Genomic DNA, 57,671 nt, shown 5'->3' on the forward strand with positions numbered 1-57,671 from the left:
CTATTCCGCCTTGTGTTCTGGAGCGGGAGACGGGATTTGAACCCGCGACTTCAACCTTGGCAAGGTTGCACTCTACCACTGAGTTACTCCCGCTCAGTCGGTGCGAAAAATGTCTCTACGCCAACGTGTGGCGCTTGTCAAGCGTAATTTCGCGCTTTCGCCTCGGCTAACCCCTGCAAGAAGAACACGAATCCGTGTGACCGGCCCGAACCTTCTTCGTCTCAAGTAACTCCTTTACATTTTTTACACAGCTATTGATATCTTCTTTTATATCGCTCTCCCAAAACCGTAATACATCCCAACCAAGATCGCTAAGTTCCTTATTCACCTTAGCGTCCCTTTGAATATTTCTATTTATTTTATTCCGCCAAAACTCAGAATAATGCGATAGTTCCTCATCAAGGGAAGACATTTTCCTGATTACCCAGTTATGCCCGTGCCAAAAATCGCCGTCACAAAAGATGGCGATTTTATATTTTGTAAACACTATATCAGGCTTACCTGGAAGCTTTGAGTAATTAACACGATATCGTAGACCCTCTCGCCAAAGAGCTTTACGCAATAGTAACTCAGGGACAGTGTTCTTTGATTTTATAGACGACATTATCCTGTGCGTTACCTCAAATGATCGTTTGCTATCTCCCACGATACTCTGTCCTGAAATACTGCGCAAAAATTTTGTTTAGCACATACTCAGATTCACCTCTCGTAATTCCATTTGATGTCTTCCCAGAGGCGATTATAGATACTTTCGTAACCCACTCCTTTATTATATCCCTTATATTACCTTGTATTTGTCTATTTAATATAGCTCTCTTTATTCTATCGCATATAGAGAAATAATTATCTGAAACTCTTCCATACACTGCAGGAAATCTTTTTATTTCACCAGATTCGAGTTCCATAGGAAATTTACCACCAGCGCTAAAAGAGTCTCTTGTATGTATATCCACAATACCTTTAGTAGTTACTAACCAAAAAGCAAAATTATTATAATTGCCGGCAAATATCTCAGGATACTTAAGAAGCGCTGTCACTATATAATATTTTTTCTCATTAAGACTCAGTGTGTCCCACATTCTTATTTTCATTGGTACCACATCATTCCCTGTTGTGGAGTCACCAGCCCACCACAGACTCTCACCTTCTTTTAACTGAGATCTGTAATATTTTGCTACTGGCTCAATGGGGTTATCCATGTTTCTTAGCTGATCGTATGGTATCTTAAGCTTGTCAAATATAGTGGCGTTATCAGACAAATCCATATCAATTAGGTATCTGGGCATATGCGTTACCGCTATGTCGTAGAGACATTTCTCGTATGGCTTTGACCTGAATTGGATAGGATTACCACCCAATTTGCCAAACGTCATGTATATGCGCTCAACGCCGTCTATTCGCGTGGTTTCCAGTATACTGCTCCCAGTAGACCGCCACTTGTCTTCTTTTGTGCTCTTTACCTCAACGCCATACATCCCAGACGCCACTATATCAGGAAACTTATGACCAGACACAAGTCTAATAGTGTTCTCAAAAGGTGTTCCCCTCGCGCTTATGTCTAGAGCGTGAGCCACATCTTTCTCCAGGTCAAGCCCTGAGCGACCTATATAATAGGCCCGTTTGCTCACCGCGTCATTATTTAAGTATGTGTCAGTCCTGCGCATTAATAACGAGAACTCACTCTCGCTAGGGGCTGATGTCACGCACACTATCATACGCTACTCCTTAAAGTACTTTTCCCACTTACGTTCAATATTTTTCGCTATATTGTACGCAAGCACACATGGTACGGCGTTACCAATAATTTTATAAGCGTCACTAGAAGATACAGACACATTCTTGCCTGTTTTCGCGAGTATGAATTGATACTCGTCCGGGAACGTTTGTATTCTGGCGCACTCCCTCACAGTGAGCCTTCTCTCTGGAAGGCCAGCGGCGAGCTCGGCGTCGTGCTTGCCACCATGCTCCTTGGATAGCCTGCGGTACTCGATATTCCCGTGGTGCTCAGACCTGATTGTAGGCCCAACGGAATCAAGCTTTACTTCCGTTTGCCCCTGGCAATGAGCCCCCATGTATTTTGCCTTTGAGTATTTTTCCTGTGACTTATCAGTGGCTACCTCTGGCTCGACGAGACCCGTGAAGGCGTCAGAGCAAGTAACATAATCCAGTAAGCCGGGCCCGTGAGTCGGTAATGGGTAAGGATCATATTCCTCTGGAATATCCTTGCTCAACAGCGCCTCCATCGCTCCGGCGGTCAGGGCGTTCTTTCTGAAGCCAAAGAATATGACCCTCTCTCTTGATTGGGGAACGCCGTAATCAGCGGCACGCAGAACTTTCGCTGGAACAACCAAATACCCACCATCGCCAGCCTCAGCGAAATCACGCTCAATAATTTCTTTCACATCCTCCAGGTTGGTAAGCCCCTTTACATTTTCAGCTATAAACAATTTAGGGCAAGTTATCGTAATAACTTCCCTCATCCAAATATACAATTTCCCCCTACTCTCAGTGGATGGCTCACCGGCGTCAAGCGTTCCCCCAAGATGGCTTTTTTTAGATTTGAATCCTAATCTTTTACCAGCCACTGAGAAATCCTGACATGGAAAACCACCCGTTACGACATCAATACCTTCTGGAAACACAAAATCCCCAGTATTATGTTTTCTTACCAAGTCTACTATACTACCTAGATGATACACATCATCAGCGTTATTTATTCGACAGCTAAAAAAAGAAACCCATGCCGCTTTCGCGTCAGGTCTTATATCGTTAGCAAAGACAGTCCTAAATTTTGTTGGTGATAATGTTACCCAATCACCATTATTATTAGCCACCCAGTCTGCGTGCTCCTCAAGATTAATAGATTTTTTCAAGCACGAAAAACCGCCTTCAAAACCTATATCCATGCCACCACATCCAGAAAATAATGACAGTACTTTCAACCTGTCCTCCCCTCATACCAAATATTAGCTTAAGCAAGTCTAGCGTCCACAAGTCCTACCTACAAAAACGCCAAATTCTACACCATTTCTACCCCACCTTCGGCTAAAAAACAAATGTTTGCGTAAGCGGCAGCAGGGCTACCAACCCTGCTGCCGCTTACGCTTTCTACCCTACCGAGTTACCAATCATAATAATAACCGCATCGTCTTGGGCCTCCTTAATGCCCAACTCAGCTGCGACGTACCACTCCTACCCTAGTAACCCATGTCTTCTTGGCATCTTCCAACCTCCTCGCGAATAGTATAGTTTCCAGATTAACTTACTAGGTTAATAACGGTTGGCCGTACGGCATCCACTAACCTCCTTCGTTTGATTGTTTCTCACTCTTGTCCCCAAACCACGTCTATCCTAATAACTGCGCTTGGCGCATGTTATCCTTCCTCCGTCATTTGATTGTTTCCTCATCCTGCACCCTAGCCACCTTATCTTAATAACTGCGACTGGTGCCGCATAATATCTTCCCTCCTTTGGTTAAATTGTTTTCCTCTATCCCCTAGCCTAATAACCGCGACCTAAGCCGCATTGACATCACCTCCTATTTATTAAAGTATGCCTTCCAATTTCCTACAGCCTAATAATAGCCATATAGGCATCAGCATCACCTCCTTGCCATAATGCTATATTTCCCTTCTTACTACCTTATAACACATTTGGTGGCATTTTGACGAAAATTTATAGATACACCTACCGTTTATTTTTCATATCCTTATAACATAAATGACCCCCAAAAATTTAATAATAGATAAGTCTATTCTTTCATATCCTTATAACACAAAATCGCCAAATTAACGAAAAAATAAAAGCCCCACAACGTTTATTAAACTTTGTGGGGCTTTTATTTTAATTTTTAGAAACTTATGCTATCAACATATTTATCTATACCATCTCCTTTGTATTCATGATGTACAGTAAAATATAGCTTACATTCTGGTCTATTAGCAACACAAAAGTTCCACTTTGTTCCATCCTTCTCAATATATGTAATATCTATATACTCCATACTATTATCTGGTGACCAGTAAGTATATACAGAATTGTGAAATGACCTCGGAGCACCCAATTTATCGAGTATCTCCTGTTTTGTAGTCTTCCCCTGAATAATAGTCATCTCTGCCACTTTAACAGGTTTAATTTCTACAACCTTAGCTTGTCTCTGAGGTAAGCAAGACACCTGAAGCATAAGGGTTGCAATAAGTGCCACAAATAATCTCATAGTATTCCCTCCTTTATTCTTTCTCCATCCCAACCAGCATGGGATGGAGCCACTTCAGCACAAACGTCCTATCCCCCTTCCTCGGACCAGTCCAGAATCCATGCCAATGTCCGCGCCTAACGTGTGCCCGTGGGCTTGCGTGCGTACCACCCGCGTACTCCGGCTTTTGGGCGACAGCATCGCGCAGGGCTTGGCCCAGGCTGCGTCCTACCTCCCAAACCGTCACCTTCTGCGCTGGAAACAAGGCCATACCGCCCTTTACCTTTTTGGGCTTGGGGCGAACAGGAGATTTGCCGGGCTGGCGAAGGTTGTCTATTTCCGGTTTGTCGGAGCAGAGATACAATACCAGAGCCACAAGGCTTTGCACATCCTTTTTGTAATGCTCATCGGGCGGAATCTCCGGCATACCCTTTTGTCTCATATACTCGACCGCAGGGGCATTCAGCTTTGCCAGCGTCTCGCTGACGCTCAAGCCTTCTTCCAAAGGTATGACGATCTGCACAGGCTCATACTCTTCCAAGAACAGCACGAAGCGCAGCTCCAACAACTGTGTGCCGTAATCAAAATCGTAGAAGACAAGCGTCCCCACAACGCCAGGCAGTGATTCGAAAAACCAGTCTGGCAACTGAATGTAGATAGCGTACTCCGGCAGCCTGACTACCACATCGATGGGTATGGGCTTATCGGTGTCTGTGTCCTTCAACGCCACCAGCAGGTTGTCGTCAAAGTGGTAAACGCCCTGGCTGTACCGCCAGGCTATCAGACCAGTAGTGACGCCAGCGAAGCGTACATCCTCATCTGTCGGAGGATCACCAATCTCTCCCATTTTTATGAGGCTCTTCGCCCATACGGAGATAGGTATAAACACGATCTCCGGAGCGCTCCAATATGCCGGGCGCAAGGAGAGCACATGGTTCACATACTTGTTCAGTACCGGGACGCGCTTGCCCAGTTCGGCAAGCTTTCGCGACGGGGGAAAATCCATGGCTAACCTCCTGCGTCTGATAACTTACGTAAAAATTTAGAGAAGTGCCAGTACTGCCTAAACTGTGAAAATTTCTTGACTATCTCCCAACACATATTGTATGGCGAAATCGTGCGGGGTGTTCCTGGCTGGTAACGTCCAGGCTCCATTGAAGCGAGCCAATGCAAGTACTGCTGTATTTCCTAGTTATTACATCCCGGGTACCGTCCCGGGCTCCATTGGCTTCCATAGGCTAAAAATAGCCGCACCCTGCACAGCATTTACCTATTGACACTCACCTTCCCCTCAATCTATAAAATCCTGTGCAGGGTGTTTCCTGGCGGGTAACCGCCAGGCTCCATTGAAGCTAGTACATTTTTTTGTAACTTGAACGGCTATACAGCTTTTCCCGGCAGCCATGCTGTCGGGCTCCATTGAAGCAATATTGTGATTGCTACAGGCTAAAAATAGCCGCGCCCTGCACGACCTTTGACTCCTACACCTCGTAGTCAGCGTCACACTAAAGGGTATAGCTTGCTTGCGAGCTATACCCTTTACTTACCAATATCAAATGCTGTATAGACATAGCTGTGCAGGGTGTTCCCGATGGGTGACCATCGGGCCCCATTGAAGCAATATTGTTATTAATATAGGCTAAAAATAGCCGCACCCTGCACGACCTTTACTTATCACCGCCAGATAATGTATAGTCGTAGTTGTGCAAGGTGCTCGCAATGAAGGTTGGTCGAGTCCTTCGTTGTTACATGGGCAACACCCTGCACACCTCTACTTCTCCTTAAGTAGTATCACGTCAAAGGGGCGCAGCCTGCTTGCAAGCCGCGCCCCTTGTCTGTATATTATCTGTACACTTGCTTTACACTTAACCCCGGCAAGTAGCGTTGAGCTCCCTGCACCATGCGCCCTTGGATGCGGGGAGCTTATTTGCACGAAATACGCCAGTGTATCGGCGGCTTCGAGCACAGGCCCCCTTTCCTGCTAATGTGGCGGCGGGAGAGGGGGTCTGTTTTTGTTTGCTGTTGAAGGTAAAAATACGTGTAAGCTTTTGTGTAGCACACTTGGAGAATCAGCATCAGGATATCTAGAAGCTTTCTCATATTTATCGGCAGCCTGGAGCAATCCATACAACTCGGAAAGTTTTCCCTCCAATCCGTAACATAAGTCGTTATTTCTTTCTTCTGCTGCAAGATTATCCCAGGCTGCCGAACACTGTTCCATGGCATCACCGTACCCCCTTTGCCCAGATAACCTAAAAACAAGCGGTGCGCCAGTAGCGTGGGTACTGTTTCCCCACACCACTGGCGCACCTTTTTCTAACTAAGCCATCCGGCATCATAACCGTCTACGCCTTCTCTTGCGCATAACGCACCTCCGAGAATTTAATAATTACAAGATTACAAGATCATTGCCTCAGCCAATATCGTTGGGCGGAGCCCTTGTCGTAACCGTCTGCGCCTTCTCTTGCGCATGGCACACCTCCTTGTAGTTTCACCGACGTACACTTCCTCCTGACAAAAACCTACGTATACGTCAGTTATTTCATATCCTTATAACAAAAACAGGCCCTGAAATTTTAATAGTCACAGGGCCATAATTTAAGAAGGGGGTATGTGCTTTTCACACATACCCCCTGAAGGTCTACAGCAACTTCATCAGCTGCTTATCATATGTATCCATGAATCCATCTGGCCAATCATCGATGTGACCATCACTGTCGATATTCAGACGCTTTCCCTCAAAGATAAGAATCACGTCATCCTGGGCGATCTTCCCATCGTGAACATTGACTCGTACCTGACCAAGGCTGGCGGGACTGTGGGTGGTAACCACAATGTTTAGCCCGGCGACGGCCTTCTCGCACAGGAAGTCAAACAGATTTGCCTGTGCGTCTCCGCTGAGGAATGCGTCCGGCTGCTCAAGGTACAGGGTGTATCCTGCGGGAAGCATATCAGCAGCCATAACCACAGGCAGAACCTGTGTGATTTCGGCGGGCATATACAGGGGTATATTCAGCACTCCATCCATCCCGTACTTCATACTCGTCACGATGTCATCGTGACCTTCCGCAACTATACGCACAGGATTAAGAGGTTGAAGGATTTCTGTCACAAGGTGTTCATATCTTTCGGCACCATACTCAAGCAGATACCACGGGAATGACAGCTCCGTGATGGTCACAAACGGATTGTCGTCGTCGAAGTCAGCGGGTTTGAAATACTCATGCCCGCCGAAATCCCGAGCCTCCATAATGATGGCCGATGTCCGTGGATGCTCCCACCACCTGGGATGTAGCCTCGGAAGCCATCTGCCGGTGATAATTTCAAGAGACATATATTGCTTACCCCATGAGGATAGCCAGCTGCTTCTCCTGGGTATCGAAGAAGTCTTCAGGCCATTCCTCTCCAAGATCTACAGGAACAAGGGCGTTGTCCGTGCGCATGCATACCGTAAAGTTAATCAATCCGTTCTTTTGCGCGATGCGGAAACTGTTCATCAGGCACATGCTGTAGGTTTCCACAACTACCATAACGCCGGTTGACGCCACGTTCGCCAGGAAATTCCCAAGCTCTGCCTGCCCGACCTCACTGAGAAAAGCGTCCGGGTGCTCAAGCTTGAGCACAGATCCGGGCTTGGCCATCAGTCCGGCTACCAGAACGGGTATCACCTGCCAGAGACCAGGATTTCCGTAAGCGCCTGCCGGAGCGTCATTCACCAGCAGAGACACCATGGAACCGTCTCCGGCAAGGCTTGTGTCGACCACAACATTCTTGCCAATGATCTTCTCCACCCACTCGTTGACGATATCGCGCATGGCTCTCAGGCCGATTTCCATAAACCAGGGAGCGTACTCGCCCATCTTGCCGACACTGACAATTTCCGGGGACACTGGGAAGCAGTCCACACCGTACATGCGGACAGGTCCAATGACCACTGCGGGCTCAACAGTACGGATGCCGTTGCTGGGTTCTGCGGAAAGGAATACGGAGTTGCTCATTTTGGATCTCCTTTTGTTTCCAAAACTATCTTTGGTTATCTGTAGCTGTCAGGAGGTTGATTATCCTTTACAGAAACTCCGCAAGAAAGGCAAGTACTTTTTTTAATTTTTTACGCATATAGTCATTTGAAAATATTTGTAAGCATAAAAAACCTTCAAATGCATATATAGGTATACATATATGGCACAGTGGACAACATCAGAAACAACAAGAGGCGGTGAAGCACTATGGCTCACACGCCTCGGTATACTCACATCAAATAGTGTTCGTAAGTATGGATTACCGTCAGGTAATCAAACGCTGCAGGTACCTATACCTACACTTATGACGTTAGCTGATAACCTGTACGATGTTACGCATAACGATGTCACTGCGATAAAACCATCTGATCAGCCTCAATTTGTTGATGCTGTTGATGACGTTTGATGAAATCGAGATATTTCTGCGCAAATATCTGATTCTCATCACCCACAACTATATACATGATGTTCCTGCTGGTAATCGCAACGGTAAACGTATGCGTATAATCAGGACTCATGCCTATAGGCATAAACTCAGTGGTAGGTTCTCCACGCATACTGTTATAGTTAACGGCGACAGGATTTTTCAGCACGACGCCATCATTGTTAACGTCACTGACGACCTCGCCAATAAAGTCAGGTCTATCGTTGGAAACCACAAACGCATAGTACACCTATAACACCTCCCGATAATTTTTGGCTAATGCCATCCTCTTTCTTAACATACTGCGATTAACGCATTTTTTGCACCCGTCCGCGAACGCGGCGAACATCGCCAAAAAATACGCGTCGCATATATCGCTGGAGCATGTGTCACCCAGTCCTTCATCGTGTGCGTATTTACGCACCAGGTCCTTGCTTGCCTGGCCATTACCTGTGGCAAAAGCCTTGTTTGTGGTTGGTGGGACTATATATATGATAGAGGCTATGTCGCTGAGAGCGTTTTTCAGTATGCCACCGTACTCAGCGAGGTCGTACGCCCTGTGCGCGGAGCCATACGAGTATCCCTCGTAGCCGCATACGCACCTGGCATTACCAATTTTGTTGAGCACAAAATCGACAAGTCCTGATACTTGCACCCTGTACCGCGCAAAGCCCTTTTCCTTCCCCACAAACGTCCTGCCGTCCACTGCCCCTACAAGCTTGGCATTATTGTCTAAAATAGCAATGCCAGTATTGGTAATGGACGGGTCCACGCCAAGGTAATAGCTAGTACTGGACAAACGCTCCTTCCTTGAAGTACCCGCGAGCTCCGCAAGTGAAGCAGTACCAGCCGCCTTCCGTGTCATCCTGATACCAGGCAGATGTTCCACACTTTCTGCACCTTTCTTCCGGTACTGCGCTTCTTGCCTTCTTCTCGATGTATCTTCTTCTAATATTATCGATGTGTCTCTTTCGTTCTCCTTTACTTTGATTCATCAACTAAGTCAAGCCTCCTAAAACAATAAGCGAACTTAAACACAATTATTTCTAATAATGTTTAAGTTCGCAAAATTGTTTAGGACGACAAACAGTCAAGAAATCTTCTTCTAAACTCTTCTATCCCAACAGAGTCATCTTTATAAAGTTTTGCACATTCTATATGCTTGTTGTCCAAACCGTATTTGAATATCATACCATCTTCATTGAAATATCCGTCTTTTATCCTTACTGCTATCAAAAGCTTTGCAATTCTGTTGGCGAACTTGTCCTGAATCATTCTTGCATATGCCACGTATCCCTGCATAGCCATCATAAACTTTGTTGTGTAGACTTCCTCCTCATCTGCTATTCCACGAGGAAGTTCTCCGGTATCAGCAAAATACTTTTTTGCTTCCTCTGCCGTATTACCAACTACGGCATTCCAGAGTATGGCTCTTATGCGATCTCGCTTGACGCGACTTATATTCGCTACCTCGTTCAGCACGATACCCAGGAACTCCTGGTGTCTGGTCGGATGGTTGTTGCGAATACTGCTCCAGGAGTGCGTTCGAAACTCTCCCCTGGCAGCCGTTGTTTTCACGAACTCCTTGTACTCGTTGATAAAGTCGTTGCCTGGTTCCTCCTTGCAGAACAACACCAGATTGTCCGAATACCTGTAATACGTGTGTTCCACAGGGCAGTGATCCCTCAGCCACCTCACGATAGGCCGGTCAAAGTATCTGTTGCCCACGATGTTTGCCAGCGCCGGTGAGCACGCGCTGCCCTGCTGCAAGGACGAGAATCTTCCGTTCCAGATAGTACAATAGCTGGCTATCAACCTGGCGCCCCTGGCTATCATGCCGCAATCCATCAGCGCCTTCTCGATATGGGCATACGAAATGTTGTCGTAATAATGACGTATGTCCGTCTTGATCATAATAGCGCTGCCCTGACACACGGCAAGCTTTTCGGCCACGTTCACTCCGGGACGATAGGCGATGGCTACCTCGTTATACGGAAGGTCGTCCATCATAATATTAAACACCATGCCAAGTCGCCGCTGGATAACCGACAACGGAGACTTGCTCGCGTACACGGTACGCTTGCCCACTTTGATCTTCCTGCGCAGGTCGTCCCGGAATTTCCTGGCGTAGGCCATGTGGTTGTTTTTAATATGCAGCAGACTGCCCAACTCAGAGAAGTTATCAATGAGCTTCATCATCTGCGATGCTTCAGTACTCCTGAGCTTCATCCTGTCTCACCTCCCTACATATAGCACAGATTTGCAAGCGTGGCCTCATCTACGAGGTCTTCCCTGTGGCTACCATTGTATATGGTCTCAATGTGCTTATCGAAAATGTAGTCATCAAACCTGCTGTAGTTTTGACCAATCAGTATCCGTATCTCCGGCCTTGATGAAATATTACCGTACGACTGAAAAAGCGTGGTGACAAAGCGAACATTCTTGTCTACCGGAATGGGAACATCACAGCCCTCCCTTTCGTATACAGGTACAACAATAAGCTGTCTGTCCTCATCATTACTGTGAACGATTTCCTCGCAGAAATGAATGTTCTGATAATTTATCGCAGACATAATATTACTCGCTATTCCTCTTGGTACGACAACAAAGCTTCCGAACACGTCTATGAGTCTTCTTTTCAAAAACGGATATGCCTTGATTGAGCATGTGTGAATTGTGGCTCTGCCATGTTTATTAAAATACCTGTTGTCCGATTTGTCGAAAACAAATGTGTGCAGTACAGCCTGCTGTACTGGAATGGAAATGGAAACTGTTCTGTACATGCAAACCTCCATTGTTATATTAACGCATACAGCGGTTTAACCTATTGTTAAGTTAAACAGCCATACGTAACATTACCTTATAACACATAAACACCCCAAAAATTTAATGACAACTTTTTGTATACCCCTCTATAGCGGAGACACTTATGATTAAAGATACACCAAAGATACAGGACCAGTACACGGACCGTTCCGGGGCCGTGCTCACAAAAATAGCCTCCAACCTTGCCAGCGAGGAGGAATTTCAACACGTTGTCGATACGCTGTACGCATTGCCAGAGCGCATGGACAAACTTGCTACTATCGCTACATTTCCCTGTGATACTCTTGAGGATACCCTTCTGAGCCGTGTCTACTTTGAAGGCCAGAAGCATTTGCTGAAGGAAGCCGAGGCTGCTGAAATCGACAAGCGCATCAGCGTTCGCGAAACCCTCTACGGTATCAATGCACCGCAGTTTGCCGAAGAGGAGCCTGCCGAGAAGACGGCTTCAGTAGAATTGCTTCCCGGCTTATCGGTAAGCACGCCAGAGGAGCTCGAAAAGCTTGGCGCCGACTTTGAGCAGAACTACCGTCAGTTGAGCTATGATGATCGCAAGAGCTTTGCTACTGCCTACGCCAAGGTAGCTGAAGAGTTACCTACAAGTATCTCTCTGTATGCCGGTACCAACATTCAGCTGCGCCCTGACGTTGCCGAACAGCTACACTACCGCAAGGTTGCCTGCGACATGGCCGGCAAAGATGGCAGCGCCTACTTGAAGCTTGCCGAAATGCTGAAGCAGGCTGATCCCGAAAGCTTTACAGACGAGAATCTCTCCAAACTTGCCGAGACTGTTTTCTCCCTGGACGAGCAAAACGGTCTGTCCGACATCTCCTATGACAAGCGCCTGCCAGACGCCTGGCACGCTGTTCTTAAGACAGCCGAGGATGGAGAAAGCGAGCTCTCTGATGAGCCCAAGCCTGTGTTGGACAGATCCGACATTATCTCCCGCTTTGGCGAGGCCGCACTCGATGAAGTCGAGAATCCCGACGGCAGCATCAATCAGCAGCGTCTGCAACAGATTATGAATCTTTTCGGTGAGCGTGAGGGTGAGGACGCCAGGAAATTCGACAAGAACGAAGCGGCAGTGCATGGGAAGACGCCCAATGGAGAATAATACCCCCTCAGTGACTAACGACGTACTACTGGGTTCTCACCCCATCGAGATCTACCTCGCCTGCGACAAGCTGTTCGAGGGCGAGCCCTGGCTGCAATGGGAACCGGAAACCCTCATCATGCAGTTGCGAAATGACGTGGACGACCTGGCCGAGGACAAGCTGCTTGCTGTACAGTCTGTAGCCTCCAACGCTACCGTTGTGCTCAACATGGCGTTATCGTTCGAGAAGGCTGTACTGGCCTTTAACAACTGCGTATGCGTCATGGACACCTGGCAGCCTCCGTACGTTGAAGAGCTGTGCTACGCTGTACCCCAAATACTCAAGATACTGAGGGCCGTGCATGGCCCCAACCACACCTTTGAGTTTGCAGGGGAAGTGCCCAACTATGTGGCGTCTGTCGCCAAATACCGTGGCTGGATAGCTCTGCCCAGGCGTCTCGACTTCGCTTCCGAGCTGCTCAACAGTATGAACGGCCTTACCGAAAAGTCCAAGCGGTACATCGAAAGCAAGGAACTGGTGGACGAAGTTCGCGAGGTGTATCGCGGCCTCGATAATCCTACTGCGGACGCCATCCTGAACAGCGAACAGTATAAGCAGCTGTCCAGGCCGGAACAAATCCAGTTCGCAAAGATAGCTGGCGCACTCCTTTTCGACCCAACCATTCTCTATCGAGCCAACTAACCTGTATCGCAACAAACAAGCGTAATGGAAGAACTGCAACTCGACATAACACGCTCCGAGGTAGCGGAACGCCTTTTGAGCCTGAACGGACAGCAGTATTCGCTCAGGGACTATCCCATGTTCGTGAACATATTGAATAGCCCCTGGCCGAGGCGACTCATGCGCTCTGGCCGTCAGGTATCCAAAACAACGACAATGGGCGCTGACCTCACCATATCCGTTGTCGAAGAGCCCTACACTGCCTGTCTGTATTGCAACTCGTCCCAAGCGCAAACCAGAAGCTTTTCCAATAGCAAACTTGCGCCATTCTTACGGCAGTCGCCACTCATTTACCACACCTTCTTCAAAGGAAAGAGTGTGATAGACAATGTGTTTGAAAAGCGCCTGTCGAATTGCAGTTCCATTGAAATGAGCTACTTCTGTGATGTGGCTGACCGCGTACGTGGCAAGAGCGCGAGATCCATGTATCTGGACGAAGTGCAGGACATGCTCTGGGAAGCCATGATTGACGCTGAGGAGTGTCTCTCGGCGGCTGCTCACCCCAAGATCATGTACGCCGGTACCTCCAAGAGTACCATCACACCTCTTGAGGATCTGTGGCTCAACTCCACCAAGAAGGAATGGCTCATACCATGCTCTGGTTGTGGCAGCTACAACAGGCCGGGACGCAAGAACATAGGCAAGCACGGGTTGATTTGCTCAAAGTGTGGCAAGGAGCTCAATACATACGATGGCTTCTGGTACAGCTTTGCTGACACAGACAAGGAGCCAATGGTTGATGGCTACTGGATACCCCAGATTATCATGCCCATCCATTGCTGCTCCGCCGACAAATGGAAGCGCCTGCTGGAGAAGCTGGAGACCTACCCTGACATCAAGTTTGACAACGAGGTAATGGGCTTGCCCAACGGTGAGGGAGACAGTCCCATTACCGAAGAAATGCTCAGGAATATGTGCATCGATAGCCTGAAGATGTCCGATGAGCCAATACGCAGCATACAGGAATCCTACGATGGCTTTGTCGCGGGCATAGACTGGGGTGGCGGTGGCGTTATGGGTACCAGCCGCACTACCCTGCACATCTATGCATATGGAACATCTCCTGCACGGTACACCTGCGTGTTTGGCCGAATATATGATGAGGGTGAACCTACACGACACGTTGAGGATATCGCCAGGATACTGCTGCGATACAACTGTGATGCTGTGTACGGTGACCATGGCGGGGGCAATTTCGCTATGTCCCAGCTACGCCAACTGGTAAGTGGGGCCATGCAGGTTGTTCCTGTCATGTATAGCGAAGCCTCTTCCCCTCTGAAGTGGAACGAGGCAGGCAAGTTCTTTACCGCGAACAGAACCACGGTTATCGACGAGTTCTTCGCCGACATGCAACGCAATCTGATACACGCCTACAACTGGGAAGAGTTTCGCCCCAGTGCCAAGGATATCCTCAACATTCGCCAGGTGTACATAGGTGAAGAGATAGGTAAACCAAGGCGCGTATGGAGACACAGTCAGCAGGCACCTGACGACAGCCTGCACTCCATGGTATTCGGCTGGATTGGATGCAGGGTTATTACTGGCAGACTTGATTTTACAAGTAGTTTCACATAGTTAAAAAATATGGCGAGCAGTATGAAAACGCAAATGCGCTTTGCATACTGCTCGCCACTTTGTAAACCAGGTTTGATGCTATGCCGCGACGGAGGCGGAGCGAGGCTGTGCGAGCGTAGCGGAGGAGTGGGACTGCATTTCCACATAATGGTGGGGTTACCCCACCGTTGCTGTGAAGCAACATGAAACCTGATCTGAAAATTAAACCTCAACGAATTGTGGTCCGATGCATGGTGCGTCGAGTCGCCTGTACGGCGTAGCCGGTAAGGCGTTCGACGAGACATGTATTACCATTGTGTGGTGGGGTTACCCCACCGTTGCTAAAGCACAACATGAGACCACAGAAAACCGTCGGTTACAGGGTTTGATGCGAAGGCTGCGATTCTATCTTCGTAGGGCTTGTCCCGGAGAAGTTAGAATGGCAGCGTGCAGCATTGCCAGATAATGGCGCGGTTACCGCGCCGTTGTTTTACAACCTGAAACCCTGTGTGCAAAGTCAGATACAATGAGTCGGGTGAACACTAACAGATTCGCAGGATCTGTTAGTGTTCGGCTCGACCGCATGGTATTAGCCATGAGTGGCGTGGTTGCCACGCCGCTGCTCGAAAGCAACATGAGACTTTGCGATTTTTGTCAAAAGGTCAGATACGTTGGTTACGCGGATGAGGGCCAGGAGGCGTAGCATCCTGGGCCTCTACGCGTCCGACGGTATTACCAATAAGTGACGTGGTTACCACGTCGTTACTGATGCGTAACATATGGCCTTTTGATTTTTTATCGATATTGAAGGTCAGATACGTTTTATGCACGCGGACATGTGGCTCAAAAGCGTAGCGCATTGAGCCGCGTGTCCGCGTGGAGGGAAGTATTACCAATAGATGACGTGGTTGCCACGCCGTTACTGATGTGTAACATAGGACCTTCAAGTTTAAGTGTTAAACGCGTACCTTACCAATACTGATGATATGGTAAGCATTTACCGTGCATCGCTTATCAGCGTCTCGCACAATCTCCAGCCATGTGCCGTGACAGTGCACGACACCAACGAGGCACTGTGAATTGGTAGTGAATACCTTGCACCATTCCCCGTTGTATTTCTGCAGGAAGTCAGCATTGAACTCATCCGGCATGGCCTACTCCTTTCCTGCCAGGAACAACCACCAGATCAGAGTTAACGTTTGGTGTACGTCCTATATGCGCCAGCATGTAAGACGTACACCATTTGTTTGACGTTAAATGCTAACCCCGTACAGAATCATATCCTTATAACAAAAAAGGGGGTCAAAAATTTAATCGACTTTACCGTGTGTATCACCGTAATTCGGCCCCCAGCCTACATCATATTTCCAGACCACAGGAAGCCATGGGCACTGCTTGCGAGTCTCCTCGACTATCAGATTATCGAGGGTAGACTTGAGATCTGTGTATGCTCCATGGGGCGCCTGGAAGAGAATAGAGTCGTGAACGGTAAGAAGAACGCAACTGCCATCGTTACGAGACTGCAAATACTTGTTTACGCGAATCAGGCAGGACATGACGATATCCGAACTGGTACTCTGTATCCTTGCGTTTACTGCCTGTCTGTGCATGCGCTCCCTGTCACCTCTTGAATAGTATGCGTATGGGAAACGCCTACGTCTTCCGAAGTATGTATAGACGAAATTGTGCTTATCCGCGAAGTTTTTCGTATCATTTATGTAACGAAAAACACCTGGATATGTAACGAAAAACTGATCAAGATAATGCTGCGCTTCTTCTACTGTCACATCGATGCGCATACCGTTCCAGAGTTGCTCCTTGAGGGTTTGTGCACCTACCATATAAATGGTACCGAAGTTTACTTTCTTTGCCACCTGCCTCTGCTTATACTCCTTGGTCGTCTTGTCCTCCTTGTTGACGCATATCTGTTCGTAGGTAAACCTACCGCTACTGATACCCGCGCCAGTCAATGAGTGAATATCCTTCCCGGTATTGAAAGCATCGATCAGGTGCTCATCCATGCTGTATGCGCACAGAGTACGCATTTCAGCGTTCGATATATCAAGGTCGTATATGTCGTAGCCTTCGTCTGGAAGGAAGAGAGCTTTCAGGTTGAGCATCTCGTCCCCGCCCATCTTCAGACTAAACGGCACGTTTTGTAGGTTAGGGTTGCTGGAACTGAGTCGATACGTAGCCGTACCAGTCTGCAAAAAGTCTGTGTGCAGACGGCCATCGTACGCTGACTTGTCCAGCCAATTCTTCAGGTAGGTGCCTGAAGTCTTGGACAATCTTCTATACAGAAGCAGATCATTCAGAAAGTTCAGATCCGGGTGAGCGTCAGCCAGATTGTTGAGACTTTCCTTGTCCACAGCGGGAGCGCCACTGTCTGTATAGTTAAGTATGGGGAGCTTGAGGTCCTCATACAGGATCTTCACGAGATCCGCGCTGGAGTTCGGGTTGAAGCTCACCCCTATCTCCGTGCGCATACGATCAAGAACTTCTTCCGTCTTCCTCTCCAGTATGCCCTGATACTCGCGTATCCTGTCACGGTCCATGCGGATACCATGCAACTGCATCCTGGCGAGCTGTTCGGACAACGGCATGGTAATGTTCATGTATGCCTCGCCAACCGGACGCAACATGCTCATTTCCTTGCCGTATTTACGCCTGTTCAACTGGTCCTGTATGTCACTCTTGCGCATCTCTTCCAGCTGAATATCGTATATCATCCTGGTGGTGATAACGTCCATCGCGGCGTAACGAAGAATGGTATCAAGATCGATATCCTCGTAGGACTTGAACTTGAGCTCCTCTGGAATATCAGGCTCAACGACAATTTCCTGGGGAATCTCCGTATCCGGCAAGCGCTTTGCCATTCGACTAAGCGAGTCCAGATACTTCTTGGGTATCACAAGCTCGCCCTTGCGCTTCACGCGCTTTACCTCAGCCAGAAATGCCGTGTCCTTGACGGTTATGTACTTTGCGGCAGCCCATTTGGCGAGCAGCTCGATACGTGTGGCCGTATCCAGACCTACCCACCACTCAAGCAGGTTCTGCCTTGTCTTCTCCTTCGCCTCATCCTCAAGCTTGCGAACTTCAACATCCTTGTCCTTCCACGCTACCTCCCTTATTTTCTTGAGTTCCTCTTCATAGTTGGCGTATCCGGGAAGCCTGTCGCGAGTAATATCCTTCAGGCTGTACTCGCCCTGCTTGGCCTCATCCAGGGTATGCTCGGCAAGAATCACATCCCAGTACTGAGGAGGACACGTTATCCCCCTGCCCCAGAGATAACGCATATCAAAGGAGCCGTTGGCCATAAGCAGCTTCACCTTGGGGTGATTGAGTATCCTCTCGGCTGCCTCCTGAATTGCCTTGCGCTCATCAGCTGTGAACGGCGCCTTGCGATGGTCAAAGGGAAATGCCAAACCCTTGTTCTTCGCCCACGAAAAGGACATCACAATAATGCGATCTTCCAGCACATGTGGCAACAACGAGGTTGTTTCCGTATCGAACGCCACCGGTACGGCTTCCTGTTGTGACCTGTTTATCCCCTCCTCAAGATTCTTCAGCTTTGCCAATATCTCCGGCACTGTCACCGGACAATGCACTATCGGTTCCGTATGGTTGCGTGTACCGTAGTAGACATCCAATGCCTTCTGACAGTCACTCACAAACACGTTCACCAGACCGTGATTCTTCACGATTGTTGACAAGTCATAGGCGCATACCACAGGAACCGTTCTGCCATTCTTGTCAGTAAACGGCTCAAGTGTGCCACGCTTGGCTGATACCACGCCCTTGATGTTCAGCGCCCTGTAGGCATCCACGCCCATCGCGAGTATGACATCTGGTTGCTGTAAATCGATGAAATCCCTGGCGTAGTTCGCGCACCTGGATATGATATCCGCAGAAATGTCATACCGTTTTGTCTCCCTGTTGTAGGAAGGATTGCAGCAACATGCGTAGCCGTAATAGCATGTAGGCTTGTCTCCTGCCGGAAGCCGCATGTACAGCTTGTTCATAATGCTGCGGATAAGGTTCGATCTTTGTCCCATGAACGGGACACTGCCTTTGCCATTCTCCGTGGCGGACCGTGCATCCGGGAAGCCTCCCAGTATGTACAGTCCGCCTTTCTGCTCACCAGCCCTGTTTGGGGTTACGCACGGACGCCCCTCAAGAGGGCAACCGCTACACAGGGAAGAGTTCATAAAGAATCTCCTTTTGTCAGATATCAAAGTCCATGTCTGTATCCTCACTTCCTTTACACGTTGCGGAGCCGCCAAACTCTGGGTCGTTATCATAGCAGGACATCGGCGGTTCCGGTGGGCAGCAACTTTCGGATACATGCCTCTGACCTGGCTGCATCTGGTTGCTGTCAAAATCATCTCGCAGATACGCCATCTGCACCACCGAATAGGATGCGGGAGTCTTGGCGTCCACGATATTGAGTTCGTTCACAATTTGCTTGTGTGTCTGTTTATCTATATTTCCAACAAGATACTTGTTCTTGGAGATGCTCTCGCGCATACCGCCTTCAGTAAGGTTTTTGTACTGACTATACCCCATACCGAAAATCGCTGTGCGAATCTGTCGCCAGTAGAATACCAGCCAATTCTTTGACGGTATGCAGTACACTCCGCAATGAGAGTTGTTGAGAACATTGATGTCATCCATCGTACCCTCGATTATGAGGTCACGAGGAGACACCTTCTCGGATATATTCCCATTGGAAGCCTGTATGCATTTGGTAAACAGAATGCTGTCAAGTATCCTGCTTTTGGAATCTGCTGTATACACTGTTTCAAGCCTCGTCTTGTTTGCCGATACAACATCTTTATACAATTCTATGGGGTCGTGCGGATCATCCTTTGTCCCACACATTTCATACACGGTGAGAACTGTGGATACCGCAGACACAAAGCGCGATGACACAGGAGGAGTTGTCTGTACCTTCGACAATATGGTGTCCAGGTCTCTGCGCCGGTTTATGATTTCGGGTATGTACCCGATTAATCCTGTAGTGATGGACTTGCGCAGCTCGTGCACTTGCTGTTCGCTGAACTTCTCGTTGATGATGTCGGCGATATTCCTGCGCGTGTAGTCCTTCTTGGTGTAGAGAACGACAATACGGGTCAGGAAGGTATCATCGTCAGGAAGGTGGATAGCAGCACACAGGATAGGAGATTGCAGCGTGTACTCAATGACATCCGCCTTTGCCGCCGAACCTCGGCCAATCTTCGAACCACCAGTGGGCACACCATACGCAAGTTTCAGAATGGACTTCATGCGCATATTGTGCTCGGTGGTGTCGTCTGTCTCGGCCTCGTCAATATTCAGCAACTCCGAGGATCCATCCATTGCCTGATAGATGTACGCTTCCGTCGCATTCGTCGTAACTTTCGCGGGCTCCAAAATGGACGGGATTTCATGTCCGGTGCTGAATATACCCCCCAAGAGTCCTTGTGCGAACGAGGTCTTGCCCGAAGTTGACTCGCCAGTAATGAACGTGACGTTCACACGCTTGGTAGCCAACTGGATGGGCAATGACATGATCCATGCAGCGATGTACTTGCGCATGATTTCGTGATTCTCGAACAGCCATCCATCAACGATATTGAGAATATCGTTGTAGGTCTTGTTCAGGTCAACCTGCATGCCGTAGTACAAATCCTGAATATCATTGACAGTCTCAGACCACTTGTCCTTGTTGTTGATGGCAAAGTAGAAGCGACCGTCACGGATATCGCGTATTCTCTCCCACTCTATCTTCGAACCGGACTCAGGGTTGTACGTGCCCCGAAACACACGTGAACCGTTAACGACATACACATGGTTGTTGCCCGCGATATCCTTGTAGTGGATACCCTGCCCGATTCTCGTGAGTATGCCTTTGTCCACGCAAGCTGCCGCCAACATGGACATAACCTTGCGCATGACAACCGTACCCCGACGAATCTCCTCTGTGCGAAGAGAGGTAGGATTCGAGGCGTACTTCTCGGCCTCGGCCTGTGGCGGCGTGATAGTAACTGCATTGCGCAGGATACGCTTGAGCCAGTCCACCATGTCCATACCAACGTATTGCGTGACCATTGTCTGCAGAGCCATCTCCGAGCTGAGTGACAGCATGCAGTAGGTCTCGTTCAGGCGGGAGTACACACAGTACACATTTACGCCCTGACGGCTTTCGTAGAACGGTATGCTCACCTGATCCACAAAAGCGTCATAGGCCACACGGGTAGCGCCATCCATGGTATTCACATCGTGCACATCGTTGTACACAACGTCATCCAGGGAAAGGTCCACACCGGTCTTGTTGGAATAGACCGATATGAACATCGCCTTGTCGGCCTTGTCATAGACTGCCTTCAGCCAGTAGGCGAGCACTTCCCGCAACTTGCCGGCACGTTCGCTGGCAAGGTTGGACGCAACGGTTTCCTGTCCGGACGCCCTGGCAAGCTCCTGCTCTGAGTCAAGCCGAGCGTTCAGCTTGGCGAGAGCCTGATCGCACTGCTCCTCTACCCAGGGCAGTTGATTCAGGTAAGTATTCTCGCGCTGAACCCATATCTGCTCACGTACAAAGTCGTAGCCGTGTGTTTGTACGGCCTCATCCAGGTCGCCAACATTGTTGGCCATCTCCGGAGGCCAGGTAAAGATGCGGTACTGAATGGGAGGATTGCTTGGGTCACCACGATGGTTATCGGGACGGCACAGCCAGCTGTACGCGATCTCTGTGCCCTTCTTTTCGCCCGGAACGTCGGTGACTATGCACAATGTGCGTATCCAGCACTCTCTCAGGAACGAGAAATCGGTGGCAGCCCCACCACCGCCGGCAAAGATGGGAAAATCCGTGGTGTACCCGTTTTTGAGTTGCTCTACCATAATCGAAAGAGCGTCAAACTCCCCTTCGGTTATGACAGCAGCTGTACTGGTATCAGAGATAAGGCGGGAATAGTGATGGAGCCCAAACACGCCCATACGGCGCTTTTCCACAGGATCCTTCACTATGTAGAAGTTTTTAGAAAAGAGAGTACGCGCAACATTGGGGTCAAGGTCCTCAACCTTGTCCACCGAGGCCATAATGGCCTGGGTTTCCTTCGCACGCATACGCAGCTTGAAGTTTGATATGGTACCAGGACTGTCGTTGTACCAGAATATGACATCGCCCCACATACGAAAGCTGTTCGCTTCCTTGAAGTATTTGTCATAAGCGGAATGGTACTCCTCACTTATATACTTTTTGACATGTTCGGGCTTTCCGAAAATTGCCACAGGAAGGTTTGGTATCATCGAGACAGGCACATTGCGTGCCTTCTCAAGATACACCGCTGCGGGGCGCATATAATCGAGATAGGAAGGATGATCCCGGATGAATTCTTCGGCGAGCTTTCCGAAAGCCACTGCGGCTTCCTTCTTCATCTCCTCGATTTCATGGAATTCCGAGAACTTGTCCGCGTCATCCCCAAGGATGTTCTCCAGCTTCAGTTCGGCATTGAGGTATATCAGAGCCGCAAGGTAGCTGGATCCCTGCAACTTTGCCACAAGTTGAACAATGTCGGTTATGGTTTTGCCACAGCCGAAACATTTGCCCAACCTCATGCCAAACTGCAACTTGAGGCTGGGCGTTTTTTCATCGTGGTACGGGCAAAGGCCGGTTATTGTCTGACCATTCCTCGTCCACTTCTGATTCGGAGCGATACGCTGCAACAGCGCCAGCCAATCGGCAGCCGGGGCAGCTGACCATATTTCACGCAACCGCTCCCAGGTTACCGACTTTCTCTCTCCTTTCTTGCGCTGTCTCGCCATTGGTCATCTCCTTGTGCAGGGGACACATGCCTGCCACACGAAAATCACAATACTCGCAGTAACGGTTTTCGCGGGGTTCGGGTTCGAGATTTTCCAGGGCAACCAGGTAATCGTTCATCAGTGTCAGTACATTATGCTCAAGGGAAGCAAAGTCCCTCTCCCTGTTGTAATGAGCAACCTTGTCGATTGTGGCGTCCTTCAGGTAAATACAATAGGTGTTTACGTTGTTTAGTGTGGGGTCCGACAGAAACTCGACATAAGAGTAGATACCTGTCTGGCGTATTACTTCTTCTCTTCGTTCTCTGGTAGGATGCTCTGTCTTGTAATCTACAAGATTCATCCATCCATCACGACGCATTTCAAGGTCTATATACCCAAGAAAACCGAGCGGTGGATACTTTCCTTTCGGGTAATAGGCTCGTGTCGGCTTGACCGGCAAACCGCCAGGGCTGAGAGTTATCTTCTTTTCAGTCGATATCTCCGTCCCAGCGGTAGACATCAGCTGTAGCAGGCGATCCAAAACAGCCATCATCGGTTTCTGAATATCAGAAAATATAGACGCCTGCTCAACTGTACTCCTCTGATACACATAGTCGAAGAAGAAGTCAAACTCGGCGCCAGCCAGCGAAAAGTCCTTGCAGCTGTAGGCAGTCTTCATGGAATTTTCCATAATCCAGTGGGCCTGCTTGCCTACAACCATATCGTCATTGGCGGGGAGTTTCGGCAGCTGAATCTTCTTCTGGTATCGCAGAAAGAAAGACAAAGGGCATCCGAGCAGCGTATGCATCCGCGAATACGATGTAGGCAAGCCACCCTTGTGCTTTCCAATTTCCCGCAATACCTCGGAAAGACCCAGCATACCGGAACTCCCCTGTAACTGGCTAGGCCGTTGCCACGGGCTTCTTGTAAACGATGAAGCTGGCTTCCTTGGTAAGGTCGGTCTGTCCGGTCTGGAGGTTATGGAAACGACGAGGCTTCCGGTCCACCTTCTTGAAATAGTGGTTACGGCCAACAAAGCAGCGACCCTTCTCGGTCACCTCGTTGACGATGGTGTCCAGAATGAACTCGGCGATTTCCTTGGCCTTGGCCTGAGAGATTTCGAACTTTTCAGCGATTGCTTTGAACATGTGTTAAAAACTCCTTAAATATCAAACGTTTCAGCGTCGGCCTTCTCTTCAATGACCGTCGCCTCTTCAACATCAATTGGCTCTTCTTCCTGCGGTGCGCGATTGAAGAGCTTTGCTCTGTAGTAGGCCGCAAGTGTCCTGTAGGTGCTCATATCTCCAAACTCTTCTGGAGCCTTCACATAGGACGCGAGCAGCCTTGCGTATGTGCCCTCATGCTTCCCCTTGAGGAGCACCACATAATCGTCCAGGCTTCTGTGACGAATTCTGGCTACATTGCGGGCACGTGCCATATTCTTGTCCAGGTCGATAAACGCCTGCATACCGGTGCCACGCATACGCATGAACAGCGGAATTCCTTCCTGGATATCGAGGAAGGCGACATTAACCGTCAATGTGCACTGAGCCTTCTCTCCGGACGGAGACTTTTTGGCGGAAGGACAAAGCGGAACAAGACGATTATTTACAAGTTTGGCGCACTGTGGAGCGTCTGGTGTAAGCTCTCCGGTCTCCGGATACATGCCATCACGAGAACGGCACAGCGGTGTAGAGGTCTTGTTACCGTCAAACTTGGCAAATTTGGACCTGCTGTAGTTGAGAACGCAGATTGGAATCAGATACAGCTGGTCAACGATATCCTCATCACTTGGTTCCTCGGAAAGCTTCTTCCAGAACTTCCCGACATATTCTGGCTTGAGCTTGTCATTGAACCTCAAAGCGCCTGGTTGCACCAGGGAAAGCTCAAAATACGCGTCCATGATAGGATACGCATTCCCGTTTATCATTACGGATTCGGATCCATCTTCTCCATACACAGCAACGCTTGTAATGTCGTCGTTCGCCTTTGCGGGAAGAAAACGGTTGCGGTTTGCCTCGGCATACTGTTCAAGCACTTCGTTTGACATAATTGTCACTCCTTTGGTTTTTACGTACAAAATTACGCACAAAAAGATATACATGGACACAATTATCCATGTATATCCTTATAACAAAAACAAGCGTCATATATTTAATTTAAGCTCTTTTATAATCACGAGCTTTAACCGCTTTGTCGCATGGTGTAACATGCTAACCGAAAATTTCGGCTACCCTTGAAAACTACCCAATATCGGGCGGTTTGTCAATACTTTTATCCAAAGAGAAAACACTATGCCAAAAAATAATTCCGGCGTCATGTCGAAAATTAACAATTATATCAAGTCCAGAAGGGAGCAGCTTGCGGAAAACCCGCTATTCGACAAGTATGACAAGATGCGCGTAGAGGATCTGATAGCCTGCTACAAGGATAATACATGTGGAGAAAGTGAGAAGAAGTTCATACTTGAGACCATATATCTGAAGGTCTTTTTTTATTTTCCCAGTTTTTTGAGCAAGAAGCGCTATCGCATGAATGTCATGCTGTACGATGAGGCATTGCAGAATATTTCCCTGCACATACTCGATGCTATCAACAGATTTGATCCATCAAGAGGCTTCCCTTTTGTAGCATACGCCTACGGTGACATTACGGCAGCCATGACACAGACGTTCCAGGAGTACAATACCATACGACTGCCGCAGGGGTCGAAGGCGTCAAAGGCAAAGGCGTTCTTCAAGGAAGAGGACTCACCTGCAAAGGAAGAAGAGCATAATGATGACTGCGAAATACCTGTGGACAACTTTGTACTCAATCCCGATATAGGCATGACCGCAGCCGTAGATAATCCCGACAAGGCCATCAACAGCGATATATCCACCGATGTTGTGCTGTCCTCGCAGACAATCATGTTTACTGACGCAGATAGCATGGTTGTCGTCAACTATGACAATGACCTACACAACAAGCAGGTAAAAGAATGGCTTGAGGAGGCATTGTCCGAGGAGTCCGGTGTACTCACCGATGATGAACGTCAGGTAGTGATATTGCACAACGGCCTGTTTGATCACGAGCCCATGGTTTATGACGACATAGCTGCCATGCGCAGAGAAGCCGGCAAGGGCAGTTCTCGCTCGCGTATATCACAAATACACACCAGAGCTGTGGAAAAGCTGAGAAATTGGTTTGAGGAGATGGAAGTGGATGGTTAGCTGCAATAGCTAAAAAATGGTATACGCATAACATGTTAATGTTATGCGTATACCAGCTATTGTCCTAATTACTTGTCGGTATCTGCCCTCTGTTTCCTGTTCTCAAGAATCTCCTTCACCTTCTCAAGCTTGTCGGACGCAAGCTGATTTTTCTCATTGAGCTTTTTCAGCTCACTGATAAGCTGCTCTGTCACCTGCTCGATCTCCTTGCGGGCAGCCTCAATGTTACGAACACCACTCATACACGCTTACCTCTGCACAGATGCCAGAAATCACACCATATCGATGAGCACCACCAGTTACCAGGCTGTGTAGGAATGAAGATACCCGTGGTGATCAGCTCCGCGCAACGCTGAACAAGATCCTCAAGGTATTCTTTCTGGTTGTTATCAAAGGTATGGCCAAGAATGTGAAGACTGCTGCCTGCAGTGAACTCGTATGTCCCTGTGCTGCCCTTGTCCTTATCCGCATACTGACTGTTCATAATGACTTTCTTTCCGGAAGCTGGCTTCACGATATTCTGAATCTGAACATCACTTATTCCGGTAAGATAGGTGTACAGCATGAACTGGAGAGAGTTCTGCAGCCTGGACATCTGCCACGCTCTGCCCGAGATCTTGTAGTCTACCAGGCCCTTGCCGTCATCAACAACACGCACAAGGTCAAGGTATGCCTTCATGGGCACCTGGCACTCCATGGTAAAGTCGATTTCCTGCTCAACACCCAGCGGCGTTATTGTGGAGCCAACACAGTCCACATAGTTCTCGACGATATTCGGAACAACCTCCTCGATCTCGTCCCTCTCTTCCGGCTTGATGTCCGTCTCCTTCTCCTCAAACCATGTGGGCATTACATCGTCCATGGTCAACTCAACCATCTGCTTGCCGGTAAGACGCTCTTCGTTCTTGTGTTCCAGGACATCATTGTAATACGTCTCGAATGCCGCATGTGTGATGGAGCCCATAGCCAACATCTTGTTCTGCGGTTTGGTACGGTTCTCTATATACTTGAACTCGTACATCTTCGGGCACTTCAGCAAGGTATCAATGGCGCTGGCAGACAGATACCCCTTTGGAAGTTCGTATATGCCTACCTCCATTAAAAACCTCCCTCCTCCTCTATGCCATATTCATCTTTGTAAACCCTGTTGCGCAGCATTGCGTTCAGAGGAGTGTTGCCGATATCCATAAAGTCCAGACCCTTGTCCGTAATTTCATAGGTAGCCCAGAACTTTCCGTACCCGTTGTTCTTATACTTGCCGCGCAGGTACTGGTTACGCATGAGCCAACCGACAAGCGCAAGCAGCGTATTGACCCATTCTGTCCACACTTCCTGCGAACCTGCTTTCCTGTCAAAAATGTACTTGATATCCGCCTCGTTGACAGAGCAAGGTGTGGGGAAAGCGTCCCGTGCCTTGTTTAACAGGTAGTTGATTGCGTTGTCGAGGTCCCTAATCTCCATTTCCATTGTCTATCTCCTTGTAGATATCCCGTATTTTCTTGTCCCAGCTCTCATGTGTGTTATCAGACGCTACTGCCACCTCACCACCACTAAACGAGACATAAACCTGCTTCTCCATCCACTCCCAGAACGCTATCTGTGTTTTTCGTGATGGTCGCTCTCTTGTGTATATGTACTTCTCCGCAAATACTCCGTCCCTTGCTACCTCATATACATCGCTAAGATCCGCGTATGGGTAATTTGCTATCCATACCGCAAACACCTTGTCTCCCACCTGCACAAACGCATGGGCTGGGCATCCATACAAGCTATCACCTATGGCAACAAGTTTTCCTTCATTTATAATATACTTTATGAACTTGTCCGCTCTGTCTGAATATGAGTACAGTTTAAGATTAAACCATATGTACGCCTTGGTTGAAAATTTCATATTCCCTTCTCCTCCTTAGCGTCTCTTGTGTTTCCATAAGTAACAGCTCTCCAACCTGCCTGCGTGCACGCATCAATAACTGTGTCTTCAAGATGCTCAGCATTTTCGTATAAGTAATCTCCCGTATCCGAGTAAACGCTGTCATCTATTATTGTTGTGATTGTAACGATAACTCTTATCTTTTTCATCTGATACCTAATCCTCCAGAAGTTTTAGCCCAAGAGTTTTCTTTTCCTGTGCTGCCTGCAACTCATTGCAATATATACAGCCCTTTGCATATTGCCTGATGCCCTTCTCCCTGCATTCAGCATAGTTTGCGGCACACATGATGCACCTGGTGTCCTTTTGCATAAACGCGTGCACATCATCCTTGTGCTGCAGCAGCGTAACTATCGCTTCCTCAACACTGCCACGGCATACGTAGTCCCTCACCACCAGCTTCCTGGTCTGCCCTATGCGCATGTTTCTATCCATGCTCTGCAGCCTTGGCTCAAGAGCCGTACCATGCGAGTAGTAAATCATGGTGGTAGCGGAGTTGAGTGTGATTCCGATACCCTGCATGGTCTGACCAAGAAACACTCGTATATTGTCATCAGCCTCGAATCGCTGAGCGCATTTCGATTCGTCAGCCGTTATGTATCTGATTTTCAGCTTCTTCAGCAGTTTCTCTATCTCCGCGAGGTCATACTGATACCACGCCCAGACTATTACCTTCTCGAAAGGAGTGATGTCCTTCAGGTCATTTTCCAGCATGGCCAGCTTTGGGTTCTCGGACAGAGGAAGATCTATGTCGATCTCGCTCTCCCTGAACTCGTTGTGTCTGGGACATTTGGGGCTCGAAGGTATGACGCCCTTGTCCATACACTTCTCGATCTGCTCATCTCCGCACTCGCCACAATGCTCTGTGCCAGGCGTGATATGAACAAATCCGGATAGCACCTGCAGGCATTTTTGAATCTTCTGAATGTCCATACCGCAGAACAATCTACGGTTGCCAATCTTGACGTAATCCTCTGCGGTGATGATACCGTTGTACAAATCGCGAACCTTATCACCTATCGGATAGTAGCATGTGACTATAGTTCTATCCGGCATGTCAAAACACTCATCACGTTTGTAGCTGATTATGAACGGCTCTATACGTGCCTTGATATCGTCAACGTTCTTGTAGCCAGTGATGATATTCGCATTGTAGCTGCTGGTGATACAATACCTGTTTCTGAATTGCCACCAGTTCATGCTGAATATAGATGTATCCAGTATACGCATGGGCATATACATATCTGTCGGTCTTCCCACGCATAGTGTTCCCGACAGCAGGTACACACGATGACTCTTCAAGCCCTCCATCGCTTTCGCCGTGTGTGAAGCATGATTTATCAGTCTGCTGGCCTCATCGAATATCGTCACCGACAAGTCTAGGCTGTTGAAAAACTCCTCCGCCCTGTCAGCCTTTATTATCTGTGATATCAATGAATTATAGAGTTTTATCTCCTTGGCTATCTCCGGGAAGGCAGCCACCATCGCCCGCTCTACCTCCTTTTTAGGATCGATGTCCCTGAACAGCTTGCCGCAGGCATTGAGCCAGGTATTGCGCCTGGTTTTCGCAAGCTTCGAGCTGTCTGTCAGAAGTGTTTCCCTGGCTTTGGCATCGTCGGCGAACAGCGCATTTACCAGCTTCTCGCGAACATCCGCAGGGACCATTTCCCAGGCAAGCCCCTTGTAGATAAGCTTGCTCTTGTTGTCCGGGTCCCTAAGCATGTCATATGTGGTTAGTATTATGTCCCAATTTTCGCCGCAATTATCGCCGCAATTATCGCGGTATTTATTGGAACTTTCACCGCATTTTATGCGGCGCTGCACCTCAAGCCTTGCCTGTAGGTCGCCCTTGTAGGGAATAATCTTAAGCTCCGGCGTAAACTTCTCGGCCTCGGCAAGCCATGTGTCGAACACAATGGCGGGGCACATAACCAGCGCCCTGAGATATCCATCCCTTTTCTTGAACATTCTCAGGGACATAAGAGATATGTACGTTTTTCCCAGTCCCTGCTCCAACAACAGTGCCAGCCGGTCGCTCTTCTGCATGGCCTCCACGGCCTTCATCTGATGCTCGAACGGCTTGCCGGCAAACAGATCCATGTACTCCTGAACGTAATTTTTCTCCTGCTCCTCCTTTATTGCGGCGATACGCTTTTTGGCTTCAGGAGTGGCTTTCGCATCTCCCCTGAATAACTCTTTGAACAACTTGATATTGCGATAGTTTTTTGGAGACACATCCCCAAACACATATCGTCGGCCACCTCTTAAATCGACTGTGGCGCCTGCCATTCCGATCAGGTCTTTATCGTACCTGAACCAGAATGATTTGGCAATAGAATCATACTCCAATACAGGCATATATAAAACCTCCTTCAGGTTTTACTTGTATATACTTATAACAAAAAACACCCCTTAATATTTACTGCCTATTTATTTTACAACATAATTTATGTAGTATACTCAGAGCATTCGAAGGAATAAAAGCGTTATGGCAAATGAGACTCCAATCATATCACCCGTTCTTGGTCGGACAGTCTATCCTAATAACAAATACTCACGTTTATACGGCAATCCTCACTTTGACTACCTGTCGGAGATGCTGCCGAAGAATATCAAGGATCTCTTCCGGTGGTGTGAAGTGGTCTACAACTCCATGCCTACGGTAGCAAACGCCATACGCAAGCTTGTCCACTACCCCATCACAGATTTCTCGTTTGAGGACCAGCCAGAGAAGATGCGGGACAAGACCAAAAAGCTTCTCGATGATATCCACATGAAGTCCATCCTCATGGACTTCAATACTGACTTCTATATTTACGGCAATGTCTTCCGCACAGTATACATGCCGTTCAAACGCTTTATACAATGTTCACACTGCAATGAGCGTACTGCTATCGACAACTCGACTTTCCGGGTTCGCCGTCAGAAAATAGAGGTAAAGTGTAAAAACTGTGGCTGGCAACTTGCCAAACTGCACGATGAGGAGCTCAATGACCCCAGCAAGATCGTTATCGTGAGGTGGGATCCCAAGAGCATCAATCTTGTGCAGAACCCCATCACCGGCACTACAGAGTACTACTACCAGATGCCGGAAGAACTGACAAAACGCATACAGCAAGGCGACAAGACGATCTTCCGGGACACACCTCAGATTTTCATCGAAGGCGCCCTCAAGGACAAGAACATCAAGTTCGGTCCCAACTTCTATCACGCCAAAATGCCCAGCTTGTCTGGTTATCAGTCAGGATGGGGAATTTCCCAGCTGATGTCCACCCTGCGCATCTATATGTACATAGCTGTGCTTCGAAGGGCTTCAGAGGCCATTGGTATGGAACACATCACTCCGCAGCGCATTTTGTTCCCGCAATCGTCCGGCACAAGTGACCCTGCTGTGGGCACGTCACTCAAGAGGTGGCGAGAAGAGGTCAACAAGGCGCTGGAAAGATGGCGTTTTGATCCGAACTACGTGATGACAGCACCCTATCCTACCGGGCTCGTCAATATTGGCTCACAGGGACGCCAGCTCTCTCCCATCGAGGAAATCAAGGACGCCCGCGTTGAAATGACAATGGCGCTGGACATCCCGCCAGCACTGCTCACCTGTGACGCCAGCATTCAGGCAAGCGCTATTGGACTGAGAATTCTTGAGAACCAGCTTACCCCACACGTTCGGGAAATGGAACGCTTCATGCGCTGGGTCATTGACGCCATCAACGCGCATACCGGTATGGAGTATACCTATCCTTCCCTCGTACCGTTCAAGCTTGCCGATGACATAATGAACAAGCAGATGCTCATGCAGCTCGCCGCCAACGGTACAGTTTCCCGCACAACCATCCTTGAGAGCCTCAACATCGATCCCGCCAGGGAAAAGGAGCTGCTCAAGTCCGACACCGTTTCCGACCAGATTATGCAACAGGAAGTACAGGAAGAGGTCAACAAGCAGCTCAACAGCCTGTCCAACCAGGTCAAATCGCAGGTTGAGGAATCGCAGACGGGTATGCCGAGTCAGTACAATCAGCAGAAGATGATTGCTCAGGCCCAGCAGATAGCCAACCAGATGCTGTCTGTTCCGTATGAACAAAGGAAATCTCAGCTGTCACAGCTGCAGAACGAGGACTACGTTATGTGGGCACTGGTATCCAAACAACTTGAGCAGATGCGAACAATGCAGGCAGCCCAGATGGCGCAGACTGCCCAGACACAATCGGTACAGGGGTAATGTATGCCAGATGCCCTTAAGGACTACCAACAACGAGTTATTGATAAACTGTACGGGAAGAAGAGTCCACGTGGTGTTATCGCCTATCACTCTACGGGTTCTGGCAAGACCTACACAGCACTGTCAGCTCTAAGCAAGGCTCTGCAAAATAAGGATGACCGAGCCCTATGGATTGCTCCGGCCTCACTCACCACGAACTTCGAAAAGGAGCGCGTGAAGCATGGCCTGCAATATCCGGGCAAGGTCGATGTCTACAGCTACGAGAAGGCCCGTAACCTCGCAGACAAGCTCAAAGACACTAGGTACAAGCTGATAGTTCTTGATGAGGCACACAAACTGAGAAACAGCGGCACATCACTCACTTCTCGTCTAAAACCTGTTCTTGACAACTCAGATAAGGTTCTCATGCTTACCGGGACTGCCGGATACAACCACCCATCGGACATGATGAGCCTCATATCACTGATGGACAGTGATGCAAAAGTTCCCCGTGACCGTAAAGAGTTTATCAGCAACTATGTTGACGATGACAAGTGGAAAATCAAAAATCGTCCCAGATTGAAGAATATTCTCGACAGATACATTGATGTGTACGAGACTCCCAAGGACAGCGCTGACTTTCCTCGTATATACCGCAAGGTTATAGACACAGAAATGTCTCCTCACCAGGTAGAGTTGTACAGGTATCTTGAAAACAAAATACCTTCGCCGCTACGCAAAAAGGTTCGCAACAATCTGCCCATGAGCCTACGGGAAGCCACCAATCTCAATGCCTTCTCGACTGGCATCCGCCAGGCTTCCAACTCCATATCTCACCATCAGGTCAATGCTGACCCGTTCGACAGCGAAAAACTTAGAGTTGCTGCTGACCGCATGGCCAGAGCCGCCAATAAGACAGACAACTTCAGAGGTGTTGCATACTCAAACTTCCTTGATGCTGGCATTCTTCCCTACGAGAAGATACTGCAGAAACACGGACTGAAACCTATTGTATTTACTGGTGGGCTAGATGCAGAGCAGAAAAAGAAACTCGTTGCTGATTACAACACCCCTGGTGGGAAGAAAATTCTGTTGTTGTCCTCATCTGGTAGTGAAGGACTTGACCTCAAAGGGACAAGGCTTCTGCAGATACTGGAGCCACATTTTAATAGATCCAAGATACAGCAGGTTGAGGGGCGCGGAGCCCGATACCATTCACATATAGACCTGCCTGAAGATCAACGAAATATCACCATCGAAGAATATCACTCCAAGCTTCCGCCCAGGATGTGGCAAAAGCTTCTCAATACAAGAGATACTTCGATAGACGAATACCTTGCCGCAATCTCTAATATGAAACAGCAACTTACAGATGATATGAGGGGCTTGGCTAAAAAATGAGCGATGTAGCTACAGTAACAGACGACAAGCTTGAGGGATTTGGTAATCCCTTCTCTTCCAGATATACGGAAGCACCATTCCCGAAGGATACAGTTATCAAGATGTACACTGGAAATCTGTCCGACCCAGGCGATTGCGCTATAGCCGAGTACATACTCACGAAATCCCTGCGCTGTGGTGGATACCTGAACAAACCAGGAGACATAGCTGTATTCGAGCGCACAGGCACATTCGACAAGATGGGCGACTACCACATCTACCTGTACTACGCCATGCTGCCTGAGCAAGAGAAAAAGGCTGAAAGTAATGCCCAATAATGTCTCTATTCGCAAGATAGTTGCCTACCCATACGAGATCCGCAATGCCATCCACGAAAAGGTAGCAGCGGCCATCAAGAGCAAGTTTCCTGTAGAGGGTGAGCGGTATACAGCTGATGTTTCCAATGTAGAGGCTGTCTTCGGTGAAATCTCCCACGACCAGCAGAAGAAGGTTGTGCTGACCAAGGGCAACAAGAACTCTCGCATATATGGCGACCTCACCATAACCGACAAGAAGACCGGCAAGGTTGTCGCAACATTTAAGAAATACCTGCTGGCTACGCTGCCCTACTACACATATCGCTACACGATGATGGTAGACGGCAACGAGTATTCGGTAGTCTCACAGATGCGCACAAAGTCTGGTGTCTATACCCGCAAGAGAGGCAACGATGAACTCGAAAGCGCCTTCAACCTGGAGAAGGGAGCGAACTTCAAACTGCTCATGGACCCCAAGACAGGTATCTTCAAGATGGACATCCTCGGGTCCACATTTCCTGTGTTCGCTTTTCTGGACATACTCGGCGCCAAGCGAGCCGATGAGGAAAACGCCATCGGGACCGAGCTTTGGCAGAGGAATCGTGAGGCAGCCACAGAATCCCAGATAGCGAAGGCTCGCAACCTTCTCTTCAACAAGCTGGTACGCTACAAGGATACCGGGCCAGACGAGCACATCAATTCCGCCGAAAAGGACGAAGCCATCCGTGGATATTTTGCCAACACGAAGATGGACCCGGAGACCACAAAGGTAACTCTTGGTATTCCGCAAACATCTGTCGGTGTCGTAACCATCCTGCGCGCCATGCGCAAAATCATGGATGTCTACAAAGGCGAGGCTGATGTTGACGAACGAGATCATCTGGAGTTCCAGAAAGTCTACGGTGTGGAGGATCTGCTCGCCGAAGTAATCGAGAAGTCGAAAGAGATAGGCCCGAAGATAAAGAAGGCGCTGGACACTTTCGAGCTGAAGCATCCGGAAAAGTTCAAGACGAATTTCAACTCCAGCGTCTTTTCTCAGCCCATACGCAGCTTTTTGACCTCATCGTCCCTTTCGCGTTTACCCTCGCAAATCAACCCGATGGAGTTCATGGACTCTGCCTCGATCATCACGAGGCTTGGCGAGGGGGCTATCTCCAGTGAAAGAGCTGTGCCCTTCTCTACCCGTGGTGTTACCTACTCAAGCGCCGGCCTTATCGACCCTATCGCAGCGCCTGAATCCTTCAAGGTTGGTATTGACGTGCACGCTACCATCAATGCCGCCAAGGGATCTGACCACGAGTTCTACAAGAAACTGCGTGACTGCAAGACAAATCAGATAGGTTACCACAGAGCTATCGATCTGTACGACAAAAGGGTTGGCTTCCCTGACCCCAAATACCTCAAGAACAAGAAGCGTGATGATATCGTCTATGCCACCTACCGTGGTGATCTGGTAAAGTGCAGACGCTCCGAGCTGGATTACCAGATAGACGATCCAGCAGATCTTACCAGCTTCACCACCAACAGCATACCCTTTATGCCCAGCAACCAGGGCAACCGTTTGTTGATGGGTGACAAGCATGTGCAGCAGGCTCTGCCCCTGGAGGATCCAGACGTTCGTCTCGTACGTACAAAATCGGATTCATTCCGGGATGGTAGCGTGCTCAGAGAGCTTGGCTACGGCACTGTTCCCGTGGCGCCTGCCGATGGGACAGTTACCAGGGTGGACGAGGACTTTATCTATATAAAGGACACCACAGGGAAAACATGGCCGGTAGATTATGTAAAGGACATGCCGCTGGCCTCAAAGACGTTCCTCACCAATACCGTCACGGTAAAAGTTGGAGACAAGGTAACGAAGGGGCAACCTCTTGCCAATTCAAACTTCTCCAAGGATGGCTGGCTGACAACAGGCAAGAACCTGCTGGTTGCGTACATGCCCTACAAGGGCCTGAATCACGAAGACGCCATTGTGGTGAGCGAAGCTGCCGCGCAAAAGATGACCTCCATCCATGCCAGCAAGATATTCGTTCAGATTACCCGCAACATGATCCTCGGCAAGGACCACTACACTGCTGCCTTTCCTACCAACTTCACTACAGAGCAACTCGCGAATCTGGATGCGGATGGTATCGTAAAGAAGGGCACGAAGGTACATGAGGGCGATCCGCTGGTGCTGGCCATCGAGTCCAATACGGACAGCCGTATCAACCAGATCCTGGGCAAGCTCAACAAATCCCTTATGCACCCGTACAGGGATCTGGCGGAGAAGTACGAGGATCATTACGAGGCTGAAGTCACCGATACCTTCAAAACGGACAAGCTCATCACTGTTGTCCTCAGAATGCGCAAACCCCTGCAGATAGGCGACAAGCTTGCCGGATCCTATGGCAACAAGGGCGTGTGCTCTGTCATTGTGCCCACCGACAAGATGCCCAGGGATGAGGAAGGCAGGCCGCTAGATCTGGTGCTCACCTCTGCTGGCGTTATCTCGCGCATCAACCCTGCCCAGACTTTGGAATCTGCCCTTGGAAAAATAGCCCTCAAAACCGGAAAGGCATACGACATAGAGAACTACTCGATGCCTGATGCCGTCGAGTTCGTAAAGAACGAGATGAAGAAGAACGGCGTCAAGGACAAGGAAACGCTGTTCGACCCTGAGACGGGCAAGAAGATTCCCGGTGTCTTCGTCGGCGTGCAGCACATGCAAAAGCTCTTCAAGACGACCGATACCAACTTTGCGGCTCGCGGTATTGAAGGTGGCTATGATCAGGATGAAGTTCCCACAGGCAGTGGAGCAACCGGACCGAAAGGTATGGGCGGTATGGAAATCAATGCCCTGTTGGCCTCAAATGTACGAGCTCTGCTCCGCGAAGGAACCATGCTCCGCAGCTCGAAAAACTCCGACTTCTGGCGAGCGTTCCAGTCCGGAGCCACGCCGAACTTCCCCACCGAGAAGAAGACTTTCACCAGATTTCTGTCCATTCTGAAGCAGGCTGGCATCAACGTTGAGCGCAGGGGTGACGAACTGGTTGCCGCTCCGCTTACCGACAAGGATATCGAGAAGCTAAGCAGTGGCGAGCTCAAGACAGCAAAAAGACTTGATGCCGTTGACCTTCAGCACCCCTCAAAGGACGGCCTGTTTGACGAGGCCATCTTTGGTGGTCTTAAGGGAACCAAATGGGGACACATCACCCTCCCCGAACCTGTAGTCAATCCCGTCTTCGAGGGAGCGGCACGCAGGTTACTTGGGCTCTCCTCCAAGGACTTTGAGGAGCTTTGCCTGGACAAGGGCGGCAAGTACATAAAGGACAGGCTGAACGCCCTTGATATCAAGGAAGAACTGAAGAAAGCCGAGGACGCTCTCCATAACAATCAGGTAAAGAAGACTGAACTTGATGATATGGTCAAGCGTGTAAAGACACTCAGAGCCCTTGACCAGAACAACATGAAAGCCGGAGACGCCTACGTTCTGACAAAGTTCCCTGTAACGCCTCCCATACACAGACCCGTTGTCATCAGCCGAACTGGTGACATTATGAGCGGTGATACCAACGACTTCTACAAGGACCTGGTTCTCCAGAGCAACAGCTTCAAGGATGTCCTGAAAGCCGGTCTTGACCATGATGACATACGCAAGGAGCGAGAGGCACTGTACAAGCGTATCGGCGAGATTACCGGTATGCTTGCCCCCGATAGCGCCATGCAGAGAAACCGTAATGTGAAGGGCGCTATCAAGTTTATCGCCGGAGATGTTCCAAAGTCTGGATACTTTTATAAAAAATGTATCTATGGCCGCATGAATATGTCTGGTCGAGCCACAATTTCGCCTGATGTCTCATTAGGACTGGACGAGATTGGACTTCCCGAAGACATCGCCTGGGGTATGTACAAGCCATTTGTTATTCGAGAGATGTCTCGTATGGGGTACTCCATGGCCGATGCAGAAGAGGCCATCGAACAGCGAAACGATGTGGCAACCAAGATATTGCAGGCCGAGCTGGAAAAGCGTCCTGTAATTATGAATCGTGCTCCTTCACTGTGGCGACATTCTATGGTTGCTGCAAAGCCGTTGCTCCGCAAAGGCAAAAACGTCTGCGTCAACTCAATATGGGAAAAGGGCCTCAACGCAGACTACGATGGTGATGCCGTCAACATTCATGTTCCTGTTACAGACGAGGCCGTGGAAGACGCAAAGAAGCTGTTCCCATCTCACCAGGTATTCAACGACAAGGTACCGAACGCTATTGTGCAATCTCCCACCAGAGAACCAATCATAGGTCTGTACAAAGCAACGGCAAATATCGGAAAACCAAAGCCTGCTGGAGCAAAGATACACAAGTTCGCTAATGTTGAAGCTGCGTGGAAAGCGTACTACGCTGGTGAACTCAAGCTTACAGATTATGTGGATATAGGATAACAGTATATGGGATTGAAAGACGATAAAACCAACGTTGAAATAGCGCAGACCGCAACGATTGGTGTAGGGGCATATTATGGCGCTCGCGCTGCTGGGCGAAAGACTGGTAGATACGTAACACGTAATATGGTCAACCCAGGCAAGGACCTTGAACTGTCCACGAGGGACATCAAGAAAGTCTACGCTACACTCAAGGCAGACAAGAAGGATATCCGGGTAAAAAGCGTTCTTGATCCGACATCGCGTGTACCTGCTCCACACTACAATCCTGAAACAAACACTGCCCACATTAGGAATACGGCTGACGCAGCGCACGAGCTCGGCCACGCCACCAGTATTCTTAATCCCAAAAACAAGAGTTTGCGTCTGTTTTCAGCCAAGATAACCGCTGGAATCGGACATCATAATGCCGGTCACATTCGTGGAGCCACTGGGTTTCTGCGTGGACTTGAAGGTAAGGATAACGATTCCGGTGATTACAGCCTTGCTGACAACTTCGCCAGGGTAGCGACCGGTCTCGGAATGTTTGAGGAAGGTCAGGCATCCGTACGAGGCTACAACGCTCTTCGCAAGGTGAAAGGCTCTGAGTTCGCCAATCGTTCGGCTAAAAAAATCCTCATCCCTGCCTACGCCACCTATGTAGCCAATGCGGCCATAAACCATTTCGCTATGCCACGCATCGGGAATGCGTTTGGCCAGGCGGTAAGAAAAATAAAAGAGGAGTTGATTCCAAAAACTTCCAAAAAATGAAAGTTTAAGGAATCAATTCCTCAAAAATAAAAGGGGCAGCATTTTTATGTGCTGCCCCTTTTTAATTTATCTAAATGCCCCTACCCGGCCTTGAAACTGTACACTGGCTTGATGACCTTTACCACATCAGCAGTTGGACCAATGTTGGCAAGTATATTGTCCATGCCCTTGTAGGCCATCGGACTTTCGTCCAGAGTTGTCTGCTTTACTGAGGTTGAGTACACACCGGCCATTTCTCGCTGAAACTCTGCCATGCTCAACTTCTTCTTGGCCTGACTCCTGCTCATAATCCTGCCTGCGCCGTGGGGAGCCGAGTAATTCCAGTCTGCATTACCCTTGCCCCTGCAGATAAGGCTGCCATCTCGCATGTTGATTGGTACAAGGAACAGCTCATCCTTCTGTGCAGACACTGCGCCCTTGCGAAGAATCATGTTCTTCATGTCGATGTAGTTGTGAATTGTGGTGAAGTTGTTTGTGGGCAACGCTTCCATGCCGAACATATTGAACAGTATACTCCTGACAATTGTCTCTCTGTTCAGCACTGCGTATTCCTGAGCGACACGCATATCATTGAGATATGTGGTAAATGCGGAGTCCGTCAGATACGCCAACTCCTGTGGTACCTTGGCGCTGCACTGTTCGATAGCCAACTGCTGGTAGTAGTTGGCTATCTGCAAACCAAGATGCCTGCTGCCGGAATGCACAACCAGATACAGAGATCCCTCTTCATCCTTGTCGATCTCGATGAAATGGTTCCCACCACCGAGAGTACCGACACTCTTGGCAGCCCTGTCCATATCCACATGGTCTTTGCATACAAGTCCATCAAGCATGTCCTGCACTTCAGGGCATGGAACATGATCATGTATGGAAAAGCCCGCTGGTACATACTTGCGGATAACCTGGTCCAGCTTCTCAAAATCAAGGTCCACTGCGCCAAGATTCACGACAAACATTCCGCAGCCGATATCCACTCCGACAAGATTGGGGACTACCTTATCGGTAATCGTCATGGTAGTACCGATAGTGCAGCCCTTGCCTGCATGGATATCCGGCATCAGCCTGATACGGCTACCTTCAGTGAACTCCTGGTTACACAAGAGCTGCACCTGCTTGATGGACTCACCGTCCACCTCATCTGTAAATATCTTTGCTGTTGAGTACTTTCCTGTTATCTCTATCATTTCGTACCCTCCTCTACAAAACTATTGATGCGGTATCAAAGTAACAGGCTTACCGTCATTGTCAAAGACAGCAATATACTTGTCCTTGTCAATCTCCACTACCTTGTAGTTCATCACTTCGTGCGCCGGGAACACCGGACTCTCATCATCCTTCGGCGTAGCCCCACGAACGTGTACGTTTATGCGTACCTTGCAGAAGCACAGAATGATAAACACAATTATTAATAATACTGTTCCAACCATTTTAATTCCTCCTAAGATCCAATATGTCTCCGTCACTATTATATGTTATGCGATATGTCTTTTTAGATAATGTTACAAATATATGTGGCATTCTAGAAATTAGCTTTCTGCGAACTTCTATTTTCTTCTCGATTTCTTCATCCTGACTTGATGTGAATAAAATGTAAGCAGCCGTAATACCGATGCCAATCAATACAGCAAATATAAAGTCAATAACCACTGTCATATATCAACCTATTGATTTTATTGCAAAATGTATGGCAAGGTATAGTGCGCATATGCATGCAACTACATCAAGTATATCATACACTTTATTTACGAAAATTTTCCATGAACTCTGTATCAAAAGGACAACAGCTGCTATTGTAGCAATTACATACATAGAAGTACCTCTATTATCCTGCCAACCTACCAGCCATTTTAGCTGTAAACAGCAATGTGAACATCAACACGCAAAATATAGGTGCCAGCACAAGCCAGACGTTAAGGAGTTTTTCAGCATCACGTTCCGAGTGAATAATATTGACGTACCCTATTGTCATCCCTAGCACCGTGATTACCAAAAACAGTATGCCTGCTACGATAAGTCCTATATCCCACCACATATCTTCTCGTATTCCTCGCGGTTTACCTCACGCATAAACAGCGGGCCTATTGGTCCATCGGTTTTGTCTTCAACAGGAACAATAGCCAGTATTCTTCCGTCCCAGTATCCAGCAGACGCATTATATACGCATTCGTTTTCTACATCGACGTAGTGGAAGTAGTTCCAGTTGAGTTCCTTAAGTATGTACTTCGATATATCAAAACTAAGGTCCTGGTCTATCTCAAGACGGGCAATAAGCTTCAATCCCTCAAGCGTTTTCTTTGAAGGTCTGTACAGATACTGTCCTGTTTCCTCACACATTCCATCAAATTTCAGCGCCTCATGTTCGACAGGTCTACTGTAGGCAAAGATAGCCACCTTGTTGTCATCAAATCTGAAGCGCTCAGGAGAGCAATAGTCCGCTATAAGGCGCTCGCACGCTTCCTTGTGCTTTAGATTCAGGTACGTAGCCTTGTAGTACAAAAGATCGTTGTACTTCCCTTCACCAACATAGTACTGGTATTCCATCAGATACCCTCCTTGTTTTGTGTCTTGAGCTGCTTAACGCCATCTAGTACCTTGCGCACTTTTCGATACGTCTCCGGCCCGTTTCCTACAGCCATCCCCAGGCGCACACCATCGAGGTACTCCCTGGCTATCTCTTCGATAGCCTCAATGGCTGACTTTCCGCTCCGCATACGCTCAAGTACAAGCGCCAAGCCCTCGGCACGGTAGCCTATGATCTCAAGCGTATAATACCAGTCTCCGGTATCGCACAGCATTGCTAGCCCTCTTCAGCATACAGCCTGTCGCATTCGGACTGAGTGATTTCCCTCATCCAGTCAGGCACAACAGGGAACTCCTCATCCTTTGGACCTGGTATTTTCACCATCACTCGTTTCGTAGTGTATCCAGCGACAGTGCAATACCAACGCCCTCTTTCATAGGAATCTCTTCTTACTCCCAGTTTTTCCATAATATACTTGCTCGGATCGAAGTGCAGCATCTTCTCCTGCTCAATCCTGTTGGCGAGTTTCTTTCCTTCCTTGTCTCCCTTTCTGGGGAGATATCCATATCCACCGCCAAGCTCTATCTCCCCCCTCAGATAAGGCAGGTTTTTTCGTTCATTAAAGGCCAGGCCCATAATCTCATTGCCCTCAATGTACAGACCATCAGCACCATAGTCTTCCTTGAGAGACTTGCGTGCCTGCCTGCACTGCTCAACCCTGTCCCTGAGATCTTCCATGAAGGCATCGTTTTCGGGGCCTTCTCCCGCGTATATATACCTTTCCATACCTATCTCCTCCTCTCTGTGCATACAGCTGGCCTTGGGCCATTTGGCGTGTTTTCCCAGAGCTGAACAACAGGCCACTCGGGAAATCTGACGTTACTCTCCACAAACTTGTATCCATCTATACAAACTATACGAAATCGCTCACGCTTTTTCGTATCTCTGCTTTCCTCGACTTTATGCTTGTTGTTAAACTCAAAAGCTTCTGTATATGCAGGTACTGTTATTATGCTGCATACATGCAATATAATAACGATCAACGCTCTCATGTTATTACCCTCAATTTACAACACTTAGTAAAAGTGCCATTGCTGCCGATATAACTGCTACAAAAGTCAGAAACTTGAAAAACGTTGTGTCCGTTGGCTCACACCACCAGAAGATGGTCCACCACGCCACACTGGTAATTGTAAGCACCAGCAGTATCCCTATGAAATTGATAGCAAAGTCAAACATTTTTCAATTTCACTCCAGAAAAACCATGTAAAGACAGCGCACGACACAATAAATGCTACTATGTCCTCTACTGGTGATGAATCGGTAACCAATGAGGCAAGACCTACTGCAAAGAAGCTGAGCAACAGTATGAGCAAAATGATCATACGGCCTACCTTATTACCAGCAGATTCTTCTTCGCTCTGGTTACACCTGTGTACAGCCAGTGAGTGTACTCCTCTTCGGATACCTTACCTGGCTTGTAGTCAGCATACAGGACCACATTGTCCCATTCACTGCCCTGCGCCTTGTGCACTGACAACGCGTATCCATACTGGACAGGCACGGTATCTGGAGTGACTTTCGGAAAAGACGTGCTCTCCAGACCATCCCCATTTATCGGTACCCACTCATGGCAGCCCTCCAGCCACACTACCATCGTATTGGCGTTAACGAACACATCTCTATCCAGATCCTTAATCTCACCTATCTTGAGAACCTTATGCACCTCTCCGTTGTACAGTGATCCTCCAAGCGTGTTTCTCAATACAACTATCTTCTCGCCTACCTGAACGTTACCAGTGTAACCAAGCTTGTCCCGCATCTGTATATTCAAACGCTGGCGCCTGCTATTTGTGTAGCACAGAAGCGTGGTGTTGGACTTGCCTATGTTTTTGAAGAATGCCTGAGCGTACTTTGCGCCTGCGTACGCGGGAAACACGCCACACGCTCCTGACGATGTTTTATGCAAACCAACGTCCGGAAGCCTTCCCTCTTCACGAACCATGGTAGCGGCCTTGATGATGGGGTTATCGAGTGCTTGTCGGAAGACTTTCGTAAGTCTTGCGTCAGGGTTGTCGAGAACATCTATGCGTGTGCCAGATACCGGTGGCAACTGGAAGCTGTCACCTATAAGGACAACAGGCACATTCAGCTTGAGCACATCCCAGAGTATCTCCTGGTTTAGCATCGATGCTTCATCAATGATGAGCATGTCTGCCGGTATATGTTTTCTGCTTGTAAAAAGCAGGTTATTATTTTTTGTTTCTTCCGGTGGGTAATATATGGTCCTGTGCAGAGTAGCTATACTTTTGACCTTGCAGTACGGACCCATCTTTGACCTCAGCACCGAGGTAGCCTTTCCGGTGGGGGCGCAAAGGGCAACTGCTACCTTGTCGGACAGCTTTTCGAGCAGGTAACTGAGAACCGTAGTCTTTCCGGTACCAGCGTAGCCGGTAAGCGTAAACACCGTACCACCTCTGCGATACCACTCAAGTATGGCATCTATGGCATTGTTTTGCTCATCGCTAAGAGTTATGTCTGTCATTTGGGATCACCAGCGGTATTATATAATTCCTGTTATCAAAAGTGAGCTCGTCAAGACTTACCGGCCTCTGAGGCTCTTCACGCTTGTCTCTGGAACCAAAGTGTCTCACTATTATATCCTTGCGCTTACCGGTAAGTCTTCTCCTCGCTATTTCCACGGCTTCCATAGCCTGCTCATCTGTGAGTTCCATTTTATCTCCTTTTTTGAATGGCGCATTATCGTATGGGGTACGGTAATGCGCCTATATTTTTATCTACGCTGCCATGCCACAAACTGGTGTGGTATTACGATATTTCTTCAGATCATTCTTGCATGTATAGAAGAATCTCTCCCACACATCGATATGGCAGGCACCAGTAGTACCGTATAGATATGAATGTAAGGTGGTGAAACCATTTAACACCCCTATCCGCACATACCAATCAAATTGGCGAAGTCCCTCACATACGCATTGTGAACATCAATCTCTTCTTCCATGCGTACACGACGGATATCATCTTCGGTTGCGGTCATCTGATCGCTACACCGCTTAACGTAGTTGCGCACCGTATAGAACGGGTAGCGAACCCATTCACCATTCGTACGCTTGCCGGAGAACTTTTTGAGCGCACTTTTCTCCAGGGAAGCGTAGTCAAGTACCACAGGGGTAACATACACCATTGCCTTGTCCGGGCTGATGCCAGCCGCTGACAGGACGGACCTCGTTCTCCGCCGAGGATCCTTGGTCCGCCCTATCTTCACCATATTTCTTTCCCTGTCGGCAATGACGTACACATACCCAAGGTTTCCGCACAAATCCCTCCCGATTTGTGCTGTATTCAATGTTGGTTAATCTCCGTTGGAAGTGTCAGCGCCAGTGTAATGGGTGACCTGATGAGCTACCCACTTCGAGAAGCCAAGCGCTTTGGGTTTGTTGCTACGGAACAGGAAGTAGAACATTCCGGCCTCGGACACCAGCAGTGCTGTCTGCCTGCCGCTGTTGGTGGGAATGATACGATACCTCTTCCATTCTTCAGGAACACTGGAAAACGATTTTCCAATATTGTTGATAGCCTTTTGCGAGAAATCCAGAGACGACAATATGTCTCTGGCAACAAACAGCAAAAGGTTATCTTCCCGGAACACCCGAACTTTTCGCTGCTTGTCATCTGTGAACACTGTTTCGGCCAACATGGCGCTGCCTACCTGTTTACATTGTTGAAGATAAAGCGATTCAATTCTTCCTTCAGAACGTACAGCCGCCTGGGGGAAAACTGCACACACTTCAGTGGATTCTCCTCGCGGTGTATGTAATTCCTCACCTGCCCCGGCGTACATCTGAGAATCTTCGCTACTTCCTTAATGGTAAGCAACGGCGACTTCCCTAATTCCACAGCCTCACAAACATCCGCCATTGCGATATCATCAGACATTTTTATTCCCCGGTGCTATTGCTCGTTGATTCATCTATGTACAGAACTGCAGCCGCCAAATAATTTATAGCGCCCAGCAGCTCGTTCCGCGCCGCTTCCGGCCCCTTTGACTCCAGCAGTCCTATGGCCTCAACCGCCTTCTTGCAGCACTGTCCTACAGGAAATCCCAAGCCAACATCACGTGTAATGGTCATAATTGGCTGCTTACGAAATTCCTTGCAATCACGATTGTGTCTCTCCCTGCCCTTGCCATACGCCGCCTGGCAGCATGCCTCGTTAAACACACTTGCAAGCGTGCAGTAATCCTTATACTCCTGACTATCGCTGTCAGGTTTAGGTAATATCAAGTTCTCCATTGCGAATCCTGTAGAGATTACAAGTTGATATTTCGCAGTCCGGTTCAACCACGTGCCGCCCATCGACTATCTTTACGGAGCCACCACCCATACACTCGCTGCAATGCTTGCGTATGAGTTTCAGCAGCTCCTTTGTAAGCTTGTCGCCGACCAACGGCTTTACGGGTTTTTCCTTATTAGCAGTCGCCTTACCAGTTGCGGCCTTAGCTTGTTGCGCCTTTTCGGCAGACTCTATCTTCTTCAACAGCGTCGCCTCCAACCGCTGCTTTGCCTTCTCGTCGCCCAGTGCCGCCTGTTGAGTCCAATACACCAACAATTCCGGCACTGTACGTCTTACCCTCTTTGCCTTTGCCATAGTGGATATCCCCCTCCTCTGCCTTTTCAAGCCACTTGAGAAGTTCTGACGGTTCGGTCTCGTCGGGCTTCCACAGGACAACCCTGTCAGCCCCGAGACTTTTATGGCAGTCTATCAATCGCTGATTCGAAGAACCACGGTACGGGAGTTCAAGTGTTCGCAACTCCTGCACAAATGGCCCGTCTACCAACACATCGATAAACGGTATGGCGTGACTTAGACAGACATTCTCCCAAAGGTAGCCTGTGTACACCCAAATATTGCAGTCCTGGCGGGCATACTTGAGATTCAAGCACAACCTTGTGAGTGCGTCCTCTTGGAAAAAGGGGTCTCCGCCTGAGATAGTGATACGGGGTATCTCATCCCTTGTAAAGCCCTCCAGCAGCTTTTCAACAATATTTTTTGAATTTTCGACATGTCCGGCATCAGGGTCATGTGTCTGTGGATTGTGACAACCCTTGCAGTGATGCGAACATCCCTGAAAAAACACGACGTTACGAATGCCTGGACCGTCCACGACAGAGTTGAACTCGTAACTTGCGATTTTAGCCATAAAATCCTCCTTAAAGCTGGGAAATTCCAGACAATACCTTATAACAAAAATGGGTGCCAAAAACGCATAGCGCAATTGGCACCCACAAGCAAAAATATGATCAAAAACGCGTTAAAATGTGCTTAACGATGTTAGCAGTAACAATGATGGCATGTTTAGATATACATGTATAAAAATACCCCTGACAGCTATATTTTATGCTTAACGCGATCACGCTCTTCTGCAAGCTTACCATCGTTAAACCGCTTGTTCCTGTCTCCCACCAAGTATCCTGTTATTCTCCGAAGGCGTTGAATTTTTCCTTCATCGCTATTGCCACACTTTGGACACATATCGTTAATGATACCGGTATGGCCACACACAGTGCAAGTATCAATAGCCCTGTTAATAGCGCCGTAACCAATATTAAAGTCATGCATCCAGCGAACAATACGCTCAACAGCCTCCAGATTTTGTGTGGGATCTCCATCAAACTCGACATAAGCGATATGCCCTCCGTTCTCAAGAGCGTGGTAAGGTGCTTCTATGGCTAGTTTATCTTTTGCGCTAATATTATACCAAACAGGGCAATGGGAGGAGTTAGTGTAATACTCTCTATCGGTAACACCAGGGATAACACCAAAGCGTTCTCGATCCTTGCGCAGTAGCGAAGAAGCAGTACTCTCTGCGGGAGAGCCGATAAGAGAGAAGTTCAAATGATGCTTTTCGGTAGCCTGGTCCATGCGCTCACGCATATGGCCGATGATCCTCAAGCCAAGCTCCTGCGCTTCGGCTGACTCTCCGTGGTGCTTCCCGATAAGGGCCACAAGGCATTCAGCGAGTCCAACAAAGCCAGTAGTGAGAGTACCATGCTTGTAAGCGTCGAACAGAGTAGAATCATCCTTCAAGTCCTCGGAACCCATGTACATCTTGTTTCCGAAGAGCATGGGGTAATTGTACACGTGACGAGATGCCTGGATGCGGAATCGGAAGAGAAGCTCCTCAATGCAGAGATCAATGGTATCGTCCAGCTTCTTGAAGAATGTATCGATGTTACCTTCAGATTCGAGAGCGAGGTGCGGCAGGTTTACCGTGATAAAGGACAGGTTGCCACGCATGGAGGTAGTCTCAGGGCCATTGACGTTGCCCATCACGCGGGTGCGGCACCCCATCGTACAGACGTAGGTATCCGGCTCACCTTCTTTATAATACTGCAAATTGAATGGCGAATCCAGAAACTCGTAGTTGGGGAACATACGATGTGCTGTAACTGCAATTGCTTTCCTGAACAAATCGTAGTTAGGATCACCAGGCTTGTAGTTCACACCATCTTTAACGAGAAACACATGAATGGGAAATATCTGCGTCTCGCCATTACCAAGGCCATTATCAAGTGCCTGCAGCATGCACGCGATTACCATACGCTGCTCAATAGACGTTCCCATACCGTAGTTCACAGAAGAGAACGGAACTTGGGCGCCAGCTCTGCTCGCCATGGTACAAAGGTTGTGGATGCATGCCTCGGCACCTTGCATACACTCGTCTGTCACCTGGATGATAGCAGAGTTCACCTGCTGCTTTGTTGGCTTAACGCCATAGAACTCCTCGCAGAGAGAACAGAGCTCTTTGATGGCCTCATTGGACATCAGGGTCTTGCCGCACTTGGGATAGATACGCTCCATGGCCGCATCGCGGAAACGCCTTGCGTGATGCATACCGTACTTGTCGCGAGCTCCCATACTCTCGATGATGGTATCGGCCAATATACGGGCGAAAGATTTCGACACGCCAGGGGCAAGATAATACTCAAGCGCCGGGATGGACTGGCCCCCAAACATATCGTTCTGATTAGCCTGGATAACTATACACAGAAGAGACCAGTAATTGCGGATAGACTGCGGCGTGCGAATAGACCCGTGCCCGGTGCTAAAGCCATTCTCGAACAACTTCTCAAGGTTAATCTGGAGGCAGTTTGCTGCCGTTCCATAAAAATCCAGATCATGTTCGTGCGTGACTCCATCTCTGTGAGCTTTTGAAGCTTCTGGGCTCAGCACCTCGGACAGGTAATAGTGCTTCATCACATCAGAGCCAATCTTCAGCATCAGCCCCATAGTGCTATCGGCGTTGATATTCCCATTCTCACGCATACCTGTATCCTGGCTTGCGTCAATGTTGGTAAGCGTACGCAATCGGTTGAATATATATCCCTGTTTCTCTCGCTCAGCATCACGGCTAAGGCGCTCTTCAGCGTATTTATCAGCAGCAACCTTGTCCAGATGTGCCATTACAATATTGCTGATTTCTGACGTTGTAATATCTTTGCCGACATTCATATCGTTAATAATGTCAGCGGTAATAGTGTTGATATTGTCAGGATTGACAAGTGAGGATATGGAGTTTGCTATTTTGTTGGAATCAAACTCATCCACACTGCCGTCACGTTTATAAACCTGCATACTGTCAACCTTCGTTCGGGTAAAAAATTAGGGGGATTTTCCAGCCAAATAAGGCGGTGCGCTTTACGAAATGAACCGTATCACGCACCGCCGATCTTGGCAAGGGGCTCTAATTAAATATTGAGCCCAATCCCCCTTCTGTTACACCCTGTCAATTCCAGGATTGTCGCTAACCATAAGGAATTTCTTGTTTTCTCCCCCGAACAAAATATAGTAGGGGTTCACGGAATAGAGCATCATCAGGTTCCACAGCCAGTAGGAAGGTATGTGCCCAGCTTGCTTGGCCTTTACGAAGGTTGCGGAATTTATGTCAGCAAGGCGCTGCAAATCCTGCGCTGTAGAGGCACTGGTGATCTCCCGCATGCGCTCAACCACAGCGTCAAAGTCATCCACCTTGTAATTCTTGTCCACCTTGCGAGGCTTGCTCATCCGGGTAAGAACCTTCCGAACATCCTCCAGGTTCAGGTTGGCAAAGCTGGGGTCGTCCTTGAGAATTTCGAGTGCCTTGTTGAGTTTTTCGTTGTCTATCATTGTTTTCTCCTTTTTGGTGCTTGCCGGCTTAGCCAGCTAGTCAATCAATTCGGCATTAAGGTTTGGTTTTCTTGCAAAAACAAACCTTAATGCGCAATAATCGTCTGCTTCATAAGCGTCCCCGGTATCCATACGAGATGCACCGGTACAGTAATTTCATCTATGATGTCCAATATGCGTGCGTGAATCCTTTTCAAATGTTCCGCGTTCGTTCTGTACACCCCCTTCAGCTGGTACTCTACCGTCCTGCTGTCCATACACACCTCGACGCTCGTCACGTCATCGTGGTGATCCCTCACATAGTTTCGCGCCCATATCAGCGCTGATTCCAATGTCTTTGCTTCTGCCAGGTTGTTCGTGGGACGCTCATGCGCACCAGCCACAACGGTCATCTTTTCCATATGCACCAGCGGCCTGCCCTCCTCTTTCAGGCGCAAGTGCTTCTCTTCACTCTCCTGTCCATGCCAGCCCCATATGGTCCCGCACGGGACCAGATACGCGGCAAAGCTTCCGCTAGCCGCCGCCTGCTTCCTGCCGTTAAACGTGCAGGCTCCGTCCGAATACATCAGCAATTTGTGGGGCATACCAAGAAGTCTCCAGGAAACACCGTCTGCGAATCGCCGTGCTTGGCCCATACCGTATTGCGTACCGAATCCTTCGAGACAACCTCGAAAGTGTTGTCTGCGAATACAAATCGGGCGCCTTGCGTCAGGGTAGACAGTGCGACTGTCTCTGTTGCGATCACGGGCTCAGGCGCCGGCTCTGATTCTACAGGCTCAAGTGGTACCAGCTGCGATATGTCCTCCATGTTGGTCAGGCTTACCAACTCCTCTGTATTACTGACAAATGTCTTGAACTCTGGAGAAGAATGTCCCTGTCTCAGTGACAGGCGTTTGAGAGAAACATGGTCGAAGGTTGCATCCAAATCATGCATATCGTAGCGCCATCCAGTCGTGACAACCGGACCGCTGCCAATATCCGGGATACTGCACATCTTGTCCCACAGCTCAGACATACCCTGCTTGAATACCATAGGACGGAACTCGGATATCCTGTGGAACTTATGTCCTGTGGCATCCTTGAACGCATCAAAGCTCTTTATGCTTGCCTTGTACTCATGGTGAGCTTTGGAATCGTTACTTTTATCATCACTGAAGTACCCCGCCACATACTTCAGTGATATGACATATCCATCGTAACTGCACAGATCACCGTTGTCCTTCTTTACGTAAAGAACCTGAACAAGATTTCCGTTACTGGCGGAATTTCGTGTATGAATACTATCAATTATACCTTGGTATCTTGGATTAATATCTATCTTACCAACAAGAAGATACGCAGTGATACAGTGATCATATACTATACTGTATATTGATTCATCGGAAACCCCGAGACCTGGCAAAAATGGTTCTCCAAGAAGCAGCATTGTAGCGAACTCCGGAACATTCCTGGCAAAGGTAAACAGTGGCAAGTGGCTGAAATACTTTTTAGTGTCAAACTCTGCCGTTGTTGTGTAATGAAGATCCTCCCTGCTGGATACAAGATCTGCGTCCTCCGTATCCAGATTTATCACCAACTGATGTGTTATCGGATTTCCCCCGAGAACAGATGCAACAGATCTGACTACAAGACATTCTTCACCGCGAATATTGAGAGCTATGTACGCATTATCACTCCTGTTACTGGAGCTTACATATCCAGGTATCCTGTTCAGTATGGGAGAGTTACCCCAATTCCATCTATTCTCCAACCAATTGTCGAAAACCATGCGGTAGCGATCCAGCTCTATCCCATTCACTATGGCCTTCGCTTGGGTTTCCGTTTTTGTTTCCGGCAGAAATTCCCTGCTGGAATTTACATACATCCAGTTAAAGTTCCTGTCCTTGCGGTCATCGCGGTAGAACTCCGTGATGTACCACGCAGGCTCGTGACTGCCTCCGCCGGTAAGCCACCAGTGGATAAACGCTCCCACATAGGAGGCCACGTTGGCGCCGGTGTAGGTAATAGCCCTGGCCGTGCATGGCTCCTGCACACCGTTCTCATCATCAAAGTAGGCTGCCCTGCGGTACATACCCTCAACAGCCGCCACAAGAGACCTCGCGCCCTCCACATTGCTTGTCTGTAGCTGACGCATCTTCTTCGGAGTATACACAAAGCAGTTCCAGTCACCCAACGCCATACGCAGGTCAATGTACAGCTGCACCTGTCGTGCGTCATCGCCAAGATCAACAATCTCGTCAATCATGCGCTTGCGGAACTCCATGTTGTCCACAGCGCTTATCACTATGTCAGGCACGTACCCGAGCAGGCTGCAAATGTGCCCAAGGTCGTTTACACGCTGTGGAAACACCTGAAGGTCAACACCACGAAACGCCAGCGCCTGTCGGCGTATGGCCTCAACCTTTGGCATACCAACATCTATCAAATTATGGGCCTGTGGGCCTATGTTCACAGTATCGACAACATCGTCATCAAATATGGCAATGTCCCTGAATCCCATACCAACAAGCACACGCCATACCCAGTTGCCAAGCCCTCCGGCGCCAACAAGCGCTATGGTAGTGTTCTGCACCATATTGGCAGGCAATACTGTGGAAAACCTCTGACTCCCCTCCTCCTGTATCTGCGCAAGCCTGGCCTCGCCCATACCCAGTATGTGCTCGCGCATGTCGTCCACAAAGCGCTCGTACTTTTCCTCAAACATATGTACCTCGCCCTGCTGCGCGGCTTCAGGCGCACTACCGCTACTGGTAAGCTCGTTGGCGAACTGTTCGAGATCGAAATCATCTCCGTCCATATTTTCCTTTTCTCCTTTTATATTTTCTTTTTCGCTAACGGCAAGTTAGCAATCAATTTTATGTCAAAAAATCATGCTTTTCTTGCCGTTAGCACCCCCTGTTTTTGCCGCAATGTCAAAAACGTGGCAAAAATAGTTAATTCGATTACCAAAAACGTTACACAATAATATTTTTAATAATTGGCTTCGCCTGCAGCAAGTCGCTCGCATAACGGCACGCCCACATACCGGCGTCCATAACAGCATCCTTATCGTCGAGTCTAAGCAGGTCGGTCACAAAATCCGAATTGTCGTACATGAACTGGTAATGCTTTCCGATGAAGTTCACCACATCGCAGAACGCATTGACATCAGCTCCATACGTATCGATAAAGCCGCTCAGAACAGCCTCTCTTGCCTGATCATCAAAATCAAGAGTCAGAATGTCTCGCATCTGCTCCAATGACTCACCCTTTATGCTCCCCTGCAGCTCCTGCCAGAACTCATTGACTTCTACCTGATCGTACACAACACCAAGGTCCATCAAATTGGCACACATGGCGTACAGTGTTTCGTACAGGCTATTGTCGGGGCTGTCGTTTGGTATTCCGTAGTTGTAGTCGTAGTCGTAATCGTAGTCGTACCTTTTGAATGGAGCTGCCTGCTGCTCTTTGTATGTATACGGCCACGCAGTATTACCACCATATGAGTAGCTGTAGTTGTTGTACTGCTGCCACACAGGCTTCGTGTAGGGCACATACTGCTCTGTTTCAGCTCCGGTAAAGGTACGGATACCAGAGAAGACATCCGCCTTGGTAGGAGCAACCCTGTCCGCAATCCAGCCATCGAGTTCGGACTTGCGCTCTTCGGTAAGCTCGCAATGCTCGCCAACGATAATCACAGGTATGTTATCGATACGCTTGAGCAACGGCTGGTACATAACGTAGGAACAGCGCACGTTACCGGACGTATTCACAACCAGGTAGTAGCGAAACGTGTCGTAGTAGCCCAGGTCATCGTGGGACAACTGCTGGTTATCGTCCGTGCCGCTCCACATGGCGCTCATGGAATGATGCGAGTGGATATGCGCTATACGGCAATGCATGTGGTTACCAAAGTCAGGATGCTCGTGCAGCTTCTCGTAGAACTTCTCCACCTCCTCGGTCCTGAATACCGAGGCAACCGAGCTGGCCTCCTGCGAGGGGAACACCAGGTCAATCGCCATGTACTTCGGCTTGAAAGCCGTAAACTGCTTGAGCACCAGGAAACCGCCCCACTCTCTGTGAGGCGATGCCTTGGCAAGATACATCACCTCTTCCCACACCTGCCTGCGGAAGAGGAACACTGGGGTACTGTCGTTGGCAAGCAGCTGGGCTACCGTAGCGTCGCCTCCATTCAGTATTTCGCAAATCTCCTCGGCAGGCGCCGGCTCCGGGATGTTTCTCTCAAGGTTGTCGAAGTTAAAGTCTATCGCCTCGTCCACATCACCAATATCGTTTATTTCTACCATCTCGGCAACTTCTGCCACCGCTGTCTCCATATCTCCTTACCTCCTACTTGCACAAATATTCGTAACTGTTGAAGTATCTTGCCACTTCAGCCGGAGAAATCAGCTCGTACCTGGTATTGTCGTCATGTTCGTCAGGGAAGGCGTAAGGAGCGAGCCTCGCCGTGAACTGCAATTCCTCCGCGCACCAGGCGTAGGGCAACAGGATAAAGTCCGACAACGTTGCTATTTTCAGCATGTAGGGCATGTCCCCATCATCCCTCTTCCAAAGCATGGCTGCGGACAACAGTGTGTGCACGCACAATACACTGCATATGTTGTAGGTATTTGTACTCCTCAGATACGCACACATATTGCCAAACTGATTGGCAAGCTCAGGGTAATCACTCTTGCTGCCCTGCAAAAACGGATACAGATTTGTCTCCATCACACTCTGGTATCTGGTTATGTCTCCCGCAACAAGACTGTTCTTGCGTGCCTTCTCGACAAACTCTTTATACCATGCGCCTGTGTATATATCCTCCATACTGTCTGCCAGGCGATTGTAAAACCTGATTATGGAATGATATTCATCTTCATCCCACCTTATTGGCGTAACAGCTGAATTGTACGAGTCACCAATATTAATATGAGTAAGCCAGTCGTACACGCTGTGCAGGAAGACGCCAATATCCTCAAGCCTGCGTATCCTTTTGAACAGCTCCACAAACCTGTTGTTGCCAGTGCATATGGTGGTGAGCCTCATTGAGTCCGAATCAGATCCATTTACGTGTGGATGCCCATAATTCTCGGAGTATGATTCAAGGCCAAGACAGTTCTCTATCTTCAAGTTCTCGGTGTTAATGTGATTTTCCACGCGTACCCTTGGGTTGACCGTATAGTTCAGCTTGGTGAAGGAACTCAGTCCCCCAGAGGAAAACGTCAGCCAGAAGGAATGTATGGGAGCATCCGCGTACACGTACTCTCCCGTATCGTTCATACTGTAGAAGAATGATCCCTTGTCGAGACCGACACTGGCTTCTCTCGGCACTCCCTCCCCACCGTAGCCACTTTCGGACACGTTGAACGTCATACGCGGGTAACTTCTGGAGGTACTTTCCGAGAGAGACTTGACTGTCATCTTTGACTTTCCAGACTTCGCGGAGGCCAGCTTTCTGTACACCTCCTGAACCTGATCCAGAAGGGACTCCAGCTTCTTCTGAAGCTCTTCGGCCTCCGTATCCTTTTTTTCGCTGAGCATCAGGAAATTCTCCACGAAAGACCTGAGCAATGGTTCATACATATAGACCACCCTTACTTGCTGAAAATTGGTATCACAGGGACAAGCATCTCGTTTACCTGCAGGTTAGGAGCCGGGGATGGCTCCTGCCCCATGTACTCGGTAAGAGAGTGCCTGCCCAGAAACACAAGACTGTCTACAATGCGAGCCGCGCCCATATACTGCTCGTCAAGCCATTCCCTGGAGGTCCTGAAGGCGATCTCGTTCTTCGCGAACACGGCAAATCTGTCTGGGACAAACAGGGTAGACCACATGGCTTGGGACTTCCTGGGAAGTACCATCAGGGGATCAGGCAGCTTCACCCTGTAAAGTTTCGCCAAAAACAGGGCGCACTCCATGGTAGCCGGCAGCAGTATCACAGGCAGATGCCTATCGCTCACAGCCTGCAGGTATGGTATGGCAGCCCTCCCCAGCTGTATTACCCCGCATTTTCCCGGCAGGGCTGGCGTCAGGGTTTGTGGTTCGGGTAGCTCTGAACCGAACACTGGCGCAAACTGTCTGGTGAAGCGTATCTCGTCCACCGCGACGCGTGGCTCAATGTATGGCGCGTTCATACCCTCGAAGAGAGGCATCTCGACAAGGTTTGTGACATACGCCATGAGAAACCTTCCGGTATACGTACCAGCGACTTCGCTCAGCCATTTGCCGACAGGAGTTTGAGGATCCCTCTCCTTCCTTTCTCGTATGGAGGCAGCGATCTGCATGCGATTGAAGTTGTCGCTCAGCGTGTCTACCTCAAGGCATTTCTGCATGATAGCCACGAGGATCTCGTCAACCTTGCGATATGTGCTGGCCATATACTCATCTGTGTCACTTGCGTTCTCGTCTGCTTCAGCCAGCACAAAGCCGAAATAGAACGCTGCCACGTAGGGGAAATCCATATGGAGCAGATACAGGGTATTGCTTATGCCGCACAGATACAGGGAAGCTTCCTTGCCAGTATACTTGTCCATAAAACCTGTTATGGCGCTCCTGTTCCGCCTCCTGTCCATGTTCTGCTTGCGTCTGCTCAGGGCGTACAGATCACCAGCAGGGTTTTCCCCGTAGGTAAGCCTCGTGACCTGATTACGTATGGCGGGAGTATGCAGCCCAGCCGAAATGGCCTCGATAAGCTCTGGGGTAAGGTTGTCCTGAAACCGTTTCGCCAGCTCTGACCAGATTATCTCCTCTCCTGATCCTCTGGCCATTTCCGCGTAAAGATCCGATATAGCGTGGCGCAGTGCCAGCGTGTTCTCGTAGGTAAGCACAGAGGATACCAGAAACTCGGTAGGAAGTTTTTCTACAAATGGAATGGGCGTGTATCTCCTGAGACTCAACCAGCCGTTTACGAATGAGGAATCCATAGGACTTGCCATGTTGTATACGGCAGTCTCCGGTATACGCGCCCCATCCGCTAGTGAGATATCAAGTATCGACATATCATGGGGTCTCGCTTGGTAAAAAAATGGGGCAAGCGGCAGCTTACCCCAGATGGTTTTCCTGGTGGTTGTTATGTGGAAAAACAGGCCCGCCCTCCTGGCAGGTATCAAGAGCGGGCCTGTTAACCTGACTAGCAGCCGGAATTTCCTGACTTATAAGACTTCGGCTGGCAGGTGATGTCGCAGTCCTCGGTCAGCTCGGTGCTGAGATCATCGACAACATCACCGTCGAGAAGAATGGTGGCCTTGCCGGGGGTAACACCCACGGCTTCGAGCACGTCGGCAATGGTGACACCCTTGCGCTGAAGAGCCTGGATGGGTTCGGCGGTGGCGGAGGGGGTAACGTTGACGGTGATGTAGTCGGCGGCGTTCATGTAAGACATAGTGGTACTCCTTTAAGAGAAATAATTTAGGGGGTAATTATCGAGGACATAAATCCCCAATAATTTCATATCCTTATAACAAAAAAGGGGGTCAAAAATTTAATTTTTTCGGCAGATATTTTGCAGTGTGTGAAATCTGCCGAAGGTTGTGGTGAAAATCTGCCGAAAATGTTGTAATCGGTAAAAAGTTTTTGCCAATTACATATTTTATTGAATTGGTCACGAATTTTAATGTTGAAAACGTGACCAACTGTAAGGTTAGTGTGGAGATAATCACGTGTGGTGGGCGACTTGCTTTTTAGGTAAGGGGTTTTTAAGGGTGGTTAGGGGATGCCAAGCGCCCGATAACCGCCACGGCAGCCGCTGATTGAAGTGTTGTGCTATCAGAACGGTTGGCGGCATGGCTGGCCGCCACGATAACCGCCACGGCAGGCGCACAGTGAAGTGTGGGGCTATCCCTACGGATGTCGTAACGGTTATCGTGGCGCTTATCGCTGTGCCTAGCGGGCGCTTTGCGCTCCTAAGCACCTCTGTTCATACCCAACCAAACCCTCGGCCAGCCGCAGCTCTTCCGGATATGCCTCAACTATGTCCATGTGCTGGCAAAAGGTTTAGCGGTCAGGTGAAATTTTTTTGAAATTTCCTTGATTTTTGCTCGATTTTGCAGTAATAACAAGATGTTGATTGTGATTTTGGGGCGGAATGGCAATTGTATAGTGATTTACTACTATTCAGATGATGTAATTTGAAAACGATTT

54 protein-coding genes and 1 tRNA gene are annotated in these 57,671 nt (G+C 48.8%); 9 read left to right on the top strand and 46 right to left on the bottom strand.

The window, feature by feature from the left end; translation table 11 throughout:
• Positions 1-18: 18 nt before the first annotated feature.
• The 13 genes from B5F76_RS08165 to B5F76_RS08225 form a co-directional block, all read right to left on the bottom strand.
• Positions 19-93, bottom strand: a tRNA-Gly gene (locus B5F76_RS08165).
• Positions 94-166: 73 nt separating this feature from the next.
• Positions 167-646 (bottom strand): very short patch repair endonuclease, encoded by a 480-nt coding sequence (locus B5F76_RS08170; protein ID WP_275074573.1) that lies wholly within the window; start codon positions 644-646, stop codon positions 167-169.
• On the bottom strand, positions 636-1,715 hold the full coding sequence (locus tag B5F76_RS08175; RefSeq protein ID WP_087353158.1) for a hypothetical protein: 1,080 nt from the start codon (positions 1,713-1,715) through the stop codon (positions 636-638). Before B5F76_RS08175 ends, B5F76_RS08170 begins: the two co-directional genes overlap by 11 nt.
• Positions 1,716-1,718: 3 nt before the next feature.
• On the bottom strand, positions 1,719-2,942 hold the full coding sequence (locus B5F76_RS08180; protein WP_087353161.1) for a DNA cytosine methyltransferase: 1,224 nt from the start codon (positions 2,940-2,942) through the stop codon (positions 1,719-1,721).
• Between the two features lie 908 nt (positions 2,943-3,850).
• Complete coding sequence (locus B5F76_RS08185) at positions 3,851-4,216, bottom strand: hypothetical protein (protein ID WP_087353163.1); 366 nt, start codon at positions 4,214-4,216, stop codon at positions 3,851-3,853.
• A gap of 13 nt (positions 4,217-4,229) precedes the next feature.
• Positions 4,230-5,201, bottom strand: a complete 972-nt coding sequence (locus tag B5F76_RS08190; RefSeq protein ID WP_087353166.1) for an AcrVA2 family anti-CRISPR protein — start codon at positions 5,199-5,201, stop codon at positions 4,230-4,232.
• Positions 5,202-6,176: 975 nt separating this feature from the next.
• Entirely contained in the window at positions 6,177-6,416 is a 240-nt protein-coding gene (locus B5F76_RS14875) for a hypothetical protein (RefSeq protein ID WP_162608767.1), read from the bottom strand.
• Positions 6,417-6,836: 420 nt separating this feature from the next.
• Positions 6,837-7,529 (bottom strand): DUF3696 domain-containing protein, encoded by a 693-nt coding sequence (locus B5F76_RS08200; RefSeq protein ID WP_087353170.1) that lies wholly within the window; start codon positions 7,527-7,529, stop codon positions 6,837-6,839.
• 7 nt (positions 7,530-7,536) lie between these two features.
• Positions 7,537-8,193: a hypothetical protein gene (locus B5F76_RS08205; protein WP_087353172.1), complete on the bottom strand. Its 657-nt coding sequence runs from the start codon at positions 8,191-8,193 to the stop codon at positions 7,537-7,539.
• A gap of 368 nt (positions 8,194-8,561) precedes the next feature.
• Complete coding sequence (locus B5F76_RS08210) at positions 8,562-8,888, bottom strand: hypothetical protein (protein WP_087353173.1); 327 nt, start codon at positions 8,886-8,888, stop codon at positions 8,562-8,564.
• A complete protein-coding gene (locus B5F76_RS08215) occupies positions 8,889-9,527 on the bottom strand; it encodes a hypothetical protein (RefSeq protein WP_087353176.1) in 639 nt (212 codons plus the stop codon).
• A 185-nt stretch (positions 9,528-9,712) separates the two neighbouring features.
• Positions 9,713-10,867: a reverse transcriptase domain-containing protein gene (locus B5F76_RS08220; protein WP_087353179.1), complete on the bottom strand. Its 1,155-nt coding sequence runs from the start codon at positions 10,865-10,867 to the stop codon at positions 9,713-9,715.
• A gap of 14 nt (positions 10,868-10,881) precedes the next feature.
• Positions 10,882-11,421 carry a hypothetical protein gene (locus B5F76_RS08225; protein ID WP_087353181.1) on the bottom strand — a complete coding sequence of 180 codons (540 nt, stop codon included), beginning with the start codon at positions 11,419-11,421 and terminating at the stop codon, positions 10,882-10,884.
• A 146-nt stretch (positions 11,422-11,567) separates the two neighbouring features.
• On the opposite strand from B5F76_RS08225, the gene B5F76_RS08230 reads away from it, so the two are divergent.
• From B5F76_RS08230 to B5F76_RS08240, 3 genes are read left to right on the top strand one after another with little or no spacing between them, the layout of a single operon-like run.
• Entirely contained in the window at positions 11,568-12,575 is a 1,008-nt protein-coding gene (locus tag B5F76_RS08230; protein ID WP_087353183.1) for a hypothetical protein, read from the top strand.
• Positions 12,565-13,257 (top strand): hypothetical protein, encoded by a 693-nt coding sequence (locus B5F76_RS08235; protein WP_087353185.1) that lies wholly within the window; start codon positions 12,565-12,567, stop codon positions 13,255-13,257. Before B5F76_RS08230 ends, B5F76_RS08235 begins: the two co-directional genes overlap by 11 nt.
• Before the next feature lie 24 nt (positions 13,258-13,281).
• Positions 13,282-14,871, top strand: a complete 1,590-nt coding sequence (locus B5F76_RS08240; RefSeq protein ID WP_087353187.1) for a phage terminase large subunit family protein — start codon at positions 13,282-13,284, stop codon at positions 14,869-14,871.
• A 1,289-nt stretch (positions 14,872-16,160) separates the two neighbouring features.
• Here B5F76_RS08240 and B5F76_RS08250 read toward each other — a convergent pair.
• Genes B5F76_RS08250 through B5F76_RS08270 form a run of 5 tightly spaced genes read right to left on the bottom strand, consistent with a single transcriptional unit; the run spans position 16,161 to position 24,682 of the window.
• Positions 16,161-19,058 carry a DNA polymerase gene (locus tag B5F76_RS08250; RefSeq protein WP_162608768.1) on the bottom strand — a complete coding sequence of 966 codons (2,898 nt, stop codon included), beginning with the start codon at positions 19,056-19,058 and terminating at the stop codon, positions 16,161-16,163.
• Positions 19,059-19,074: 16 nt separating this feature from the next.
• Positions 19,075-22,653, bottom strand: coding sequence for a CHC2 zinc finger domain-containing protein (locus B5F76_RS08255; RefSeq protein WP_087353193.1), 3,579 nt, complete (start codon positions 22,651-22,653; stop codon positions 19,075-19,077).
• Entirely contained in the window at positions 22,595-23,512 is a 918-nt protein-coding gene (locus B5F76_RS08260; RefSeq protein WP_087353195.1) for a RecB family exonuclease, read from the bottom strand. Before B5F76_RS08260 ends, B5F76_RS08255 begins: the two co-directional genes overlap by 59 nt.
• Before the next feature lie 22 nt (positions 23,513-23,534).
• Positions 23,535-23,780 (bottom strand): HU family DNA-binding protein, encoded by a 246-nt coding sequence (locus tag B5F76_RS08265; protein WP_087353197.1) that lies wholly within the window; start codon positions 23,778-23,780, stop codon positions 23,535-23,537.
• Between the two features lie 14 nt (positions 23,781-23,794).
• Positions 23,795-24,682 carry a hypothetical protein gene (locus tag B5F76_RS08270; protein ID WP_087353199.1) on the bottom strand — a complete coding sequence of 296 codons (888 nt, stop codon included), beginning with the start codon at positions 24,680-24,682 and terminating at the stop codon, positions 23,795-23,797.
• 268 nt (positions 24,683-24,950) lie between these two features.
• Between B5F76_RS08270 and B5F76_RS08275 the strand changes: the two genes are divergently transcribed.
• Entirely contained in the window at positions 24,951-25,844 is an 894-nt protein-coding gene (locus B5F76_RS08275; RefSeq protein ID WP_162608769.1) for a sigma factor-like helix-turn-helix DNA-binding protein, read from the top strand.
• A gap of 68 nt (positions 25,845-25,912) precedes the next feature.
• Here the strand turns inward: B5F76_RS08275 and B5F76_RS14880 are convergent, their stop codons facing one another.
• From B5F76_RS14880 to B5F76_RS08300, 6 genes are read right to left on the bottom strand one after another with little or no spacing between them, the layout of a single operon-like run.
• Positions 25,913-26,086: a hypothetical protein gene (locus tag B5F76_RS14880; RefSeq protein WP_162608770.1), complete on the bottom strand. Its 174-nt coding sequence runs from the start codon at positions 26,084-26,086 to the stop codon at positions 25,913-25,915.
• Complete coding sequence (locus tag B5F76_RS08280; RefSeq protein ID WP_087353203.1) at positions 26,083-26,943, bottom strand: RecB family exonuclease; 861 nt, start codon at positions 26,941-26,943, stop codon at positions 26,083-26,085. Before B5F76_RS08280 ends, B5F76_RS14880 begins: the two co-directional genes overlap by 4 nt.
• Positions 26,943-27,311, bottom strand: a complete 369-nt coding sequence (locus tag B5F76_RS08285) for a hypothetical protein (RefSeq protein WP_087353205.1) — start codon at positions 27,309-27,311, stop codon at positions 26,943-26,945. The genes B5F76_RS08280 and B5F76_RS08285 overlap by 1 nt, the downstream gene beginning before the upstream one ends.
• Positions 27,295-27,735, bottom strand: a complete 441-nt coding sequence (locus B5F76_RS08290; RefSeq protein ID WP_087353207.1) for a hypothetical protein — start codon at positions 27,733-27,735, stop codon at positions 27,295-27,297. Before B5F76_RS08290 ends, B5F76_RS08285 begins: the two co-directional genes overlap by 17 nt.
• Positions 27,732-27,923 (bottom strand): hypothetical protein, encoded by a 192-nt coding sequence (locus B5F76_RS08295; protein WP_087353209.1) that lies wholly within the window; start codon positions 27,921-27,923, stop codon positions 27,732-27,734. Before B5F76_RS08295 ends, B5F76_RS08290 begins: the two co-directional genes overlap by 4 nt.
• 7 nt (positions 27,924-27,930) lie before the next feature.
• A complete protein-coding gene (locus B5F76_RS08300; protein ID WP_087353211.1) occupies positions 27,931-30,132 on the bottom strand; it encodes an SNF2-related protein in 2,202 nt (733 codons plus the stop codon).
• 238 nt (positions 30,133-30,370) lie between these two features.
• Between B5F76_RS08300 and B5F76_RS08305 the strand changes: the two genes are divergently transcribed.
• From B5F76_RS08305 to B5F76_RS08325, 5 genes are read left to right on the top strand one after another with little or no spacing between them, the layout of a single operon-like run.
• Entirely contained in the window at positions 30,371-31,996 is a 1,626-nt protein-coding gene (locus B5F76_RS08305; RefSeq protein ID WP_144268427.1) for a hypothetical protein, read from the top strand.
• A 3-nt stretch (positions 31,997-31,999) separates the two neighbouring features.
• Positions 32,000-33,376 (top strand): SNF2-related protein, encoded by a 1,377-nt coding sequence (locus B5F76_RS08310; RefSeq protein WP_087353215.1) that lies wholly within the window; start codon positions 32,000-32,002, stop codon positions 33,374-33,376.
• Positions 33,373-33,693, top strand: a complete 321-nt coding sequence (locus tag B5F76_RS08315; protein WP_087353216.1) for a hypothetical protein — start codon at positions 33,373-33,375, stop codon at positions 33,691-33,693. Before B5F76_RS08310 ends, B5F76_RS08315 begins: the two co-directional genes overlap by 4 nt.
• Positions 33,683-38,092 carry a hypothetical protein gene (locus B5F76_RS08320; RefSeq protein ID WP_087353218.1) on the top strand — a complete coding sequence of 1,470 codons (4,410 nt, stop codon included), beginning with the start codon at positions 33,683-33,685 and terminating at the stop codon, positions 38,090-38,092. The genes B5F76_RS08315 and B5F76_RS08320 overlap by 11 nt, the downstream gene beginning before the upstream one ends.
• A gap of 6 nt (positions 38,093-38,098) precedes the next feature.
• Entirely contained in the window at positions 38,099-38,842 is a 744-nt protein-coding gene (locus B5F76_RS08325; protein WP_087353220.1) for a hypothetical protein, read from the top strand.
• 80 nt (positions 38,843-38,922) lie between these two features.
• Here B5F76_RS08325 and B5F76_RS08330 read toward each other — a convergent pair whose 3' ends face one another.
• From B5F76_RS08330 to B5F76_RS08430, 22 genes are all read right to left on the bottom strand, one after another.
• Complete coding sequence (locus tag B5F76_RS08330; protein WP_087353222.1) at positions 38,923-40,026, bottom strand: RtcB family protein; 1,104 nt, start codon at positions 40,024-40,026, stop codon at positions 38,923-38,925.
• Positions 40,027-40,047: 21 nt separating this feature from the next.
• Entirely contained in the window at positions 40,048-40,269 is a 222-nt protein-coding gene (locus tag B5F76_RS08335) for a hypothetical protein (RefSeq protein ID WP_087353224.1), read from the bottom strand.
• A gap of 589 nt (positions 40,270-40,858) precedes the next feature.
• Positions 40,859-41,383 carry a hypothetical protein gene (locus B5F76_RS08345; RefSeq protein ID WP_087353228.1) on the bottom strand — a complete coding sequence of 175 codons (525 nt, stop codon included), beginning with the start codon at positions 41,381-41,383 and terminating at the stop codon, positions 40,859-40,861.
• A complete protein-coding gene (locus tag B5F76_RS08350; protein WP_087353230.1) occupies positions 41,383-41,637 on the bottom strand; it encodes a hypothetical protein in 255 nt (84 codons plus the stop codon). Before B5F76_RS08350 ends, B5F76_RS08345 begins: the two co-directional genes overlap by 1 nt.
• Before the next feature lie 2 nt (positions 41,638-41,639).
• The gene (locus B5F76_RS08355; protein WP_087353232.1) at positions 41,640-42,149 is read right to left on the bottom strand and encodes a hypothetical protein; all 510 of its coding nucleotides are present in this window, start codon (positions 42,147-42,149) and stop codon (positions 41,640-41,642) included.
• A 2-nt stretch (positions 42,150-42,151) separates the two neighbouring features.
• Complete coding sequence (locus tag B5F76_RS14505; RefSeq protein ID WP_144268428.1) at positions 42,152-42,415, bottom strand: hypothetical protein; 264 nt, start codon at positions 42,413-42,415, stop codon at positions 42,152-42,154.
• Between the two features lie 338 nt (positions 42,416-42,753).
• Positions 42,754-43,908 (bottom strand): ATP-dependent DNA helicase, encoded by a 1,155-nt coding sequence (locus B5F76_RS08360; protein ID WP_087353234.1) that lies wholly within the window; start codon positions 43,906-43,908, stop codon positions 42,754-42,756.
• Positions 43,889-44,098 (bottom strand): hypothetical protein, encoded by a 210-nt coding sequence (locus tag B5F76_RS08365; protein ID WP_087353236.1) that lies wholly within the window; start codon positions 44,096-44,098, stop codon positions 43,889-43,891. The genes B5F76_RS08360 and B5F76_RS08365 overlap by 20 nt, the downstream gene beginning before the upstream one ends.
• A gap of 215 nt (positions 44,099-44,313) precedes the next feature.
• Positions 44,314-44,730 (bottom strand): GIY-YIG nuclease family protein, encoded by a 417-nt coding sequence (locus B5F76_RS08370; protein WP_144268429.1) that lies wholly within the window; start codon positions 44,728-44,730, stop codon positions 44,314-44,316.
• Positions 44,731-44,736: 6 nt separating this feature from the next.
• Positions 44,737-45,171 (bottom strand): BRO-N domain-containing protein, encoded by a 435-nt coding sequence (locus B5F76_RS08375; protein ID WP_239407001.1) that lies wholly within the window; start codon positions 45,169-45,171, stop codon positions 44,737-44,739.
• The gene (locus B5F76_RS15580) at positions 45,090-45,320 is read right to left on the bottom strand and encodes a helix-turn-helix domain-containing protein (protein WP_087353242.1); all 231 of its coding nucleotides are present in this window, start codon (positions 45,318-45,320) and stop codon (positions 45,090-45,092) included. The genes B5F76_RS08375 and B5F76_RS15580 overlap by 82 nt, the downstream gene beginning before the upstream one ends.
• A 2-nt stretch (positions 45,321-45,322) precedes the next feature.
• Positions 45,323-45,676, bottom strand: coding sequence for a hypothetical protein (locus tag B5F76_RS08385; RefSeq protein WP_144268431.1), 354 nt, complete (start codon positions 45,674-45,676; stop codon positions 45,323-45,325).
• Positions 45,654-45,920, bottom strand: a complete 267-nt coding sequence (locus tag B5F76_RS14510) for a hypothetical protein (protein WP_144268432.1) — start codon at positions 45,918-45,920, stop codon at positions 45,654-45,656. Before B5F76_RS14510 ends, B5F76_RS08385 begins: the two co-directional genes overlap by 23 nt.
• A complete protein-coding gene (gene nrdG, locus B5F76_RS08390) occupies positions 45,880-46,584 on the bottom strand; it encodes an anaerobic ribonucleoside-triphosphate reductase activating protein (RefSeq protein WP_087353246.1) in 705 nt (234 codons plus the stop codon). The genes B5F76_RS14510 and nrdG overlap by 41 nt, the downstream gene beginning before the upstream one ends.
• 188 nt (positions 46,585-46,772) lie before the next feature.
• A complete protein-coding gene (locus B5F76_RS08395) occupies positions 46,773-49,019 on the bottom strand; it encodes an anaerobic ribonucleoside triphosphate reductase (RefSeq protein WP_087353248.1) in 2,247 nt (748 codons plus the stop codon).
• 141 nt (positions 49,020-49,160) lie between these two features.
• Complete coding sequence (locus B5F76_RS08400; RefSeq protein ID WP_087353250.1) at positions 49,161-49,550, bottom strand: hypothetical protein; 390 nt, start codon at positions 49,548-49,550, stop codon at positions 49,161-49,163.
• Between the two features lie 86 nt (positions 49,551-49,636).
• Positions 49,637-50,134, bottom strand: a complete 498-nt coding sequence (locus B5F76_RS08405) for a hypothetical protein (protein ID WP_087353252.1) — start codon at positions 50,132-50,134, stop codon at positions 49,637-49,639.
• The gene (locus B5F76_RS08410; RefSeq protein ID WP_087353254.1) at positions 50,116-52,347 is read right to left on the bottom strand and encodes a ThiF family adenylyltransferase; all 2,232 of its coding nucleotides are present in this window, start codon (positions 52,345-52,347) and stop codon (positions 50,116-50,118) included. Before B5F76_RS08410 ends, B5F76_RS08405 begins: the two co-directional genes overlap by 19 nt.
• 157 nt (positions 52,348-52,504) lie before the next feature.
• Positions 52,505-53,866 carry a hypothetical protein gene (locus tag B5F76_RS08415; RefSeq protein ID WP_087353256.1) on the bottom strand — a complete coding sequence of 454 codons (1,362 nt, stop codon included), beginning with the start codon at positions 53,864-53,866 and terminating at the stop codon, positions 52,505-52,507.
• A gap of 13 nt (positions 53,867-53,879) precedes the next feature.
• On the bottom strand, positions 53,880-55,115 hold the full coding sequence (locus B5F76_RS08420) for a hypothetical protein (protein ID WP_162608772.1): 1,236 nt from the start codon (positions 55,113-55,115) through the stop codon (positions 53,880-53,882).
• An 11-nt stretch (positions 55,116-55,126) separates the two neighbouring features.
• Positions 55,127-56,530, bottom strand: coding sequence for a hypothetical protein (locus tag B5F76_RS08425; protein WP_144268434.1), 1,404 nt, complete (start codon positions 56,528-56,530; stop codon positions 55,127-55,129).
• 131 nt (positions 56,531-56,661) lie between these two features.
• Complete coding sequence (locus B5F76_RS08430) at positions 56,662-56,913, bottom strand: hypothetical protein (protein ID WP_087353262.1); 252 nt, start codon at positions 56,911-56,913, stop codon at positions 56,662-56,664.
• Positions 56,914-57,671: the final 758 nt, after the last annotated feature.

It is taken from the genome of Desulfovibrio sp. An276, assembly GCF_002159665.1.
GTDB classification, from domain to species: domain Bacteria; phylum Desulfobacterota; class Desulfovibrionia; order Desulfovibrionales; family Desulfovibrionaceae; genus Desulfovibrio; species Desulfovibrio faecigallinarum.

Excerpts from the sequence above, each read along its gene's own strand:
- B5F76_RS08175 (WP_087353158.1), bottom strand. The coding sequence starts at position 1,715 with ATGATAGTGTGCGTGACATCAGCCCCTAGCGAGAGTGAGTTCTCGTTA.
- B5F76_RS08185 (WP_087353163.1), bottom strand. The coding sequence starts at position 4,216 with ATGAGATTATTTGTGGCACTTATTGCAACCCTTATGCTTCAGGTGTCT.
- B5F76_RS08190 (WP_087353166.1), bottom strand. The coding sequence starts at position 5,201 with ATGGATTTTCCCCCGTCGCGAAAGCTTGCCGAACTGGGCAAGCGCGTC.
- B5F76_RS14875 (WP_162608767.1), bottom strand. The coding sequence starts at position 6,416 with ATGGAACAGTGTTCGGCAGCCTGGGATAATCTTGCAGCAGAAGAAAGA.
- B5F76_RS08200 (WP_087353170.1), bottom strand. The coding sequence starts at position 7,529 with ATGTCTCTTGAAATTATCACCGGCAGATGGCTTCCGAGGCTACATCCC.
- B5F76_RS08205 (WP_087353172.1), bottom strand. The coding sequence starts at position 8,193 with ATGAGCAACTCCGTATTCCTTTCCGCAGAACCCAGCAACGGCATCCGT.
- B5F76_RS08220 (WP_087353179.1), bottom strand. The coding sequence starts at position 10,867 with ATGAAGCTCAGGAGTACTGAAGCATCGCAGATGATGAAGCTCATTGAT.
- B5F76_RS08225 (WP_087353181.1), bottom strand. The coding sequence starts at position 11,421 with ATGTACAGAACAGTTTCCATTTCCATTCCAGTACAGCAGGCTGTACTG.
- B5F76_RS08230 (WP_087353183.1), top strand. The coding sequence starts at position 11,568 with ATGATTAAAGATACACCAAAGATACAGGACCAGTACACGGACCGTTCC.
- B5F76_RS08235 (WP_087353185.1), top strand. The coding sequence starts at position 12,565 with ATGGAGAATAATACCCCCTCAGTGACTAACGACGTACTACTGGGTTCT.
- B5F76_RS08240 (WP_087353187.1), top strand. The coding sequence starts at position 13,282 with ATGGAAGAACTGCAACTCGACATAACACGCTCCGAGGTAGCGGAACGC.
- B5F76_RS08250 (WP_162608768.1), bottom strand. The coding sequence starts at position 19,058 with ATGAACTCTTCCCTGTGTAGCGGTTGCCCTCTTGAGGGGCGTCCGTGC.
- B5F76_RS08255 (WP_087353193.1), bottom strand. The coding sequence starts at position 22,653 with ATGGCGAGACAGCGCAAGAAAGGAGAGAGAAAGTCGGTAACCTGGGAG.
- B5F76_RS08260 (WP_087353195.1), bottom strand. The coding sequence starts at position 23,512 with ATGCTGGGTCTTTCCGAGGTATTGCGGGAAATTGGAAAGCACAAGGGT.
- B5F76_RS08265 (WP_087353197.1), bottom strand. The coding sequence starts at position 23,780 with ATGTTCAAAGCAATCGCTGAAAAGTTCGAAATCTCTCAGGCCAAGGCC.
- B5F76_RS08270 (WP_087353199.1), bottom strand. The coding sequence starts at position 24,682 with ATGTCAAACGAAGTGCTTGAACAGTATGCCGAGGCAAACCGCAACCGT.
- B5F76_RS08275 (WP_162608769.1), top strand. The coding sequence starts at position 24,951 with ATGTCGAAAATTAACAATTATATCAAGTCCAGAAGGGAGCAGCTTGCG.
- B5F76_RS14880 (WP_162608770.1), bottom strand. The coding sequence starts at position 26,086 with ATGAGTGGTGTTCGTAACATTGAGGCTGCCCGCAAGGAGATCGAGCAG.
- B5F76_RS08280 (WP_087353203.1), bottom strand. The coding sequence starts at position 26,943 with ATGGAGGTAGGCATATACGAACTTCCAAAGGGGTATCTGTCTGCCAGC.
- B5F76_RS08285 (WP_087353205.1), bottom strand. The coding sequence starts at position 27,311 with ATGGAAATGGAGATTAGGGACCTCGACAACGCAATCAACTACCTGTTA.
- B5F76_RS08290 (WP_087353207.1), bottom strand. The coding sequence starts at position 27,735 with ATGAAATTTTCAACCAAGGCGTACATATGGTTTAATCTTAAACTGTAC.
- B5F76_RS08295 (WP_087353209.1), bottom strand. The coding sequence starts at position 27,923 with ATGAAAAAGATAAGAGTTATCGTTACAATCACAACAATAATAGATGAC.
- B5F76_RS08300 (WP_087353211.1), bottom strand. The coding sequence starts at position 30,132 with ATGCCTGTATTGGAGTATGATTCTATTGCCAAATCATTCTGGTTCAGG.
- B5F76_RS08305 (WP_144268427.1), top strand. The coding sequence starts at position 30,371 with ATGCTGCCGAAGAATATCAAGGATCTCTTCCGGTGGTGTGAAGTGGTC.
- B5F76_RS08310 (WP_087353215.1), top strand. The coding sequence starts at position 32,000 with ATGCCAGATGCCCTTAAGGACTACCAACAACGAGTTATTGATAAACTG.
- B5F76_RS08315 (WP_087353216.1), top strand. The coding sequence starts at position 33,373 with ATGAGCGATGTAGCTACAGTAACAGACGACAAGCTTGAGGGATTTGGT.
- B5F76_RS08320 (WP_087353218.1), top strand. The coding sequence starts at position 33,683 with ATGCCCAATAATGTCTCTATTCGCAAGATAGTTGCCTACCCATACGAG.
- B5F76_RS08325 (WP_087353220.1), top strand. The coding sequence starts at position 38,099 with ATGGGATTGAAAGACGATAAAACCAACGTTGAAATAGCGCAGACCGCA.
- B5F76_RS08330 (WP_087353222.1), bottom strand. The coding sequence starts at position 40,026 with ATGATAGAGATAACAGGAAAGTACTCAACAGCAAAGATATTTACAGAT.
- B5F76_RS08335 (WP_087353224.1), bottom strand. The coding sequence starts at position 40,269 with ATGGTTGGAACAGTATTATTAATAATTGTGTTTATCATTCTGTGCTTC.
- B5F76_RS08345 (WP_087353228.1), bottom strand. The coding sequence starts at position 41,383 with ATGGAATACCAGTACTATGTTGGTGAAGGGAAGTACAACGATCTTTTG.
- B5F76_RS08350 (WP_087353230.1), bottom strand. The coding sequence starts at position 41,637 with ATGCTGTGCGATACCGGAGACTGGTATTATACGCTTGAGATCATAGGC.
- B5F76_RS08355 (WP_087353232.1), bottom strand. The coding sequence starts at position 42,149 with ATGGAAAGGTATATATACGCGGGAGAAGGCCCCGAAAACGATGCCTTC.
- B5F76_RS14505 (WP_144268428.1), bottom strand. The coding sequence starts at position 42,415 with ATGAGAGCGTTGATCGTTATTATATTGCATGTATGCAGCATAATAACA.
- B5F76_RS08360 (WP_087353234.1), bottom strand. The coding sequence starts at position 43,908 with ATGACAGACATAACTCTTAGCGATGAGCAAAACAATGCCATAGATGCC.
- B5F76_RS08365 (WP_087353236.1), bottom strand. The coding sequence starts at position 44,098 with ATGGAACTCACAGATGAGCAGGCTATGGAAGCCGTGGAAATAGCGAGG.
- B5F76_RS15580 (WP_087353242.1), bottom strand. The coding sequence starts at position 45,320 with ATGTCTGATGATATCGCAATGGCGGATGTTTGTGAGGCTGTGGAATTA.
- B5F76_RS08385 (WP_144268431.1), bottom strand. The coding sequence starts at position 45,676 with ATGGAGAACTTGATATTACCTAAACCTGACAGCGATAGTCAGGAGTAT.
- nrdG (WP_087353246.1), bottom strand. The coding sequence starts at position 46,584 with ATGGCTAAAATCGCAAGTTACGAGTTCAACTCTGTCGTGGACGGTCCA.
- B5F76_RS08395 (WP_087353248.1), bottom strand. The coding sequence starts at position 49,019 with ATGCAGGTTTATAAACGTGACGGCAGTGTGGATGAGTTTGATTCCAAC.
- B5F76_RS08400 (WP_087353250.1), bottom strand. The coding sequence starts at position 49,550 with ATGATAGACAACGAAAAACTCAACAAGGCACTCGAAATTCTCAAGGAC.
- B5F76_RS08405 (WP_087353252.1), bottom strand. The coding sequence starts at position 50,134 with ATGCCCCACAAATTGCTGATGTATTCGGACGGAGCCTGCACGTTTAAC.
- B5F76_RS08410 (WP_087353254.1), bottom strand. The coding sequence starts at position 52,347 with ATGGACGGAGATGATTTCGATCTCGAACAGTTCGCCAACGAGCTTACC.
- B5F76_RS08415 (WP_087353256.1), bottom strand. The coding sequence starts at position 53,866 with ATGGAGACAGCGGTGGCAGAAGTTGCCGAGATGGTAGAAATAAACGAT.
- B5F76_RS08420 (WP_162608772.1), bottom strand. The coding sequence starts at position 55,115 with ATGTATGAACCATTGCTCAGGTCTTTCGTGGAGAATTTCCTGATGCTC.
- B5F76_RS08425 (WP_144268434.1), bottom strand. The coding sequence starts at position 56,530 with ATGTCGATACTTGATATCTCACTAGCGGATGGGGCGCGTATACCGGAG.
- B5F76_RS08430 (WP_087353262.1), bottom strand. The coding sequence starts at position 56,913 with ATGTCTTACATGAACGCCGCCGACTACATCACCGTCAACGTTACCCCC.